This is a genomic window from Arthrobacter ipis (assembly GCF_014694315.1).
Lineage (GTDB): Bacteria > Actinomycetota > Actinomycetes > Actinomycetales > Micrococcaceae > Arthrobacter > Arthrobacter ipis.
Genome location: NZ_JAAOXD010000003.1, coordinates 583,656 through 639,627, shown reverse-complemented (window position 1 = coordinate 639,627; position 55,972 = coordinate 583,656). Strand labels below are relative to the sequence as shown.

Genomic DNA, 55,972 nt, shown 5'->3' with positions numbered 1-55,972 from the left:
CCGCTCGCACCGCCGGATAACCAATAGTGGCCGCCTGAATTCGTGCCACGCGGCCATACTTGGCAAAACAACGTCGGCCCGGGCTCGCGGTTTCGACAAGCTCAACCAGCGGAAACGCCCATCAGCCTAGCCTCCGACGACGGCGGCTGTTGCCTCGGCGATGGCCCGCTCTTCGTCCGTGGGCACCACCAGCACGGGAATGGCGGAGGCCTCGGTGGAAATCACGCGGGGTTCCTTGGACCGCTCACTGTTCTGCCCGGCGTCGAGCTCAATGCCCAGCGCTCCCAACTTCTCCGCCACCAGGGCACGGAACTGGTGCGAGTTCTCGCCGATCCCGGCCGTGAACACGAGCGCCTTCGCCCCGCCGACCGCCACGTGGTAGCCGCCGATGTACTTCGCGAGCCGGTAGGAGGCGACCGCCAGGGCAGTGGCCGCGCGCGCGTTGCCGGACTCGGCCGCCTCCACCACCGAACGCATGTCGTTATTGCCGGCCAGCCCCTTGAGCCCGGACTCGCGGTTGAGCATCGAATCGAGGTCCTCGGCGTTCCAGCCGGTGCGGGCCAGGAACACCAGGATCGACGGGTCCAGGTCGCCGGAGCGGGTGCCCATGACCAGGCCCTCCAGCGGCGTGAAGCCCATCGACGTATCCACGGACTTGCCGCCCCGGATCGCCGTGACGGAGGCGCCGTTGCCCAGGTGGGCGATCACGCCGTCGAACTCCTCCACCGGGATATCCAGCAGCGCGGCAGCACGGTTCGTGACGTATTCGTGCGAGGTCCCATGGAAGCCGTACCGGCGGATCCCGTGGTTGGTGTAGAGCTCGTCGGGAACGGCGTAGCGCCAGGCGTGCTCCGGCAGGCTGCGGTGGAATGCGGTGTCGAACACTGCCACTTGCGGCATGTCCGGCCATTTCCTGGTGATGGCGCGGATGCCCAGCACGTTGGCGGGGTTGTGCAGCGGCGCCAGCGGGTTGAGCCGTTCGATGGCGCGGGTGATCTCGTTGTCGATCAGCACGGGCTCGCCGAACCGCTCGCCGCCGTGCACCACCCGGTGCCCCACTGCGTCCAGCTGTCTCTCGCCCAGCACCTCATGAATGGCCGCGTCCACCTGCTCGAGGGCGTCGGCATGGTCCGCCGGGCCCACCACCTCGCCGTCGCCCTGGCCGCCGTTGGACACCCCGATCCGCTCAATCAGTCCCTCGGTGAGCACGCTGCCTTCCGCGACGTCGCGCACCTGGTACTTAAGCGAGGACGAGCCGGAGTTGATGACGAGCACGAGCATGGGGCCTCCTAAGCCTGGGCTGCTGAAACGGCGGACGGTTCTGTGGTGCTGGGGGTTTCCAAGGGGACGGCCGGGCTCTGCGCCTGGATGGCGGTGATGGCCACCGTGTTCACGATGTCCTCCACAGTGCAGCCGCGGGAGAGGTCGTTGACGGGCTTGCGCAGCCCCTGCAGGACGGGCCCGACGGCGACGGCTCCGGAGCTCTGCTGCACCGCCTTGTACGTGTTGTTGCCGGTGTTCAGGTCCGGGAAGATGAACACGGTCGCCTGCCCGGCGACGGACGAGCCCGGCATCTTGGACTCGGCGATGGAGGCATCCACGGCGGCGTCGTACTGGATGGGGCCTTCGACGGCGAGGTCCGGGCGGCGCTCACGGACCAGGTCGGTGGCCTGCCGGACTTCCTCCACGGCCTCGCCCGAGCCGGAGCCGCCGGTGGAGTAGGACAGCATGGCCACCCTCGGTTCCACCCCGAACTGGCCCGCGGTCTCCGCCGAGGCCAGGGCGATGTCCGCGAGTTGCTCCACGTTCGGATCCGGGTTCACCGCGCAGTCGCCGTAAACGAGCACCCGGTCCGGCATGAGCATGAGGAACACCGAGGAGACGATCTTCACGCCCTCCCGGGTCTTCACGAACTCTAGCGCCGGGCGGATCGTGTGGGCAGTGGTGTGCGCGGCGCCGGACACCATGCCGTCCACCACACCCAGCTGGACCATCATGGTGCCGAAGTAGCTTTCGTCCTGCATGACCTCCAGCGCCCGGGCCAGGTCCACGCCCTTGTGCGCCCGCAGCTCGGCGTACCTGGCGGCGAAATCCTGGCGCAGCTCGGACGTTGCGGGGTCCACGATGTTGATGCCGGCGAGATCGATGCCCCGGCTGGCGGCGAGCTCCCGGACGTCGGCTTCCCGGCCCAGCAGTGTCAGGTCGCAGACGTCCCGACGGTGCAGGATCTCGGCGGCCTTCAGGATCCGGATGTCCTTGCCTTCCGGCAGCACGATGTGGCGGCGCTGCGAGCGGGCGCGTTCGATGAGGTCGTGCAGGAACCGCAGCGGGGTCATCCGCTCGGCCCGGGGCAGGTGCAGGCGCTCGAGCATCTCGGCCTCGTCCACCTGCCGGGACCACAGGCCCAGTGCGGAGGCCACCTTGCGCCGGTGGCCGCTCCAGATTTCGCTGCGGACCTCGGAGACGCGGCGGGCGGTGGTGTAGGTGTCATCCTCCGTGGCGAACACCGGGAACGGGGCGGAGGCCAGCAGCGGATAGATGTTGGCGTCCGGGGCCAGGCCACCGGTGAGGATCAGCCCTGAGGGTACCGGGAACTCGGGCGAGAACGACGACGCCAGGCAGGCAACCATCACGTCCGCCCTGTCACCGGGCACGATCACCAGCGCGCCGTCGTCGAGCACGTTCAAAAAGTTGCCCACATTCATGGCGGCGACCTTGACGTCGCGGACGTCCCGCTCCATGTCTGCGCGGCCGGCGATCTGCCGCAGGCCCAGGGCCGCGCCCACCTCACCGGTGGTGGGCCGGGCGATGTCCTCCAGCTCCGGAAAGACGTACACCGGCCGGCCGGACGCGCCGGGCTTCACGGCGGCGATGATCGCGTCCACGTCCTCCGGGTCGGCCCGGTTCACCATCATCGCCAGGAGCGAGCACTTCTCGGCGGCGAGTTCCTTGCGGGCGACGTCGACGGCGGCCGCGGCCTCCGCCACGCTACGCCCCTTGGCGCCCACCACCGCCACGACGGGCGCGGCCAGGTTGTTGGCAAGGCGGGCATTGAGGTCAAATTCGACGGCGGCGTCGTGGCCGGTGAGGTCCGTGCCTTCCACGATGATCACGTCGCAGTGCCGGCCCATCTGGGCGAAGATCTCCACGCACCGGGAGTCGATGTCCTCGCGCTTGCCTTCGGCGAGCAGGGACCGAACCTCGGTAAATGTCAGCCCGCCGCGGCAGCGCTCATCGTCCAGGTCGAAGCGGGATTTCATGAGCGCCACCATCGGATCCGCGCCGGCGTCGTCGCCATGGACCACGGGCTTGAAGAATCCGATCCGGTCCGCGTGCCGGTGGAGCGTGTCCGCCAGGCCCAGCGCTATGAGCGACTTCCCCGAACCCGGAGTGGTCGCACTGACATATATCCCCTTGGCCATCATCTGTCCTCTGGTTGGAAGCTCCTGCGTGGAACGTACTGCATTGGACGTGCCGGTTTGCTGACTGCACGCCCCGGGGCGCGCACTCCCCCATACTTTCACTTGTTGCCGCGCTTCCGGGAGCAGACAATGGTGTTGATTGCCACGTCGGCGCACAATCGCCGTCCCGGACCCGGAGCGGGCCAGCGCCCCGGAGCCGGCCCATCCGCAGCAGTCTCCCGAGCTGCATCGTCCTGAACGATGGTGGTCCCGATGAACCCCGCTGGCCGCGCTTCCGATCCATCCGCCGCTTCGTCCCCCCGCCCCCTGCGCCGGCTCATTGCTGCCCGCCCCGTGGCAGCGTTCCTGGTCATTGCGATCGCGCTGACGTGGATGGCACTCATCCTGTCCATCGGGGTGCTCGGCAACCCGGTGCCCGGCATCCTGGCCGAACTGCTCATCCTGCTGGGAACGGCCGTCCTGGTGACCCGGGCAGCCGACGGCGCTCCCGGCGTCCGGCACCTGTTCCGACAAACTGTTCGCTGGCGCGTCGGAGCGGGCTGGTACGTGGCGGCAGTCCTTGCCCTGCCCGCGCTGACCGTGCTCGTCGCGGCCGCCACCGGCACGTTCCATCAGCCCGCGGAAGGGTGGGCCACGGTGGCAGGGTCGTACCTGCTGAACACGCTGATCGTTGGCGCCCTGCTGGGGAACATCTGGGAGGAGCTGGCCTGGACGGGGGTGGTCCAGCGCCGGCTGATGGAGCGGCATGGCCTGGTGACCGGCAGCCTGCTCACCGCCATTCCCTTCGCGCTCATCCACCTCCCGCTGGCCTTTGCGGACAGGGGCTTCGGCGCCACCGCGTGGCCCGACGTGGCCGTCGCGTGGGGCGTGCTGCTGGTGTTCGCCCCGCTGTTCCGTCTGCTGGTGGGCATCGCCTACCTTGGAACGGGCCAGAGCCTGCTGATCGTGGCCCTCCTCCACGCCTCATTCAACGCCTCGGAGCAGTCGAAACTGGCAGTGTTCGACGGCGCGTGGCAGCAGATTGCCGCGGCCACCGTTTTGCTGGTGGTCCTGGTGCTGCTCCGGAAATTCCGCACACTGACGGCGGAGTCGGGCCATGGCGCAGCCGTCGCCGGCTGAGCAGCCCATGCCCGCCAGGCGGGCATTGCCCGCTGGCGGCGGGGACAGCCGTCGCGCCCGGAAGGAAGCAGCGCGGCACCGCACCATAACGCGGCGTGGAACTAAGGCACGGCGCCGGACCACAGGGCCGCGTGGGGCCCTGACCTGGCCTGCCACCCACCGGTTAACGCTGTTCTTCGCCCTGGCCTTCGCCATTTCATGGATGCTTTGGCCGCTGACCCTCCTCAACCCGAACAGCTCGCCCCTGATCCCGTTCGGGCCCGCCCTGGCCGCAGCCATCACGGCCTACCTCGCAGGCGGCAAGGCCGAGGTGCTGCGACTGCTCCGGCAGCTGGTCCGCTGGCGCGTGGCCGGCCGCTGGTACGCCGCCGCCGCAGGCCTGCCGTGCCTGCTGGTGGCGGTCTCTGCCGGTCTCACCGTCTCCGGCGGTGCGCCAGCCCCGGAGCTCGGACCGAACCCAGGCTGGTTCATGCTGCTGGGCACCTTCGCGTTCACGCTGGTGGCCGTGGGCCTCTTCGAGGAGCTGGGCTGGCGCGGCTACGCCCTGCCGCTCCTGCAGCGTGACCGCCCTGCCCTGTCCGCGGCGCTGCTCCTCGGGCTGGTGTGGGGCGCATGGCACCTGCCCGAGCTGCTTTCGGATCCCACCGGGCAGCGGCCGCCGCTTCCGTTCCTGCTGATGGTCCTGGCGCAGTCCGTGCTGCTGGCCTGGCTCTACAACAGCAGCGGCAGCGTGCCCATCTGCATGGTCTTCCACGCGGCATTCAACACCTCCGGGGCCCTGGTTTTCCCCGCCATGCTGGGGCCGGACTTCCACACGCTCTGGTGGACCGTCGCACTCCTCCATGTCCTGGCAGCGCTGGTGGTTATTGCCGTCGCCGGGCCCCTCCGGCTGGCCCGCACCCTTGACACGAACCCCTCCTATGGGATTACCTAATGAACATTCGGTAAATAAAGCTGGAGGCAACGACGCATGGCTGAAACGGCAATCCCCGGTGTGGCCCACCACATCCTTGAGAACGACTACGCCTCGGAATGGATGGGCATAGAAGTCCTCGCTGTGAGCGATGGACACGCAACCATCCGGATGACCCTCCGGCAGGAAATGCTCAACGGCTTCGGCATGGCCCACGGCGGAATGATCTTCGCCTTCGCAGACACCGCGTTCGCCCTCGCCTGCAACCCCGCGGTGCCTGCCGACCCTGACAGCATTACCGTTGCTGCCGGCGTCGACATCAACTTCCTCAAGCCGGCCTACCAGGGCCAGGTGATCACCGCCGTCGCCGACCGCCGCTCCAGTGCTGGCCGCAGCGGCCTCTACGACATCCAGATCTTCGCTGCCGATCCCGGTGCTGAGGCCAGTTCCGGCAAGCCGGGGGAACTCATTGCCGAGTTCCGCGGACGCAGCCGTACCATCCCCAAGAAGTAGGAAGCAGACCATGACCCTCCACGCCCCTGAACCCACCGTCGCTGCGCGCGTTGCCGCCGCACCCGCTGACGCCGTGCTCGACCCCGAGGAGACCATGTCCCGGGACGAACTTGAGGCGCTGCAGCTCAGCCGGCTCCAGCACACCGTCGCGTACGCCTACGACAGGGTCCCGCTGTACAAGCGCAAGTTCGACGACGCCGGGATCCACCCCTCGGACCTGCGCGAACTCGCCGATCTCGGCAACTTCCCCTTCACCACCAAGGAGGACCTGCGCCAGGAGTACCCGTTCGGCATGTTCGCCGTGCCGCAGAGCGAGGTGGCACGCGTACACGCCAGCTCCGGCACCACGGGCCGGCCCACCGTCGTCGGGTACACCAAGCAGGACCTGGCCGACTGGGCCAAACTGGTGGCCCGCTGCCTCCGCGCCTCCGGCGTCCGCCCCGGCATGAAGGTTCACAACGCCTACGGCTACGGCCTGTTCACCGGCGGACTGGGTGCCCACGCAGGCGCCGAGGCCCTCGGCTGCACCGTGATTCCGATGTCCGGCGGGCAGACCGAACGCCAAATCCAGATGATCCAGGACTTCAAGCCGGACGCCATCCTGGCCACGCCCACGTACCTGCTCACCATCGCAGACGCCATGGCGCACATGGGCATCGACCCCACCTCCACGTCGCTGAAATACGCGGTGCTCGGCGCCGAACCGTGGACGCAGGAGATGCGGCACGAGCTCGAGGTCACCATGAACATCAAGGCGTGCGACATCTACGGGCTCTCCGAGGTCATGGGACCCGGCGTCGCGGGCGAATGCGTGGAGACGCAGGACGGCAGCCACATCTGGGAGGACCACTTCCGGCCGGAAATCATCGACCCCTTCAACCCGGCCCCGGGCAAGGAAAACGTGCTGGGCGACGGCGAACACGGCGAGCTGGTCTTCACCTCGCTCACCAAGGAAGCCCTGCCCATCATCCGCTACCGCACCAAGGATCTCACCCGCCTGCTTCCCGGCACCGCGCGCCCGGCACACCGCCGGATGGGGCGCATCACCGGCCGCAGCGACGACATGATCATCCTCCGCGGCGTGAACCTCTTTCCGTCCCAGATCGAGGAAATCGCCCTGCGCATCCCGGAGCTCAGCCCGCACTTCCAGCTTGAGCTGACCCGGCCCGAGGGCCAGCGCATGGACCAGCTGACCGTGAAGATCGAGCGCCGTGACAATGTCACCACCGGTCAGAGCACGACGGCGGCCCGCACCCTGCGCGAGCAGATCAAGATCCACGTGGGTTCTTCGTGCACCGTCAACGTGGTGGAGCCCGGCTCGCTTGAGCGCTCCAACGGCAAGCTGCGCCGGATCTACGACCTGCGCCCGAAGGGATAAGTCCGACGCACTCCGGGCGCTGCAGGCATCCGAGCGCTAGGACCCGCCTGCCAGCGGGTCCCAGCGCTGGGTTTTGGCGCTGGGTTCAAAGGGCGGTCAGGGCGTGATCTCCCAGCCGAACATCATGGAGTGGTCCTCGTGGGCCAGGTTGTGGCAGTGCGCCACGTACGGGCCCGTGAAGTCCCGGAAACCCCTGTAGAGGATCACCGACTCGCCGGGATCGAGCGCCGCCAGGTCTTCCTTCGAGACATCGTCGGGATGCCCGGGATCGCCGCCGCGCGTCACGTCCTTGCCATTGCGCATGACCGTGCGGTGTTCCTCCATGTGGAGGTGGAACGGGTGCACCCAGCCGCCACCACCGTTCCGGACCTCCCACAGGTTGAAGCTGCCCTTCCTCTGTTGGGCCAGAGGTGTGCGTCCGGCGGGATTTCTCAGGCTCGCGCCCACCGCCGCCGGGTCGAAGGGCTTGCCGTTGATGAGCCACTCGGTCTCCCCTCCCAGGGCGCCCCGCTTCACTTCGAAGATCAGGCGGTTGGCCAGCATGCTCTGCCAGTTGCTCGGCAGCGGCGGAAGGGGCCGGAGTGCCGTGGGGATCAGGCTGTCGTCCGGCGCGCTGTCTCCGATCACGAACTTGAGCACCGGAACCTTGTACTTCGGGTCGGGGAAGAAGCGGGAGGAGTTGCTCCACATCCGGCCGTTGGGCATCTTCATCACGTTGGTCAGGTACACGACGTCGCCCTTGGTGGTCGGTGTGCCGTCCTGGTACCGCGTGAAATCGATGATGACTTCGCGTCGCTTCGCGGGCCATAACTCAAACGAGTCGCGCTTGAGCGGCAGTGGCAGCAGCCCGCCGTCGGACGCGATCTGGATGAACTGCATGCACTGCTGCCCGTCCGGGATGCGGTACTGGCCCTCAAGCTCGTCATCCACGTAGCCCAGTGATGCCGCCGACTTTGGTCCCTGGGTGGAGCTCATCAGCTTGAACTCGTAAATCCTCGAGACTGACGCGTCCAGGAACCGGAAGCGGTACTTGCGGCGCTTCACCTGCAGGGCCGGGTAGGCGGTGCCGTTTACGGTGAAGATGTCGCCCACGAACCCATGGTTCGGGAAATGCTTGTAGAACGTCTTGCCCCACCATTCGGGGTGCTCGGCCGGGTTCTTCGCGGCCGGGAACTCGCCCTGCACGTCGTGGATGTCCTTGTGCACAGTTTTGCCGTCATCAAACCGGCAGTCATAGAAGGCGAGCGGAATATCGTATTTGACGTCGAAAGACCGGTCCGGGTTGTTGGTCCGGACTCCGGGCAGCCGGAGGCCCTGGCGCTCGTCCCCCATGTCCGTTCCGTTCTTCGGGTCATAGATCGGGTAGAGGCCCACCAAGCCCTTGTAAACGTTGGAACCGGTATGGTCCATCGTGTGGTCGTGGAACCAGAAGAAGCTTTGCTTCTCCCGGTCGTCGCCGCCCGCGGGCCAGTTCAGGTACAGGTTGTCAACGAACATCTTCGGCAGGAAGCCCGGGCGCTTCGGCCCGGCCACCATCGAGTAATGCGGGTTGCCGTCGCTCTCCGGCGCCGTGTGGCCGTTGTGGAGGTGGGTCAGGAAGGACCAATTCGGCGAGCCAAAGTCCTGGCGGTCCAGGTTCAGCGGGTTCTCGTCCAGGTGGTTCTCGAACCGCACCAGGACCGGCTTGCCGTACTCGGCGTTGATCATGGGCCCAGGGAACGTGCCGTTGAACCCATAGATGGTGCTGAGCGGAAGCGTGCGCCTGGTGCCAGCGGGATATTTTTTACGATTCGCATCGAAGGAAACCGTGGGCTCGCCGTCACCGTCAATGGGCAGAACCTGGGAGGTCGTGAATGCGTGGGCCCGGACCTGCACGTTGATCTTGTAGACAATGGGGTCCGGATAGCCGATCCGGTTTGGCCAGAGCTGGTGCTGCTCGTTGCGCAGCGAGTTCTGCTGGCCCGGGCCCGGTCCCGGCGGATTCTGCCAGGCGCTGTATACCGACTTCGGCACCGAAGCCAGCGCCTTGGGGATCGGCAGCGGGTCGCTGAACGGCCAGAGGATCAGCGGGCTCGTTGGGTATTTTTCGATGTAGAACAGCTCGTCACTCAGGGCTGTCGATGTGGCTCCGAATGCGCCGTCGGGCGACAGCAGCCCTCGCTGGGCCAGCATCGGGCCCGCCCAGGTTTGTGCGGCGGCGAGTGCCGCCCCGGCTCCTCCGGCCGCACCCAGCCGCAGCAGCGCACGGCGTCCCAGCCCGTTTGAGGTTGCAGATTCTTCAGACATGCTCAGTGCCTCCTTGGCCCGGGGCACCTGCCAAACCCACTGCCCCGGTCGTCATCCCAATATGTGGTTCTGAGACCGAACGCCGACCACCGGGACCTCCTTGTCCCGTGGGTCAGCTTTGCCGCACTGATTCCCCTGACGAAAGAAAACTGTGGGATCTGGACCTTGGAAAAACGCTGACCGCTGGTCGCGTGCACCCTCCGAATTGGCGGTCTGCCGAGATTACCGAACGTTCATGAGAAAATAGCCCGTATGCCCAGTACAGCAGGAAACACAGCAGCCCCCACCAAGCGCGGCCGTCCCGGCTACGACCAGCAGTCCGTGCTGCTGATCGCCGTCGACGTCTTCAACCGCCACGGCTACGATGCCACATCCATGGGCATCCTCGCCGAAAATCTGGGCATCTCCAAGTCGGCGATCTATCACCATGTGCCCTCCAAGGGCGACCTGCTGAAACTCGCCCTGGATCACGCTCTCGGCGGCCTGGAGGCCATCCTGGAGCAGCCGGGGGCCACCTCGGGGGCGGCCGACGCGCGGCTGGAGTTCGTGCTTCGCCAGACCATCGCCGTGCTGGTGGAGCGGTTGCCCTTCGTGACGCTGCTGCTGCGGCTGCGCGGGAACACGGACATTGAGCGCAACGCCATGGAACGCCGCCGTGCCTTCGACCACAAGGTGGCTGGGCTGATCTCCGCGGCCCGCGACGAGGGGTCACTGCGCCAGGACATCGACCCCCGCACCGTGACCCGTCTCCTGTTCGGAACCATCAACTCGATCGTCGAGTGGTACAAGCCGGGCGGTTCGCTCTCACCGGAAAAGCTGGCCGACGACGTCATCACCATGGCGTTCGACGGCCTGCACGCCAAGCCCTGACAGCCTAGCAATTAGGCGTTGACGAATTGGCCGTTGACGCCGGCCGCCCTGGTGCCCACCCTGAATGCATGGCCACGAAACTGTCGGATCTGCTGTTCGGCGCATTTCCTGATCTCCGATACCAGCCCACCTCCAAAAGGATCCGCGCGGGCATCGACGGAAGCCCCGTCGTCGACACGCTGGAAGCCCTCCTGGTCTGGGAACCGAAACGCGTCACCCCGGTTTACGCCGTGCCCGAAAAGGACCTGCTGGCGCGGCTCGAGCCGCCTGCAGCCGAGGGGGACGCCGGGCCGGACGAGTATCCGGTCCGCCTGATGGCAGAGGCCCCGCCGGCGCTGGACCCGCGGACCGGGTTCAGGCGGCACACGGCGGTGGGCGAGGAGCTCGACGTCGTGGCATCCGCGTTCAGCGTGCCCCGGGCAGCGTTCCGGCCCTCGGATCCGGACCTGGCCGGGTACGTCATCCTGGATTTCGGCGCCTTCCACTGGCTCGAGGACCATGAGGAGATCATCGGCCACCCGCGGGATCCGTTCCACCGTGTGGATATCCGGGCCACGCTTAAACACATTGAGGTGAAGCTCGACGGCGTGGTGCTGGCGGACACCGTCGGAGCCCATCTGCTCTACGAAACGCTGCTTCCGGTGCGCTACTACATCCCGCCCGGGGACGTGCGGCTGGACCTGCTGGAGGCCAGCCCGCACCGGACCGTCTGCCCCTACAAGGGCGAGGCCAAGTACTGGAGCCTCCCGGAGTCAGCCCAGGGCAAGAACATCGCCTGGGCCTACGACTCGCGGTTCATCGACGCCCGGCAGATCCATGGCCTGGTCTGCTTCTTCAACGAGCGGGCGGACGTGTTCGTGGACGGCGAACTGCAGGACCACCCGGTCACCCCGTGGTCCTGACCCTGCCAACACCCGGACGCTTCCTCACATCCCGTTGGCTTTCCCCCAGCCCTTCCTCACCTTTCGCCGCTTAAAACCAAACCCTTCCTCAGCTAGGCGAGGAAGGGTTTGGGAACCTGCGCGTCGCGGCGGATCAGAGCTGATATTCAGCCTGTGTTCCGAGCCTCTCGTGGACGCAGAGGATGTTGTTTTCAGTGTCCATGAACCAGGCGCATTTCTCGGCGTCGGTTGAACAGATGTGGTGATCGGTCTTCAAATCGGGGAGGTCATAGTCCTGGAACCGAACGCCCTTGGACTCCATATCCTGGACGGTCCGCTCAATGTCAGTGACCTCAAAACTCAGTGTTGTGTGCTCGGAGTGCTTTCCATCTTTCACAGGCATCAGCTGCAGCATCGGGCCGTCAGCGTTGCCAAATAAATCGCTTCCATCCTCAGCCTTGCCACGGTGTGGGAGGCCCAACGTTTCCGCGTAAAATCCGCGGGCGCGGTCCGGATCATCGACAGGCAGGACGGTTGTGGCTGTTCTTAGTGCTAGGGTCATTTCGCCACCTCCTACGGGGTCATTTTACGCCCGGAAAACCCCGAAAGATCAGGGGAAATTCGGCCCCGCCTGCAGGATCTGAGGACGCGTCCGGAAAAACCCGACAGGACCTGAGGACGCGTCCCAAGCACCTGAGAGGGTCCGGTTACTTCTCCACGAGGGTGAGGACGTCATAGGTGGCCACAATTTCGTCGTTCTGGTTGGTCAGGACGGCATCCCAGGCCACCTCGCCGTACTCATCGGTCTCGCGCGGGGTGATCTTCTTGGCCGTGAGGGTGACCCGGATGGAGTCCCCCGCAGCCACAGGGGTGATGAAGCGCAGGTTCTCCAAGCCGTAGTTGGCCAGGACCGGGCCCGGGGCGGGCTCCACGAACAGCCCGGCAGCCCAGGCCAGCAGCAGGTAGCCGTGCGCCACGATGCCCGGGAAGAACGGGTTGGCTTCCGCGGCCTCCTGGTTGGTGTGGGCGTAGAACGTGTCGCCGGTGGAGTTGGCGAAAGCCGAGATGTCATCGAGTGCGACCTCGCGCAGTTCCGAACGGACAGCGTCGCCGATGCGCAGGGTCTCGAGGGACTTGCGGAACGGGTGCGTGCCCTCGGTATCCACAGTGAAATTGCGGTCGGCGCCGGTGTGCCAGATCCCGGTCACGGCGGTGAGCATGTTGGGCGAGCCCTGGATGGCGGTGCGCTGCATGTGGTGCATCACGGAGCGGATGCCGCCCAGTTCCTCGCCGCCGCCGGCACGTCCTGGTCCGCCGTGGACCAGGTGCGGGACGGGCGAACCATGGCCGGTTGACGAGCGCGCGTCCTCACGGTTCAGCATCAGCACTCGGCCGTGGTGGGCGGCGATGCCGGTGACCAGATCCTGCGCAACGGAGGGATCGTTGGTGCAGACCGAGGCGACCAGCGAACCGCCGCCGCGGGCGGCGAGCCGGACGGCGTCGGGAATGTCCTTGTACCCGATCACGGACGAGACCGGGCCGAAGGCTTCCAGCGAGTGCACGGGCTCGGCCTCGGCGTCAGCCCAGCTGAGCACCACGGGAGACATGAAGGCGCCGCCCTCGACGACGCCCGTTGCACCGTCCGCGCTGGTGACCGACGGCGAATCGAGCGTTCCGTACGCAAGCTCGCCACCGGCGTCAAGCATGGACTGCACGGCGGCGCGGACATCGGCGAGCTGTTCCACGGAGGCGAGCGCGCCCATGGTGACGCCCTCGGCGCGCGGATCGCCGAGCACCACGCGCTGCTCCACGCGGGCTCCGATGGCGGAAACCACGGCGGGTACCAGCTCCTGCGGCACGATGGCGCGGCGGATCGCTGTGCACTTCTGCCCGGCTTTCACCGTCATTTCGGTGACCACGGACTTGATGAAGGCGTCGAATTCCGGGGTGCCTTCCACGGCGTCCGGGCCGAGGATGGCGGCGTTAAGGGAGTCGGTCTCGGAGGTGAACCTCACGCCGCCCAGCACCACGTTCGGGTGGGACCTGAGGGACTGCGAGGTGGACGCCGAGCCGGTGAAGGCCACGAGGTCACGGTAGTCCAGCACATCCAGCAGCCCGCGGACCGAGCCGGAAATCAGCTGCAGCGATCCCTTGGGCAGGATGTTGGATTCGATGATGGCCTTCACCACGGCCGCGGCGACGTAGCCGGTGGGGGTGGCGGGCTTGACGATGGTGGGGACACCGGCGATAAACGCGGGCGCGAGCTTCTCCAGCATGCCCCAGACCGGGAAGTTGAAGGCGTTGATCTGCACCGCGACGCCGGGGATGCGGGTGTAGATGTGCTCGCCGGCGAACGATCCGTCCTTGGACAGCACCTCCATGGGCCCGTCCACCACCACCTGGGCGTTGGGCAGTTCACGCCGGCCCTTGGACCCGAACGTGAACAGCACCCCGATGCCGCCGTCGATGTCGATCATCGAGTCGATCTTCGTGGCGCCGGTCTGTGCGGAGAACGCGTAGAAGTGCTCGCGCCGCGCGTTCAGGTACTGCGCCAGCTCCTTGAGCTTGAGGGCACGCTGGTGGAAGGTCAGCTTGCCCAGTTCCGTTTGGCCTGTGGTGCGGCCGTAATCCACGACGGCGGCCAGGTCCAGTCCGTCGGTGCTCACCTTGGCCAGAATCTCGCCCGTGCTGGCGTCCCGGACGGGGACAGCGGAAGCCGCCGAGCCGGCGTCGGGAGTCCACCAGGAATCCTGCACGAAACTGGGGACGGTTTCCACGGTGTCCAGGGTGGCCTCGGGGGCAGTGGCGGTGGTGGTCATCGTTGACGGGTCCTTCCAACGGGGGACAAATCTGATCCGGCCAGAACATTACTGACCGTCCGTTCGGTAATATGACTACAGTACATGAATGTGCCCCGCTGCACACTAGTGGCACCACACACGACCCAAGGAGAGCACATGACGCCGGAAGCCCGCGACGCAGAACTGGCGGCCACCCAAGCACCCGAAGGCCCCACGCCCGGAGAGCTGTGGAAGATCACCCTCGGCGAGCTGGACGAGAAGATGGGCGTGAAAATCGTGGAGGAGTCCGTCGAGCGCGTCGTGGCGACCATGCCGGTGGAGGGAAACCGGCAGTCGTTCGGCCTGCTGCACGGCGGTGCCTCGCTGGCCGTGGGCGAAGCCGTGGGATCGTGGGCGGCGGTGATCCACGCCAGCACGCTGGGCAAGACCGCCGTGGGCGTGGACGTCTCCGCCACGCACCACCGCTCGGCCCGGACCGGCGTCATCACCATCACGGCCACTCCCATCCACCTTGGCGGCACGCTGACCACGCACGAAGTGCTGATCACCAACGACGCCGGGCAGCGGCTCTGCAGCATGCGGATCACCAACCTCTTGCTTGGTCCGAGGGCCTGACGTCTTCCCTGGCGCCGCCTGAAGTCCTACGCGGCAGCGCCCAGAAGCCCTACGAGACGACGCCCCGCTAGGCTGATCTGGTGACCGAGCTTGGCAGCCTGACCCCCACCCTGATCGCGGTGGGCCTCCTTATGGCGCTGACGGCCGCCGTCCTCAGCGCTTTCCGGGTTCCGCATGCCTTTGCGCCGGCCCTCGCCATCCTCCGCGGCGCGGCGCAGCTCGCCGCCGTCAGCCTGATCCTCGGCGCCGTGATCGCCAGCGCCGGATGGGTGGCCGTGGCGCTGTGCGTCATGTTCACCGTCGCCGCCCTTACCGCCGCGCGCCGCCTCGCCTGGTCCTGGCGCCACCTTGCCGTCGTGGCCGGTTCGATGGCCGCCGGCATCCTCGCCTCGCTGGTCATCGTGTTCGGCACCGGAGCCATCGAGTTCACCTCCCGCTACGCCCTGGCGATCGGCGGGATCGTGGTAGGCAATTCCATGGCGATTGCCGGGCTCGCAGGCCGCAGGTTCAATGAGGCCGTGATCGACCGCTGGGACCAGGTGGAGGGCTGGCTGGCCCTGGGCGCCTCTCCCCGGCAGGCCACCCGCGAGATGGCGCGCGGCGCCGTGTACCGCGCTCATTCCGACCGTGGACCAGACTAAAACGACGGGCCTGGTGACGCTGCCGGGCGCCTTCGTCGGGGCGATCTTCGGCGGGCTTTCGCCTCTGGAGGCGGGCCGGTTCCAGATCGTGGTGCTGGCCTCGATCATGGCCGCCGGGTCGGTCACCGCCATCCTGCTCATCACCTTGCTGGCCCCGGTCCGCATGCGGCCGGCACCGCTTAGGTAGGAGCCCGGGTGAAGTAGGAGTCCGGCACAGTGCCGTTGACATTGCGCCGGGCGCTTTATACTCTGGCCGCTCCGGACCAGAGGGAGCGGCCATGCTGGGCCGGGCCCTCATTGTCTGCCCCCAGCAGGTGCAATCATGAGCACACGATTCACACGGGCCGCCGCCGCGCTGGCGGCCGTCCTCTTGGTAGTCCTGCTGGCGGGCTGCGTATCTAAGCCTGCCCCTTGGACGCCGCCCACCCACTTTTACGTAAGTGCTGCGGGAAGCGACACCAACTCCGGGACGTCCCCGGATTCGCCCTGGCAGTCGCTGCAGAAAGTCAACGAGACGGCATTCAACCCCGGAGACTCCCTCAGTTTCCGCAGGGGTGACGAGTGGACCGGCAAGGTGGTGCTCGACGAAAGCGGAACACCGTCGTCGGCCATCAGACTGAACAGCTACGGCGATGGGAACCTGCCAACAATCACCAGCGGCGAGAACGGAGACTGCTTCCGGCTGGACGGCAGCTACATCGAGGTTGACGGGCTGCGGGCCACAGACTGCGGGTACGCGGGCTTCAACGTGTACGGCGACCATGTGGTGGTGAAGAATTCCGAGGCTTCCAACAACACCGCCGGAATCAGGGTGGCCACCGGATCCGACTTCGGAAACTACTCCAACAATGTCCTGACGGACAACAACATCATGAACGTCAACACCGCGGGAAGACGGTGCGGCACCGCGGATGAAGCCAACTGCAGCGATGACTCGGGTGCGTTCGGCGTGCTGATCAACGGCAACGACAACGAGTTCTCGGGCAATACCGTCACCGGTTCCACGGCATACTCCTACGACTTCCGCCGGGACGGAAGCGCCTTCGAGATCTACGACGGCAGCCGCAACAACATCCACCACAACAAGGCCATAGACAACAACATGTTCTCCGAAGTCGGGCGCTCCGACGGGAAGGCAGACGGCAACACTTTCCGCTACAACCTGGTCCGGGCCTCGTGCGGCAAGAAATGCGCCGAAGCCGCAGGCCTGATCATCCGCGGCCCGGACACACGCTACGGCCCCACCAACAGCACCACTTTCGAGTTCAACACCGTCTGGCTCAACGGCAACCGCTCACGCGGCGTGGTCTGCCACGCCCGCTGCCCCTCTTCGACCGTCATCCGCGCCAACATCCTCGTGGCTGTGCGTGACGCCCTGTGGATGGACGGGTCCGGCTGGACCGAGCAGTCGAACGTTGTCAACGGCCCCAGCAATGTCCCGCTGGACAACAGTTCGACGACGGCTCCCGCAAAGTTCGTCAATCCCCGCAAGGACCTCCACCTCACCAGCGGCAGCCCTGCGATAGACCGCGCGCCAAGCAGCCCTTCCAGCGTGGACCTGGACCAGAAGCCCGTTCCGCAAAAAGGGCACTGTTCCGGAGCCGGACTGGCCGACGCCGGCGCTTACGAATACGAGCCGGCCAACTGCTAGCTGTGGCGTAAGCCAGCGATAGCGTCTTCCGTGCACTGCGGCGCGGGACGATAATCAGGTATCCGCTCTGCACACCAATGGAGGTGGTGGATGTGTCTGTTTACACCTTGGGTATCTGGCTCGTAAAGCCGGGCCATGAGGACGACTTCGTGAAGGCCTGGAAGGACATGGCCGACAGGACCCACAAGGATTATCCGGGCGGCCGGGGCCTGCTGATGCGCGACCGTGATGTGCCCAACCGCTTCATCAGCACCGGGCCTTGGGCCTCACTCGAGCAGGTCGAACAGTGGCGGGCGTCGGCGGCGTTCACCGAGGGCCTGGCCTCGATCCGCGACATCATTGAGCACTTCGAGCCGCACACGCTGGACGAAGCCGCCACAATCGGCTGAGCTGGCCCGGCTCCGTCTGCCCAGCTCTGTCCTACCCGGCCGCGTCCCACATAGCACCAATGCAATGTATGGCGCTGGCGCCATTCCTTGTGCGGCTAACGCCTGCCGCAACGCCGCGCGACCATCAGCGCCAAACCGCCGAGCAGCAGGGCCGCGCCCGCTACGGCAGCGGCGAGGGTCAGACCGGAGACCCCCGTGTCGGCGAGCATCACCGGGCGTGAATCCGGGTACGGAACTGCAGCAGGAAGCACAGCCACCACCGTCGGCTGCGGCGCGGGCACAAGCGCCGCAGGCGCGGGGCCCTGTGAGGCCGCTGGTTGGGATGGCACGGGCGTCTGTGTGGGGGTCGGCGAGGCCGGGGCAGGACCGGCAGCGGGACCAGAGGGCTCTGGAGCTGCCGGTTCGGGCACTGTGCTGAAGGTGCTTGGCTGCGAGCGGCTGAAGCCGTTCACCGTCTGGGCGGTGAATCCCCCAGCCGGAGCGGGCGCGCTGAAAGCCCAGGTTCCTTGGGCGTCCACGTCCACGTCGAACGGTTCGCTACCGGAGAAGGTGACCCGGACCTGCGTTCCCGTCGGAACGTCTGTGGCCGGAGCCGAAGCGAGCCGGCCGGCGACGCGCTGGCCGGTTTGGATGGGCCCCGGAGGCAGGACGCCGGCAAGGACTGGCCTGTTCAGAAACAGTCTCAGCTGCACGCCCGGGAGGACCTCCATGGATTCCTCAAGCGTTGCCGCCACGGCGAAGTTCTCGGTGGAGAAGCGGCTGTTGCCCGCAGAGTGTGTGCCCACAGCGTAGTTTCCGCTGATCCAGGGGCCACCGGAATCGCCGCCGCTGGATTCCACCGACCCGGAAAGGAATCCTCGGAAGGAACGCAGGTCTGCAGGGTCGCCCGAGCCCCCGCCCACGATGTAGATCCCCACTTCGTCGACAGTTCCGCACGACCAGCCAATGGTCCGCCCGGAACGGCAGACGGGCTGCCCCTGGAACGGCGAGGCCGTGCCCACAATTGGCACTGAGCCGGTTCCGAGATTGGCGGCATTCCCCCAGGTAGCCGCGGCCGGGCGCGCATCCAGGTCCGCGCGGATGGACTCGATGACGGCGATGTCGTTCCCGGGGGTGCCGGGATCATTCGGATCGGTGACACGCGAGTTTTCGGGGCCACCAAACTGGCTGAACCCGAACGTTCCAAGTTTTCCGGTGACCGCGGCGTCGGCCACGGACCCGCCCGCGGGATCCCCGGCGGGCAGGGTCACCTCGGCGAGCCGCGCGGCGCCGTCGTCAGCGCAGTGGCCGGCCGTGAGGACCAAGGGCCGGCCCTCGGCGTCGAAGGCGCTGAACCCGGCTGAGCAGGCCACCCAGCCGTCGATCCTGTACCCCTGTCCGCCGAAGAAGTCCTCCTCCCGGACCAGAGGCTCCCCGCTCTCCAGGACCACGTTGGCGTACCGCTCCACGAATTCCGACGGCGACAGGCGTGACCCGCCGGGCGAACCGGCAGCCGGGGCAGCCGGACCGTCGGTGCCAGCAACACGCCCGGCCTGCGGCTCCGACTCGGGCTGGTTCACACCACCCGTGCGGATGATGAACTTGCCGTCCGCCTCGGCCACGGCCTGGAGCCCGGCAGGTCCCACTTCACGGAGGTAGGCCCGGTAAAGCTGGTCAATGCTCGTGGCACGGATATCTGGCGCCGCAGTGTCCGGCTCGGCGGCAGGCTTTGCCGGTAAGGCGTCCGGGGACGCCGGGAGCGGTGAGGATTTCGGGGAAGGAGTCGCCGCGGCGGGCGCTTCGGAGGGTGCCAGCACGAACTCCTGCCGGGACGCGGCATCGGCCTCGTTGAGCGCGCGCACGGCGTTGGCGAGGTCCGGGCCCGCGCCTTCGACCAGGATTCTGCCCCCGTCCAGCCGGATCGATTCGAATCCTGCGGCCTGCCGGAGCCTGGGCAGGGCGGCGGCCGCACGCTTGCCTTGCTCTCCTGCGGCGTTGAATTCCGCCATGGTCATGCCGAGGTCCCGCAGGACGGCGCCGGCAAGGCCTTCTCCGGACAGTTCGGCTGTTGCGGAGCCGGCCTCCGGGACAGCCGGGGACGGCACGGCCGCCGACGCATCGGGACCGTCCTGCGCCGCTGTGCCTCCCGCCGCCGTGGTCCCGGCCGTCGTCGTGGTTTCCGCCGTCGTCGTGGTTTCCGGGGCAGCGTAAGCCGGCACGGATGCGACCGGGGCACCGAGCGCCACCGCAGCCGCAAGGGCGAGTGCGCGCCGGAGAAAAGGGCCGGATGTGGAAGAAGTCACAGGGCAACCCTAGCGCCGAGGACGGCCAGCACCGACTCCAGCTCAGGCTCCGTGACGCCGTTCTGCAGCAGGAATTCCCGGGTGTTGAGCTGCCGAACGAAGCCCAGAACCCGGGCACCGCGGGTTGCCAGCAGCGGGGTGAGGGTTTCCTCGTCCAGGTAGCGCTCGTGCGGATGAGGGGGCCACATGGTCCGGTGGCGTTCGTTGATGCCGCGCATGGCGGCCTGGTAGCTGGCGACGATCTCGGAGTCGCCGGCACCGGCGAGATCCTGAAGCATCGCCGCGATCATGCCGCTCCGGTCGCGGCCGGCGGAACAGTGAATCACCACGCCACCCGAGGAAGCGGCCACCGCCTTGAAGACGGCGGCCAGCCGGTCCGGAAACAGGCGGGCATTGGCCGCATAGTGCGCGGGATCGTTGAGGTACGGATCGCAGAGGGCTTTGAACTCGAGGTTGTCCGGGTCCTCCGTGGGCGCGTGGACGACGTCGAACGCGGCGAGCGCCCCGCCAACGTCGGGATCGCTGGGCCTGGGCTGGCGTTCCGTGGCGTTGCGGAGGTCGATGATGGTGCGGATGCCGTCCCCGTAGGCCTTCTTCCAGCCGGCCTCGGTGACCCATTCCCGCCGCCCCATCCGGTACACGGAGCCGGCCACGAGCCAGGCGTTCACTGCCCCGTCCCAGCCGACCTGTCCGCTCACATTCACGCAGCCAGCTAAGCACATCTTCCGGCCCGGGTGCAGGGGCTTGAAGCAAGTAGTGCCGGACGACGCGGCAGAAAAACGAGTACCAGGTGGCGGGGTTCATACCCTTCCACGGGCATACCCTAGGGCGATGAGCGCCACTTCGCGCCGTCAGTCTCCAGGCCTGCCGCCGCGGCAGGCCTGGCTCATCGCTTGCCGATTCTCCGCAGCCTTCCCTGCATCCGCTTCCATGGTTTCCCTGAATGAGGGGGTTTCATCGTGTTGACCAATGACCTGATCCGACGCCGTACAGCCCGGCTGGCCGGTGCCCTGGCCGCCTTGGCGCTCACCGCCGGCCTTACCGCCGCACCGGCCACGGCCGCTGATCCGCCACCCATCTACCTCGGGTTTGGCGACTCCTATGCAGCAGGAATCGGCGGCGGGCCATATTTGGCACCGTCCGCATGGGTTCCGGCGGACTGTATTCAGACAGAGGTGGCATATCCCGCCATTCTGGGCGGCAAAAACCTGGCCTGCTCGGGGGCGACCACGACAAACGTGTCCGCCATCGTGACGGCTGCTGCCTACAATCCCGGCACGGCGGCGTACCTGGCGAACGCCTCGGTCATCACAGTCACGGTTGGCGGAAACGACATCGACGCAGGAGCTGCGGCCGTGCAATGTGCAACTTCCATCGCCACAGCAACCTGCAAGGCCGCCTTGGTGAATTCGCTGGCCGTCAAGCTCCCCCAGTTGCCCGGCAAGATCAAGGCCATGGTGGCAGTGATCAAGCAGAAGGCTCCCCGGGCCAGGATCGTGCTGACCGGATACCCGCGGCTGTTCACCGCGAACGCCTTGATGACCGAGCAGCAGAAGACCACTGTCCGCACCTTGAATTCCGCGGCGGACCTCCTAAACGGCACAATCGCACTCTCCGCGCTGGCCAGCCGGGTGAAGTACGTCAGCGTCACGAACCAGTTCACCAACCATGGCATTGGATCGGCGGAGCCCTGGATCGTCGGACCCGGGCCAGTCTGCCTGCCCACCATCAACTGCGCACTGGAGGGGCAGCCCTTGGACGTGTTCCACCCGACCGCCACAGGCTACGCCAAGGGGTATGTGCCTGCCCTCGCCGGGCTGGTGCCCTAACGCCTGGCCAGTAGGGCCGGGCAAGATGCGGGCCGGGGGTGTGCCCCCCGGCCCGCATGGCTAGGCTGGGAGCATGATCACAGTCTCGGGCACTGTCAGTTCTTCCCTGCCGGCGCGGACTGCGTTCGCCTACCTGTCCGCCTTCGAACACACCGGTGAATGGGACCCGGCCACGGCGGTGATGGACAAGCTGACTGACGGGCCCGTCGCCGTCGGCCACCGCTACCATGCTGAGGCGCTGTTCCGGAGCAAGCGCCAGCCCATCGAGTATGAGGTCATCGAACTGTTCGACAACCACATCAAGCTCCGGGGCGAACACCGGAATCTCGTGGCCTTTGACTCCATCGACGTGCGGTCGCTCAGTTCCGGGTCCGAGATCCTGTACACGGCCCAGTTCAGCATCAACTGGCCCTACAAACTGCTGCAGCCTTTTCTGAAGCCGCAGTTCATGAAGCTGCGCGATCCGGCCCTGAAGGGGCTTCGGCAGAAACTCGAGTCCCTGTAACCGTCCCAGCCGCACTCCAGCACAGGAGGACCCCATGAGCAGCCAGAACCCCGACCCCCTTGAAGACCACCTCACCGGGCTGGAACCGGGCGGCGGAGTGCCGCCGGGGGAAACACCGCCCGCCGAGGCCTCCACCGGCGGACCGCAGGGGCACGACGAGGGCGGCCCGCCCCGGGGAACCCAGGTGGCGGTGCTGGTTTTGATCGGAATCGTGGTGCTGCTGTGCCTGCTGTTCTTCGTCGGCTATATCGTCGGCTTGCTCTAGAACGGCCGCGGCAGACGGCGGCGGGTCAGATTCCGCAGGTCAGGTGCCGCAGGTCAGTCAGTCCAGTCGAAGAACCCCTTGCCGGTCTTGCGGCCCAGTTCGCCGCGGGCCACCTTGTCCCTGAGGATCTGCGGCGGAGCGAATCGCTTCCCCAGCGTCGAGTGCAGGTATTCGGCGATGCCCAGGCGGACGTCAAGGCCCACAATGTCGGTGGTCTTTAGCGGTCCGGTGGGGTGCTTGTAGCCGAGCACCATGGCGGCGTCGATGTCCTCCGCGGAGGCCACGCCCTCCTCCACCATGCGCATCGCCTCCAGCGCAATCGCCACGCCCAGCCGCGAGGACGCGAATCCCGGGGCATCATTGACGACGACGGCGGTCTTGCCCAGCGCTTCCGTCCAGCCTTTCGCTTGGGCCGCCAGCTCGGGTGACGTTTCCTTGGCCACCACCACCTCGATCAGGGTGGAGGCAGGCACGGGATTGAAGAAGTGCAGGCCCACGAAGTTGGCCGGCCGCTGCAGCTGGGCGGCGAGGTCGGTGACCGACAGTGACGACGTGTTCGAGGCCAGGAACGCCTCGGGCGCCAGCTGCTCCTCCACGGCTTTCAAGGCGCTGACCTTCAGCTCGAAGTCCTCCGGGACCGCCTCCACCACGAGGCCGCAGCCGGCGAAGGCCGAATAATCGGTGGACGTACTGAACCGGGCCAGGACTTCCTCCGGCGTTCCTTCCAGGGCTCCGCGGGATGCGGACTTGGCCACCGCGTCGGCGACCCGCGTGCGGGCGCCGGCGGCAGCATCGCCGTCGCGCTCCACCACCACGACGGTGGCGCCCTTGATGAGGAAGGCGTGGGCGATTCCGGCGCCCATCCGGCCGCCGCCGAGGACTCCGACGTGCTGGGGAATGGCGGTCATGACTTGGTCCCGTCTGTGGTTTTCTTGTCGTTTTTCTTGTCGGAGTTCTTCCTGTCCAGGAACGCCTGCATCCTGTCGAACTTGGCCTGCGACTCGAAGAGGATTCCCTGCGCCAGCTGGTCGATCAGCGGGTGCGCCTCGGCCGGGGCGTGGAACACCGACTTGGTGATCCGGACCGCCAGCGGGTCCTGTCGGGCAATGCGGTCGGCCAGCCGGTGGGCGGCGTCCATGAGCTCGGCAGGCTCGTGGAGTTCGGTGACCAGGTTGACGGCGAGCGCCTCCTCGGCCTTCAGCACCCGTCCGGCCAGAAGGATTTCCTTGGCCACCGGCTCCCCCACCAGCTCCTTCAGCCGCCAGCTGGCACCGGCAGCCGCAAGGATGCCCAGGCCGGTTTCCGGGTTGCCGATCCGCACCGCCGGGGTGCCGATCCGGAAGTCGGCAGCAAAGGCCAGCTCTGCCCCGCCGCCCAGGCAGTATCCGTCCAGCGCGGCGATCACCGGCATGGGCAGCTTGGCGATCCGAACAAAGATGGTGGAGTTAATGCCCTGCAGCGCGTCGTCGCGGCGCCGTTCCCGCAGCTGCGCGATGTCCGCTCCCGAGGCAAAAACACCCTCGGTGCCGGCGATGATGAGGACTTTGGGGTCCTTCTCCAGCGCGGCGCACACCGCGTGGAGCTCGTCCACCATCTGCTGGTCGATCGCGTTCCGGACGTCCGGGCGGTTGAGGAGCACCACCACCCGGTCCGCGCGCTCTTCGACCAGGAGGGTGCGGAACTCCAGGGTGCTCAAGTGTCCGTTCGCGTTGTCTTGGCTCGCGCCGTTGTGGCCCGCACTGTCCTGGCCCGCACCGTCCCGGCCCGGCACTACACGCGCTCCAGCAGCATGGCCGTGCCCTGGCCCACGCCGATGCACATGGTGGCCAGGCCGATCCGCGCGTCCTCGCGCTCCATCCGGCCCAGCAGGGTGATGGCGATCCGGGAGCCGCTGGAACCCAGCGGGTGCCCCAAAGCGATCGCGCCGCCGTCGTTGTTCACAATGCCCGGGTCCAGCCCAAGGCGCCGCACGCTCGCCAGGGACTGGGTGGCAAACGCCTCGTTAAGTTCGACGGCGCCAAGGTCACCGACGCTGAGCCCGCTCCGCTTAAGCACCTTCTGGGTAGCCGGAACCGGGCCGATGCCCATGATCTCCGGCTCGCAGCCGGCGGACGCGCCGTCGATGATGCGGGCGCGGGCCGTCAGGCCCAGCCGCTGGATGGCGGCCTCGGAGGCGACGATGATCGCGGAGGCGCCGTCGTTGAGGGAGGACGAGTTGCCGGCGGTGACCACCGAGCCGCCCGGAACCACGGGACGGAGGCCGGACAGCACGTCCATGCTGGTGCCTGCGCGGGGCCCCTCATCGGTGTCCACCACCGTCTCCGCCTTGCGGGTCTTGACCGTCACCGGGACGATTTCGTCCTTGAAGCGGCCCGCGTCGATGGCGGCGATCGCTTTTTCGTGGGAGCGGACGGCGAACGCGTCGGCGTCCTCGCGGGAAATGCCATCCACGCGGCCCACCTCCTCCGCGGTTTCCGGCATGGAGAACGTCATCTTGCCGTCGCGCGACAGCTCGCCCTTCTTGAACAGGGGGTTCACGAAGCGCCAGCCGATGGAGGTGTCGAAGATGTCGCCTGGCTTCGCGAAGGCGGCCTGCGGCTTCTCCTGGACCCAGGGCGCGCGGCTCATGGACTCGACGCCGCCGGCCACCACGATGTCCGCGGCCCCGGACTTGATCATCTGGCTGGCCATGATGATGGCACTCAGGCCCGAGGCGCAGAGCCGGTTCACGGTGATGCCGGGGATGTGCAGCGGAAGGCCGGCGAGGATGGTGGCCATGCGTGCCACGTTGCGGTTCTCCTCGCCGGCGCCGTTGGCGTTGCCGAGGATGACCTCGTCGATAGCGTCCGGATCAACCCCCGCCCTGGCCACGGCCTCGCGGACCACCAGCGCGGCGAGATCATCGGGCCGGACCGCCGAAAGCGCTCCGCCGTATCGTCCCACCGGGGTGCGGGCACCGCCCACCAGAAAAGCCTCGACCATGAGAACATCCTTTTCGCAGAAGCTGGGCCGGAAGCGAATAAATTACCGACCGTTCGTTCTATAAAGATTACACGGTGCGGGCAACCGGTCAACGGGACCGGAGTTTTTGTGGCGCCAGTCGGGTCAGGCGACCACCACTCCCAGGTGGGCCGCCAGGAGCGGGGCCAGGAGTCCCAGCTGGTACTCGTCAATCACGACGCCGGCCAGGCTGCCCAGGCCGCTGATGCTCCTGAAGTCCGTGCCGCGCAGGTCGAAGTCCTTCAGCTTGGCGCCGGCCAGGTCCAGGCTTCCGATGGTGCAGTTATTCAGCGCCACCCGGGCGGCGGTTGCGGAACCCAGGTCCAGCTCACTGATGATGCAGTCACTGATCTGCACGTCCGCCAGGCGGGAGCCCCGCAGATTCAGGTAGTCCAGCTTGCCGCCGTCGATCCGCACCGACTGCCAGCCACTCTCATAGAGCTCTGCCGACCCCCACCTGGGGTTGCTGATGACGACGTCGTGCATGGTGGACCGGGCCAGGTTCAGGACGGGGGCAAAGGCCTCCTCGATGACGCAGTCCCGGAAGGTGGCACCGCGCAACTGGGCTTCGTTGAAGGAGACGCCGGCGAACTCGCATTCGGCGAAGGTGACGCCGCTGAGCTCCAGCCCGTCGGCGGCCGCACGACTGTACCGCATGCCGTCGTACCGCTCGGCACGGCGAAAGTCCGGCTCGTCGTCGTCCCGGAGGCCCTCCAGCCGGACCGGCGCCAGCCTCGGGGGCGTGATCTTCGACACCGCGCCCTGGCGGGGCTTGCCCGCCGACCTGCCCGCCACTACAGCTGCTCCGCTTTCGCTGCGATCTCGGCGAGGTCCTTCGCCAGGGCCTTTCGCGTCATGCTCATGCCCAGCCGCCCGAACAGGGCCAGCATCAGCCGGCTGAGCACGGTGGGCCGGAGAACCTCCGCACCGAAGGTCAGGGTGAGGTCGGTACCGCCGCCCCGCTCGATCAGCGTGAACCTGGACGTGTAGTCCGCCCCGCCCTGCAGCGCTTTGACCGTTGTGCTGCGTGGCGGATCCGCCTGGGACACCCACATCCCCACGGTTTCACGCCGGCCCATCATCGAGCGCGTCTCCTTCCAGCGGGTCCCTTCGCCGTACGGCCCCTCGCTGACCATCTGGATGGACTCGACGCCGGAAAGCGTGGCGGCGGACCCCGGAATGTCGGAGATCACCTGCCACACTTTCTCCGGAGTGGCGTTCACGTGCTGACTCAGGCTGATGCTGTGATCCATCCTTCGAGCCTAGCCGCGGGGCCGACATTTTTGGCCCACCGCTTGAAATAGTAAGCATGCTTCGTTTAGGCTGAAATGACTTTGTCAGATCAACCGGCAACGGAAGGTGGTTCCCACCATGGGTATCGGAGACAAGATCCAGAACGCTGCAGAGGACTTCGGCGGTAAGGCCAAGGAAGTGGCCGGCAACGCGACGGACAACGACCGCCTCAAGGCAGAGGGCCAGAAGGACCAGGTTGTCGCCGACGCCAAGAAGGTCGGCGAAGACGCCAAGGACGAATTCAAGCGGGATTAGTACGCCCCTGCTCAACAGCGACGCCGGACTCCCTTGGGGGGAGCCCGGCGTCGTCGTTTTTGCATGACGGCCGGCTGAAGCCCCGCAAAAACGGCCCGGCAAAGACGGACCCTGCAAGACTGCGGCCCGTGCAAGACTGGGCGCATGACGCAAGTAGACCTGGGCGGGGCAGGCACTGCCGCCGGCGGATCCAAGAACCTTCGCGGCTACCTCGCCACCCCTACCGGCCCGGGCCCCTTTCCCGGCGTCGTGATGATCCACGAGGCGTTCGGCCTCACCGACCAGATCCGCCGTCACGCCCACCGGCTGGCCGCGGCCGGCTACCTCACTCTCGCGGTGGACCTCTTCAGCGACGGCGGCCCGCGCCGCTGTCTGGTCGGCACCATGAAATCCATGATGACGGGCGAAGGGCGGGTCTTTGCCGACATCGCCGCCGCACGCTCATGGCTTCAGGCATCGCCCCTCTCCACCGGCCGGACGGGCGTCATCGGCTTCTGCATGGGCGGAGGGTTCGCGCTGCTGGCGGCCAACGACGGATTCGATGCCGCTTCAGTGAATTACGGCCGCCTCCCCCGCGACCTCGAGCCGGCACTTCGGGGTGCTTGCCCGCTCGTCGCGAACTACGGCGCGCAGGACCGCACCCTGCGGGGCGCCGCGGCCAGGCTGGAATCCGCACTGACCGCAGCGGGCGTTGAACACGACGTCAAAGAGTTCCCGGCGGCGGGGCACTCCTTCCTGAACGACCAGGAGGAAGGCCCGCGGGCACTGCGCCCGCTGGCGCGCGTAATGGGAATTGGCCCGGACCCGTCCGCCGCTCCGGAGGCATGGCGCCGGATCGAGGACCACTTCGCCCGGCACCTCAAGGAATCCCCACCGACTGCGGGCGCCTCCGAAGAGGAGGGCCCGCCGTCGTAATCAAAACAGAACCCTAGCTGAAGAGTTCGCTCTTCGGCTCGTTATTCTTGACCTTCTGCCAGCCGAGCCACAGAACCAGGGCGAAGAACGGAACGGTGGCAAGGGTCCACAGGCCGAGGTGGAAGACTTCGCCGGTCTTGCTGGTCATGGTGTCGAAGCCGATCAGCACCGTGATTGCGAGCAGGCCCACGAGCCCGGCCCAGCTGGTCCAGGGCGAACCCGGCATCGGCAGGCTCGAAACCTGGCCCTTGCGGTGCCGCAGCGCGATCTGGCTCGCGAAGATGGCGCCCCACGTGAAGATGACGCCGATGGACGCGGTGTTGAGCGCGAGGTCGAACGCGTGCGAGCCGCCCAGCCAGATGTTGAGCAGGATGCCCACCAGGTAGAACGCGGCGATGGCCAGGATCGCGGCGTACGGAACGTGGCGCCTGGACATCCGGGTGAGCCACTGCGGGGCATGCCCGTTGTTGGCCATGGTGCGGAACACGCGGCCGATCGAGTAGAGCCCCGAGTTGCAGGAGGACAGGGCCGCGGTGATGACCACCATGTTCATCACGTCGCCCACCCAGCCCAGGCCCATCTGGCCGAACACCGTGACGAACGGGGAGGTGCCTGCCTTGTACTGGTCGGACGGAAGAAGCATGGCCAGCAGGGTGACGGAACCGACGTAGAACACCACAATGCGGAGCACGACGGCGCGGATCGCCTTGGGCACTTCGCGTTCCGGATTCTGCATCTCACCGGCGGTGATGCCGACGAGCTCGATGCCGTTGTACGCGAAGATGACGGCGTTCAGGACCAGGACCATCACCAGGGCGCCCTTGGGGAACAGCCCGCCGTCGGCCGCGAAGAGGTTGGCGACCGAGGCGTGGCCGTCGCCCACCCTGGCGTTGGTGACCACCATGAACGTGCCCACGGCCAGGAAGATCAGGATGGCGCCCACCTTCAGGCAGGACGCCCAAAACTCGAATTCGCCGAACGCCTTGACGCTGAGCAGGTTGACCGCCACCAGCAGGGCCAGCGCGGCGATGGCGGAGGCTTCCACCGGTACGTTCGGGAAGAAGAACTGGAAGTAGAGGCCGATCGCGATGAGTTCCGCAATCCCGGTCATGCCCCAGTTGATGAAGTACATCCAGCCGGACAGGTAGGCGCCCTTCTTGCCGAACATTTCGCCGGAGTAGCTGACGAAGGAGCCGGAGGTCTGGCGGTACATGACGAGTTCACCGAGGGCGCGCATCAGCAGGTAGGCGATGACGCCGGCGATGGCGTAGGAGAAAATCAGCGCGGGACCGGTGGAGGCCAGGCGGCCGCCCGCGCCCATGAAGAGGCCGACGCCGATGGCGCCGCCCATGGCGATCATGGTGACGTGGCGCCGGCCCAGGGTCTTCTTGTAGCCCTCGGCGCTGAGGGTCGAGTCGACGGCGGCGGATGGAGCCGTCGGGCTCATAAGTTCTGTTGGGGTACTTTGAGGCACAACTGTTCCTTGTAGGTCGGGGGTTGCCTTGGATAGGGCACTGCCGGTTCCGGAACCTGGAGATTTTGTACAGATAATTCGACTTCATGCCCCTTGTGAGGACCGTATATGTACAAAAACTCGTGGAGCATCGAAGGTTCGCACGGCCTATCCATCGTACAAGATTCCCCGAGTGGTGCGTGACGGGGACAACATTTCCTGCTGGAGTGGGCGCCGGGCACGTTGCGGGCGGCGCCACCGGGGACATCGTCAGATGAGGGGCTCAAGCCGCCTGCGCAGGAGGCAGAACTCGTTGCCCTCGGGGTCGGACAGGACGTGCCACTGCTCGTCGCCGGTCTGCCCGACGTCGGCCCGACGGGCGCCGAGGGCGAGCAGCCGTTCGAGTTCGGCGCCCTGGTCGCGGTCGACCGGGTTGACGTCGATGTGCAGCGGGAGCTTTCCGGTCCGCGGGTTGCTGCTGGGGCTCAGGATGATGGTGGGCTGCAGGCCGCCGAACCCGGCGCCGGGCGGGCCGATCTCGATCGCACCGTTCTCCCGGTCGAGTTCGACGTAGCCGAGCACCTCGCTCCAGAACCGCGCGAGCAGTTCGGGGTCGGCGCAGTTGAGGACCAGTTCGCTGATACGGCAAGCCATGAAGTTCAGTGTACGGAGGCGCCTGGCGGGAAGGCAGCACATAATCGGACCCGCGGGATGCCGTCTCTAACCCGTGGGGACGCCGCCTCTAATTCGAATGGAGAAAAGGCTCCCGGCGGGGGCCTGTTGGGGCTACTCTGAGCACCATGGCCGGGGATCCGTTCCGGGCCATGGCACCGCACCGTCTCATGCGGCGCCGGCACTTGCGCCATTTGTTCAGGGGGAACTATGAGAAAGAGAGCTCTACTGCTGCCGGCTGCCTTGCTGCTGGCAGCCTCGGGGTGTTCCGGCGGGGGCACTGGCCCCTCGGAACCAAGCCCCAGCGCATCACCAGCCAGTACGACGCCGGCGTCCCAGCCGCCGTCGGAATCCTCACCACCCACTACGGCCCCTGTCCTCCCTACCGATGTGTCCACATCGCTGAACGCCCTCGACGCCTTGCAGGAGCACACCTGCGCGGCCGGTGCGGACGGTCAGTGGACGTTCAAGGGAACCCTGGTCAACTCCTCGGACAAAGCCAAGACCTACACCGTGGCCATCGCGGTCACCGTTGGCGCTGCAGTCCAGGGCCACACCCTGATTACGGAAACCATCCAGGCAGGGAAAACGGCTCAGGTTTCCGCGGAGAACTTCGCCAAAACCACGGGCCAGGCCGGCACGTGCGAACCCGTTGTCTCGGTGGAGGACGCTTCGTGAAAAAACCAATATTTGCGGCCGCCCTGCTCCTGAGCCTGGTGGCCGGGTCCCTAGCGTCCTCGCCCGCCCTCGCGGTTGATCCCACCCCTCCATCGCCGGTGCAGACAACCGACACTTCCGCTCCCGCAGCCGAAACAACAGGCACCACGGCGGAGGTGACTGACCCGGGGACGGAGCCCCCTACCGAACCTGCACCTGCTCCGGTGCCGGAGCCGGTTACTGACCCGGCAACGGAAGCGGTACCTGACCCGGCCACAGATCCGGTGACGGACCCCACGGCCCCGGAGCCGCCGTCGGACCCGTCCGTAACTGACCCCGCTGTGACCGATCCCGCGCCCGACCCCGAGCCCGAATTCACCACGAGCGGGGCTATCGGAAGTAAGTACGCCTCGATGGGCGGCACCAGCGGGCTCCTTGGTGCCCCGACCGCTGCCATGGTGTGCGCAGCAGGACTCTGCCGGCAGCACTTCGAGCACGGATGGATTTTCTGGACAGCACCGACCGGAGCCCACCCGGTACTGGCGGACTCCGGCCGAACCGGCCCCGCCTGGCATGCAGGCGGAGGGTTGGCCACCTTTGGCTTCCCGACGCAGGACGAAACCACCGTTGGAGCAGGAACAATCCAACGGTTCTCGACTGGTCGGATCCTCACGTGGACTGCACGCGGGGGGACAATCCAGATCTGGTCCAAGGGGGCCATCGGGGTCCGCTGGGTTGCACGCGGCGGCGAATATGGTCTGGGCCTTCCGACTGCCAAGGAAACCTGCGGTCTCCGCAACGGCGGCTGCTACCAACTTTTCACCGGCGGGGCCATCTACTGGAGCCCGTCCACCGGGGCCCATATTGTCCGTGGCGGCATCGCCTCACGTTGGGCGAGCAGCGGCAGCCAGAACGGGTTTTTGGGATATCCCCGGGCCACCCAGGTCTGCGGACAGCGCGCCGGTGGCTGTCTGCAGAGCTTTCAGGGCGGAACCATTTACTGGTCACCGGCGACCGGAGCCTGGACTGTGAAGGGCGCAATAGGCGGAAGGTACAGCGCTTCCGGTGCCCACCGCGGCTCGCTGGGCTACCCGGTGGCCCTGGAAGCCTGCGGACAGCCGGCCAGCGGATGCCTCCAGCGGTTCCAGTTCGGAACCATCTACTGGTCGCCCGCCACGGGGGCGTGGTCATCCAGGGGAGCGATCGGCAGCAGATATGCCGCTGCCGGCGCCCACCGAGGCTCCCTGGGATATCCAACTGCAGACCTCCGCTGCCTGGGCGCTGGGTGTGCCCAGTCGTTCCAGCGCGGATTCATCAGTTGGACGGCCGCGGCCGGCAGCCGCGTTTACCCGGTCACCGAATGCCAAAAACTGAACAACGGAAGATCCAAGTTCTCCGCATACGGGGCCAACCGGGTGCTGCTGACATTCACCCAGGGCTACGGACAGTCACGGGCCACGAACCTGTACTGCGTCCGGATCGCCGGCATGTACCTCCCGGACTGGAAGACGGACGGATATGTGGGCGCCTCCGGTTTCAAGGCACCGGGTGTCCCCTCCGGTCCCACCCGCTACCTGTACTCCCCCACGGGCTCGTTCTCGGTGACGGAAGCCTTCGGGCTGGGCAACCCGGGAACCAGACTCCCCTACCGCACACTGAACCCCCGGTCCCGCTGGGGCGGGAACCCGTGGACCGCGACGTACAACAAGTACTTCGAGTCCTCGTCGTGGGTGGGCTGGGACGAGAACATGTGGTACTTCGCCACCCGCGCCACGCATGACTACCGTCAGGGCGTGGTGATCAATTACAACCGGCCCAACATCGTCCAGGACGCAGGCTTCGCCATCTTCCTGCACATGAACAAGGTCCCGACCGCTGGCTGCATCTCGCTGGATGACTGGGCAGTGGTGGACTACATCCGGAAATCCAGCCCAGGTGACCGGATCATCATGGGGACGTACAGCGCCCTGTTCCGGTAAGCACTCTTGTAGAGGCAGGAACCAACTCGGTTTATGAATCCAGGCCCCGCGGCACACCCGCGGGGCCTGGATTTTTTTACGGGCAGGCGGAGGTTCAGGCGGGCAGCGCCACCTTTTCCAGCGTGCCCTCCGCCATCGTGTACCTGAGCCACGTGCCCGGCGTACCTTCGCCGGTCCGCCCGCGGGACCTGTCCGCGCAGCCGTCGAACCATTCGCCCAGGGCCCGGTCATGGCTGACCATCACAACGGTTCCGCTGAAGTCCGCGAGCGCCGATTCCAGCTCCTCCACGAGCACGGGAGCCAGGTGGTTCGTGGGCTCGTCGAGGAGCATGACCTCGTTATGGCCGAGCAGTAGCCGGGCGAGCGACAGCCGGCGCTGCTGGCCGGCGGAAAGGGCACCCACCGGAACATGGAACTCGCTGGTGCGGAAGAGGCCCAGCCGCAGCAGCGCCTCGGCGTGGTCGTCGATGTTCCCGCCCAGCCCGGCAGCAAACGCCGGCAGCAGCCGCAGGGATGGATGCTCGGGCAGCTCCAGCTCCTGCGGCAGGTAACCGATCCGTCCGTGCCGCAGCACCTGTCCCGCGGCCGGCTCGAGGGTGCCGGCCAGAACGGAAAGCAGCGTGGACTTCCCGGCGCCGTTGGGACCGGTGATGAGGATCTTCTGTCCGCGCTCCACACGGAACTCGGGCACATCCAGCCGGCCAGGCACCCGGGTGTTGCGGGCGTGCAGGACCCGGTCGGCCGCGTCCCGCGGTCCACCGGCGCCGTTCAGCCCGGCGTCGAGCTTCAGCCGTTCCGGCGGGCGCTCCACCGGGTTGTCCTCAAGGCGGCGCAGTCGTTCCTGCGCATTGCGGATCTTGCTGGCAGCGGCGCGCTGCCAGGTGCCCGTCTTGAAGTCGAAGCCCGCTTTGTCGTTGTCCCGCCGGCGGGCATAGCCCATCCGTCCGGATACCGTGTCCGCCTGCCGCCGTTCCGAGGCCATGGCGTCGAGCCAGCCGTGGTACTGCTGTACCCAGCGCTGGCGTTCGGCGCGCTTCTCCTTCAGGTAGCCGTCGTAGCCGTTGCCGTAGCGGTTCACCGTGCGGCGCTCGGCGTCCACCTCGATGACGGCTGCGGCGACCTTCCGCAGGAGCACGCGGTCGTGGGAGACCACCACCACGGCTCCCCGGTGTGCCGCGAGGCGGCCCTCGAGCCAGGCAGTGCCGCCGGCGTCCAGGTGGTTTGTGGGCTCATCCAGGAGCAGGATGTCCGCGGGGTCGGCCAGCAAGCACGCCAGCGCGACGCGCTCCTGCTCCCCGCCTGACAGCGACCCCAGTGCCCGGCCGCGGTCCACCCCGCCCAGGCCCAGCCGGTCCAATGCCGCCTCCACACGGGACTCCGCGGCGTAGCCCTCGCGCAGCTGGTACTGGGTCTGCAGGTTCCCGTACGCCTCGAGTTCGTTTGGCCCGGCCGCAGCCAGACCGGCTTCCAGCCGTTCCAGCTCGGATTCCATTTCCCGGAGCGCGAGGAGTGCATTGTCGATCGCGTCCGCCACGGTCAGCCGGACGGGCAGCCCCGACGTCTGTGCCAGGTATCCCACCCGGCCGTGCCGCCGGACCGTGCCGTCTGCCGGCGCCTCGATTCCCGCCAGGATCCGCAGCAGGGTGGACTTGCCCGCACCGTTCTCACCCACGACGGCGGCATGCTCCCCAGCCGCGATCGCCAGTTCGACGCCGGTGAAGAGTTCGCGGTCCCCGTAGCCGTGGGCGACGCCGGACAGGTGGAGCTGTTCGGTGCGGAAATTTGGTTCAGTCATGGGAAGTCCTCGCAGTCCAAAGTGCGGCCCCGGAGCTGGGAGCTCTACGGGGCCTGGTCTAGGGCCATGTCGACGCCGGGGGATGCCGGCGTCGGGGTCTAGGACTTCATGGGTCAAGCCTGCCCGCCGGCGGGCGGCCCCGTCAAGGTTCGCCGGCGCTGGCGCACTACGCTGCAAGTGCGAACGGACAGTTGAGGCCCCAATGGGCCATCCGCGCGGGGCCGCAACTGTCCGCTCGCGCGGGGGTTGGCGCACTACGCTGGAACCATGGTGAATACCAGACGCATGCTCCCGACTCCGCGGCCGGATCTCTACCGGTTTTCGCCGCTGGACCTCACCGCCGTGGGGCTTTATGTCGCCGTCGCGGCCTTCTTCGCGCTGGCCGGGGAACTGATCCTGCCGCTGCTGCGCGAGCTGGCCCCGACGCCGGCCGTCGCGTCCTATGGCGTGAACCTCCTCTTCTACGGCGGCGTCGGCGCCCTGGCGCTGTTTGCCGCCCACGGGGTGGTGTCCCGGGACCTCAAAGTGCTTGGTACGCGGCCATGGTTCACGCTCGCGATGGTTCCGTTGGCCGTCGTCGCCATGATGATTGTCACCGCGATCCTGGTGGCCGTGGGCGGGACCACCGAGACGTCCGCCAACCAGGCCGGGCTGCAGGCGCTCATGCGGCAGGTGCCGGCTTGGCTCATGGTGCCGCTGATCGTTGTGGTGGGCCCGTTCGTCGAGGAGTACGTGTTCCGGCACCTGCTGATCGGGAAACTGAGCCGGCGGGTCAACATCTGGATCTGCTGCGGTCTGTCCGTGGTCCTTTTCGCCGCCCTGCACATCGTGGGCCAGGAGGCGGTCACCCTCCCCGCGCTCATGCCGTACCTGGCCATGGGGGCCACACTGGTTTTCGTCTATGTGTGGACGGGGAGGAACCTGATGTTTTCCTACTTCGTCCATGCCACCAAGAACCTGCTCGCTGTGGTCTTTTTGTACACCATCCCGCCGGAACTCCTGGACCAGCTGCAGCGGGCCCAGAGCTAGAATCGCCCGCCCCCTGGAAGGCCAGGCCCCTATCCGGAGGCGGCGCCGTCGTCGTAGTTTGGTGCCATGGGACTCAACATTCAGATCGCCATCGACTGCAAGCACCCGCATGACCTCGCCGACTGGTGGGCCGAAACGCTGGACTGGTCAGTGGAGCCGCAGGATGAGGGCTTCATCCGGTCCATGATCAGCCAGGGCTTCGCGACGGACGACCAGACCATGACGCACAACGGCAAGCTCGTGTGGAAGGACGGCGCGGCGATCCGGCCCACCGAGGAACTCGACGCCAAGGCGCCCGCCCGGCGGCTGCTTTTCCAGACCGTACCCGAGCAGAAGACCATCAAGAACCGGGTGCACTGGGACGTCAGGCTCGACGGCCGTGACAAGGACGATGTCCGCGCCGAGCTTGAGGCCCGCGGCGCCACCTTCCTCTGGACTGCCAGCCAGGGGCCCCACGAATGGCACACCATGGCGGACCCCGAGGGCAACGAGTTCTGCATCAGCTGAGCCGATTACTAGACTTGGACGGTGAGCAACGAATTCCCCGCCAAGGTATCCGACGTCTTTGACCCGTCCCGCTGGCGCACCGTGTCCGGCTTTGACGACTTCCAGGACCTGACCTACCACCGTCAGGTGGAGCGGTCCGATGACGGCACCGTGGTACGGGACCTGCCCACCGTCCGCATCGCGTTCAACAGGCCGGAGGTCCGCAACGCCTTCCGCCCGGGGACCGTCGACGAGCTCTACCGAGCCATGGACCATGCACGGATGACGCCGGACGTGGCCACCGTGCTGCTTACCGGCAACGGCCCCTCCCCCAAGGACGGCGGGCACTCGTTCTGCTCCGGCGGGGACCAGCGGATCCGGGGACGGGACGGCTACCGCTATGCCGACGGCGAGACCCAGGAAACCATCGACCCGGCCCGCGCCGGGCGGCTCCACATTCTGGAAGTCCAGCGGCTCATGCGGACCATGCCCAAGGTGGTCATCGCCGTCGTCAACGGCTGGGCAGCCGGCGGCGGGCACTCGCTGCACGTGGTCTCCGACCTGACCATCGCTTCGCGCCAGTTCGGAAAGTTCAAGCAGACCGACGCCACGGTGGGCAGTTTCGACGCCGGCTACGGCTCGGCGCTGCTGGCCCGGCAGATCGGCCAGAAGGCCGCCCGGGAGATCTTCTTCCTTGCCCGTGAATATTCCGCGGAGGACATGGTTCGGATGGGGGCCGTGAACGAGGCCGTTGACCACGAACGGCTGGAGGAGGTGGCACTGGAGTACGCCGCGGACATCGCCCGGCAGTCCCCGCAGGCCATCCGGATGCTCAAGTTCGCCTTCAACCTCGCCGACGACGGCCTGGCCGGCCAGCAGGTGTTCGCCGGTGAAGCCACGCGGCTGGCGTACATGACGGATGAGGCCGTGGAGGGCAAGGAAGCCTTCCTGCAAAAGCGCGACCCCGACTGGTCCCGGTTCCCGCACTACTTCTAAGCCCGCACTCGTCGGAAGGCACCCCATGCTCCCCAGGCCCGCGCACCTCATGCCCGCACAACGCAGGCGCACGCAGTGAATATCGAGCCGGCCCTCAAGGCGCTGGCGGCCGCCCTCCACGGTGAGGGTCCCGCCGTCGAACTCTCCGCCGGGTCTGACGGCGATCCGGTGGTGACGCCCGTCCCGACCCCCGGGTTCGAGGACGCCGTCGCCGTGGTGCGCACGTCCGGGTCCACCGGGACGCCCAAGGCGACGGTCCTGACGGTGGATGCGCTGGCGGCGTCGTCGATGGCCACCGCCTTCGCGCTTAAGGGCGAGGGCCAGTGGCTGCTGGCCCTGCCGCTGCAGTACGTCGCCGGCGTGCAGGTGCTGGTCCGGTCGCTGTTCGCCGGCACCCGGCCCTGGGCCATGGACCTGTCCGGGGGCTTCACGGCCGAGGGCTTCACCGCGGCCGCGCTGGAGCTGACGGACAACATCCGCTTCACGTCGCTGGTGCCCACCCAACTGCAGCGCCTGCTCGCCAGCCCGTCGGCGGACACGCTCGCCGTGCTGCGCCGCTTCAACGGCATCCTGCTCGGCGGCGCCCCGGCCTCCGCGGAGCTCCTCGAGTCCGCTCGCGAAGCCGGCCTCCGGGTGGTCACCACCTATGGGGCGGCGGAAACCTGCGGCGGCTGCGTGTACGACGGCTATCCGCTCGAGGGCGTGGCCCTGCGGCTCGCCGAAGACGGCCGGATCCACCTCGGCGGGGCCACCCTCGCGGCCGGCTACCTGGGCGCGCCGCGGCAGACCGCCGAGGCCTTCGTTGAGGAGGACGGCGGCCGCTGGTACCGGACCAACGACCTCGGCACCCTCGATGCCGATGGCAGGCTCACCGTGCTGGGCCGCGCCGACGACGTCATCATCACCGGCGGCGTCAAGGTCTCCGCCGCACACGTGCAGGCGGAGCTGGAAAAGTCCGACGGCGTGACCGCGGCTTTTGTTGCCGGCGTCGAGTCCGCAAAATGGGGCCAGGCCGTGGCGGCCTATGTCGCCGTCGCCGGAACCGCGTCCGGGGCCGATGGCGCCGGACCGGATGGCGCTGGACGGGACGGTACGGCGTGGGCCGAGGAATGGCACCGCACGCTCGGACTGCTGGCGCCCAAGACCGTCCTTCCGGCCGGTGAACTGATCATGCTGCCCAACGGCAAGCCGGACCGGCTGGCCATGATTGAACGGCTGAACGCACTCCATCAGGGAAAATAGAGTAGTCCTGCCGCGCCGCTGCGGCTTGCGTGTGCCCAGCGCACGCCCATGCTTTTTTGAACGCATCACCGACCCAACGCGAGGTACTTACCGTGGCAACAGCCGCACAATGGATCCAAGGCGCCCGGCTCCGCACGCTGCCGGCCGCGATCGCCCCTATCCTGATCGGCTCGGCGGCGGCCTACGAGATGGCTTCCTTCCGACCGCTCAATGCGGTTCTGGCGGTCCTCGTGGCGCTGCTGCTGCAGATCGGCGTCAACTACGCCAACGATTACTCGGACGGGATCCGCGGGACTGACGAGAACCGGGTGGGGCCGCTGCGTCTGGTCGGTTCCGGTGCCGCCCGCCCCGAGCACGTGAAGTATGCGGCGTTCGGCGCCTTCGGCCTGGCGATGCTCGTGGGGCTGGTGCTGGTCATCATCACCCAGACATGGTGGCTGCTGCTGGTGGGTGTGGGCTGCGTGATGGCGGCATGGGGCTACACCGGCGGTAAGAACCCTTACGGCTACATGGGTCTGGGCGACGTTTTCGTGTTTGTCTTCTTCGGCCTCGTGGCCACCCTCGGCACCACCTACACACAGGCCGGGCAGATCGGCCTGCCTGCCGTGATTGGCGCCATCGGCACGGGGCTGATCGCGTGCGCCCTGCTCATGGCCAACAATGTGCGGGACATCCCATCGGACATCGAGGCCGGGAAGAAAACCCTGGCGGTGCGGCTGGGAGACAAGCACGCCCGCGAGAGCTACGTGCTGATGCTGGCCGTGGCCATCCTGCTCGTGGTGATCCTTGCGCCCACGCGGCCGTGGATGCTGATCGTGCTGCTCCTGATCCCGGCCTGCCTGATGCCGGCCTGGCTGATGATCAACGGGCGGAAGCGCAAGAGCCTCATCCCGGTCCTGAAGCAGACGGGCCTCATCAACCTCGGCTACGCCGTGCTGTTCTCACTGGGACTCGTGCTGAGCAGCGGACTGTAAGCCTGGGCGTCTCGCTGCAGGCTAGGCGCCCTCGCCGCGGGGTTCGCGGTTCTTTGCGTCGTTGCGGATGGTGACGTCCGGGTGCGTGTCGACGAGGCGGTCCTCGGCCTGGGCATCGTCCACCTCACCGGCGGTGCGGATGGGCTGGGCGCGGCCGGAGAAGCGGGCATGCAGGGACGCCGTTGCCGCATCGCGCTGCTTCTGGAAGAAGAGGTAGCTGATGGCGAAGGAAATCAGCCCAGCGCAGATGACGGCCAGGAACCACCCAAGCTGCAGGAAGACGAACAGCACAAACAGGGGCAGGAAGATTGCGAACCGGATCAGGGAGTATTTCAGAAAAGCCACTATCCAAGTTTAGCCGTCCTGCCTGAACGGGGCGTGCCGGTAGCGTTGGTGCTATGTTTCCCCTTGCTCAGGCCGTCTCCGGGTACGTGGCCTGGTGCAGGTCGGGTGTCACCTGGGACTGCCGTTCGGCGTTTTGCTGGCGCATTACTGTGGGCATACTGTAATCTCCGCCGGGGCACACGGCGGCTAGACTGATTGCATGCCTCGTGTCGCCATTGCAGTCGCCATACTCGCCCTCTACGTCTACGGACTGGTGGACGTTATCCGGACTGATGGACGTCTCACGCGCGGGTTCTCCAAAACAACCTGGATCATCATGGTTGCGCTCCTGCCGCTCATCGGCGCGGCGCTGTGGTTCCTGATCGGCCGCCCCCGCGCATCGGCTGTGGCCCAGCCCGTCTACCAGCAGCACCCCACCGCCCCCGACGACGACCCCGACTTCCTGCGGAACCTCGAGCAGCGCCGCCGCCAGGCCGAGGCGGAACGGCTCCGCAAGCTGAGGGATGACGCCCGGAAGAACCAGGCCGACGGCGGCCCCCACCGCTCGGGCAGCGCGGGCACGGGAACGACGGGTGCTGCCGCTCCGGGCACCACCAGCGGCGGTTCGGATGCCGGCGGCCCGGCTGCGGGTGAACCGGGTCCGCGCAAGCCTGGGGCAGCAGGCGAGGCCAACGCCGAAGGCAACCCCGAGGCGAAGTAGCCGCGCCCTGCGCGTCACGGCACCAGCGCCCCCTTCACTGTGCCGTTTTGCCCGCTCGATTTACCAAAAGTGGCCGCCCCGCCGCGTCGACTTACCAAGAGTGGCCGCTTCCGCCGCACGCTGAGCGGCCTCCCCGCAGCGTCGACTAACCAAAAGCGGCCGCTTCCCCGCGATTTACCAAAAGTGGCCACCCAGCAGCGATTTACCAAAAGTGGCCGCCCCGCCGCGTCGACTTGCCAAAAGCGGCCGCCCAGCAGCGCGCTGAGCGGCCCTTTTGGTAAATCAGCGAAGCAGGTCATCGCCCACTGTTCCTCCACATCGGGCCTAAATTGTGGACAACGGAACGCAGGCACACTTCGGGCAGCAGAATGCTCCTATGCCGCGTCCACGCCCCCTTCCTCCCGCCCTGCAGGCACAGCCGTTCACCATCCGCCAGGCCACAGATGCCGGGCTTACCCGCAGGCGTACCCGCGCCCTCGACCTGGCGAGCCCCTGCCACGGCGTACGTGCCCCGGCTGCCGTGGAGATTACCCTCCTCATCCGCGCGCGCGGGCTTGCACTCGCCACCGGGGCCGTCGTTAGCCACCTTTCCGCGGCGGCGCTCTGGGGTTTCCCGTTGCCCCTGCGTTTCGAGGATCACAACATAATCCACCTGACCAGCCGGGACGGCGCCAGGGCTGTGCGGCGGAAGAAGGTCCGCGGCCACCGGCTTCCGCTCGCGGAGGATGAAATCTCTGACGGCCGTTACGTTGCGTGCACGTCGCCGCTTCGGACCTGGTTGGACCTGGCCGGCATCCTCACACTGCAAGAGCTGGTCATCGCCGGCGACTTCCTTCTGCGCCGCAAGGCACCCCTCTCCACGGCGCAAGCATTGGACGCTTTCCTCGCAGAGAAGAAGGGCCGGACTGGCTACACCAAGGCATTGAAGGCCAGGGCCCTCATCCGCGCGAACACCGATTCACCGAAGGAGACAGAGCTGCGGCTTCTGCTGACAGCCGCGGGACTCCCCGAACCAGGCATCAACGTTCCCATGTTCGACGAGACCGGAGGCTGGATCCAGGACCCCGACATGTCCTACGACGAGTTCAAGATTGCCATCCAGTACGACGGCGCCCACCACGCCACCCCGGCCCAGCGGAGAAGTGACATCTACCGTGACGAAAATGCACGTGGACTCGGCTGGCTCGTCTTGGTTCTAACGCAGTTGGACCTGGACCCTTTGATTCCCGGCATGGAGCCAAGCGCCGTCACCAAGGTGCGGAGGGCCCTAACGAGCCGTGGGTGGAAGTCAGCGCGCTAGTCGGCCGCGCTCCCCGGGCGTCAGGCACACGCGCACCCAGAACGCTTCCAGCAGTCCGCGCCTGCACCGTTTTGCCAAAAAAGGCCGCCCAGCAGCAAGCTGAGCGGCCCTTTCGGGTAATCAACGAGCCCAAGCGGCCCGTTTTGGTAAGTCGAAGACGCCTGCAGAGCGAGGCCCCGCCGAAGGAGGCCGCAGAACGCCCTAAAGCCCCGAGTACGAGTGCAGGCCGTTGAAGAACTGGTTCACGATGGTGAAGTTGAAGACCACGCAGAGGTAGCCCACGATGGACAGCCAGGCCGCGCGAGTCCCCGTCCAGCCTCGGGTGGCACGGGCGTGCAGGTAGCCGGCGTAGACCACCCAGATCACGAAGGTCCACACTTCCTTGGTGTCCCAGCCCCAGAAGCGTCCCCAGGCTTTCTCGGCCCAGATCGCACCGAACATGAGAGTGAACGTCCAGCCGATGAAGGCGATCGCGTTGATGCGGTAGGACAGGTTCTCGAGGCTCAGCGCGGACGGCACCAGGCGCATGAACCCCAGCTTGTCGTCGCCGCCGGCCGCAATGGTCCGCTGCCGGTGCGACTGGACCAGCTGCAGCGCGGACATGGCAAAGGTCAGGGTGAACAGCGCCGAGGACATCACTGCGATCGAGACGTGGATGATCAGCCAGTAGCTCTGCAGCGCGGGCACCAGGTGGCCGACGGGCGTCCAGAACGCAACGGACGCGGCCACCAGCATGATGACCACCAGGCCCACCACGAACGTGCCGAGGAAGCGCAGGTCGCGGCGGATCAGCACCACGAGGAACACAGCCGCGGCCACGAAAGCGCCGGTGGTGAGGAACTCGTACATATTGCCCCACGGCACACGGCCGGCGCCGACAGCGCGGGTCAGCACGGCGGCGGCGTGGATCGCGGCGCCCAGGACGGTCAGAGCCACGGCCACGCGTGCGGGGGCCCGGCGTTCGCCGTAGCGCATGCTGTCGTCGGCAGTTTGTCCGGCGCCGTTCGCGGTGGAGACGTACGACGACGGCCGCTCGGCACGGTCTGCCGGTCCGGACAGGCGGCCCCCACCGCTGCCCGCGGGCCGCGACGTGGCTGCTGCTGCGGACGCGCCCGCAGCCACCGGAACCTTGGCGGAAGAATCCGCCGACGCACCTGCAGCCGCAGCCTTGAGGTCAATTGCCTTCAGGGACTTGCTGCTCCTCGCCAGGTCCCACGCGAACGCGATGAAGGCGACGGTGTAGGTGCCGGCCGCCAGCAGCATGAAGAGCTCGCTGTACTGGCCCATGGTCTCGTTGATGGGAAACATTACTGGTCCTTCTTTGGCTCAGGCGAGCCGGCTGATGAGGAGTTGGAAGGTGCTGTTTCGGGGTTGTCGGCGTCCAGGTTCCATTGGCCCGCCAGGAGGCTGCGCACCGCTGCGGCCTCGCCGGCCAGCCGGTGGTCCTCGCCGCGGGCCAGGAGGCCGTACTCCACCATGGTCCGGCCGTCCTCGTGGGTGCCGGTGCGCACCCAGACGCGGCGGCGGTTGACGTAAAGCGAAACGATGAGGCCGGCCACGGCAAGCAGCGCGAAGGTCAGCGCGGAAAGCTGCCCGGGGTTGTGGTGGATGTCCACGCCCACGTACTTCTTCACGCCGTCGAACGTGATGGACCCCTTGCCTTCGGGCAATGTGTAGGTGTTGCCCGGCGCGAGCGTGATGCCACCCGCCGCAGCCTTGCGGCTGTTGAGCTCCTTGAGGCCCTTGACGTCAAGCTCAAACACGTTCTGCGGCGCGCCCTTGTCCAGGCCGAGGTCGCCGTAGTACGAGTTCAGGCTCAGCTGCGGGTTGATGAGGTCCGGGTCGCCGCTGAAGGAGATGCCCTGCTCAGTCACGAACGCTGTCGGCAGGAAGAAGCCGGCGAAGCCCAGCTGGTCGGGCTTCGCGTCGGGCACCTTGATCACCACGGAGGAGTAGTAGTTCTCGCCCTGCAGCTTGGCCACCACGGGACCCTGCATGGCCACGTTGCCCTTGCCGTCACGGACCGTGACCACCGGGGCGTAGCCGTTGCCCGTCAGGTAGATGCTGGTGCCGCCCAGGGTGACGGGGTCGTTGACCTTAAGGACTTCCTTCTTGGCCGGCGCCCCGGGGTTTTCCTTAGTGGTGACGTCCGCCGTGAAGTCGATGGGCTGGCCGAACTTGCCTTGCGATTCGCGGTCGAACGTGGCCTGGAACTTGTCCAGCTGGATCGAGTAGGGCTGGAGCTGGCCGCTCTGGAAGTTGGTGCCGGGCGTGAACTGGTCGTAGCCCACCAGGGTGTTCACGAAGGTGTCGCCCTCCACGAGGATCCGCTGGCCGCTGTAGCCGAAGAGCCCCCCGACGGCCACGGACACCAGCACGCCGATCAGCGAGGTGTGGAAGACCAGGTTTCCCACTTCCTTCAGGAAGCCCCGCTCGGCCCCCAAAGACGGCCGCGCGCCGTCGTCGTGCCTGACCTCAACGCGGTACCCGCGTTTCTTCAGCAGCGCCGCCGCATCCTCAATGGCGTCCGACGCCGGGATCCCGGCGTCCGCCGGCACCACCAGGGTGCCGTACTCGGGCAGGCGGGAGAGCCGCTTCGGCGTGCGCGGCGGCTGCGAACGCATGGCCTTGTAGTGGGCGATGGCGCGGGGCACCACGCAGCCGATCAGCGAGATGAACAGCAGGATGTAGATGGCCGAGAACCAGGCCGAGGAGTAGACGTCGTACAGCTGCACCGAGTCCAGCAGCTTGCCGTAGTCGGGGTGGTCCTTAATGTACTGCGTTACCACGGAGGGGTTGGCCGGCCGCTGCGGGAACAGCGATCCGGGCACAGCGGCCACCGCCAGCAGCAGGAGGAGGAACAGCGCGGTGCGCATGCTGGTCAGCTGGGTCCAGGCCCAGCGGAGCATGCCCACGATGCCCAGGGACGGGAGGGCGGCCCCGGTCTTGGCGGCCTTCACGGCGTCCTTGGGCGGGCCATTATGGGCGGGCCCGGGCTGCGGGGCCTCCTCGGCCGGGGATTTCTCGGTTGACTTCACACGCTCGCTCATCAGATCGGCAACTTCACATCGGTTTGGAACCAGTACTGCAACTCGGTGACCCAGGTTCCCCACAGACCCGTGGCCATCAGGATGCCCAGGACAATCAGGACTCCACCGCCGGTGCGCTGGATGGCCAGCCGGTGCTTGCGGAAGAAGGACATCACTCCCGCGCCGCGGCGCACCGCCAGGGCAATCAGCAGGAACGGGATGCCCAGCCCAAGGCTATAGACGAAGGCCAGGAATGCACCCTTCGCGGCGGAGGAGCCGCCAGAGAGGCTCAGGAGCTGGACGGCTGAATAGGTGGGGCCGATGCAGGGCGCCCAGCCGAGGCCGAACGTGATTCCCAGCAGCGGCGCACCCCAGAGGCCTGCCGGCGGTTTCGCGTGAATCTTGGCGTCGCGCTGGAACCAGGAGAAGCCGCCCATGAACACCACGCCCATGAGGATCACCAGGACGCCGAGGACTTGCGTAACCCAGGCGTTCTGCCTGCCCGAGATCAGCGAGCCCAGTTGTCCGAACGCGCCGCCGAGCAGCACGAAGATCACCGAGAAGCCGAGCACGAACAGGCCAATGCCGGCGAGCATGCGGCCACGCTTCTGCTTCTGCAGGTCCACACCGGTGAGGCCCGTGACGTAGCCCAGGTATCCGGGCACCAGCGGGAGCACGCACGGCGAGAGGAAGGACACGAGTCCGGCCAGCAGCGCCACGGGGATGGCGAGCAGCAGCGAACCGTTCAGGATGGCTTCGGCGAAGGGGCTGTTCACGGGAGGTTACTCTGCCACGGCGGACTGGATGAGAGCTTTGAGTGTGCCCTTCTCGATCTCCCCCAGAACACGCGACGCCACCCGGCCCTGCTTGTCCACCACGAGCGTCGTGGGGACGGCGCCCGGGGGCACCAAACCGGACACAGCCAGCAGCACGCTGCCGTCCTTGTCGTCGAAGCTCGGGTAGGTAAGGCCGAAGGTCTTATCGAAGGCGTCGGCTGTGGCCTTCTCATCACGCAGGTTCACGCCGAAGAACTGGACGCCCTTGGTCCTGAACTCCTGGTGGAGGGCCTCCAAGGACGGCGCTTCCACCCGGCAGGGCGCGCAACCGGCGAACCAGAAGTTCAGCACGGTGACCTTGCCCAGGAAGTCCTTGGGCGCAACGGCGGTGCCGTTGAAGAGGGTGCCCTGGATTTGGATGCCGGACTTGCGCTCCGCTGCGGCGAATTCCGTCACGGAGCCGTCGCCCGCCACGTAGTTCTTGTTGTCCCCTGCCTTGGCCTGTTTGGCCAAGGCGTCCTCCTGGGCGCAGGCGGACAGGCCCAGCGTGATCGCCGTGAGGGCCAGGCCGCCGGCGGCGAGGACGCTGCGGCGGGAACTTTTGGGTGTTTCAGTCATAGCTTAGGCTCCGGGGGTGCTCGAGGCACCGGGAAGAAGGGCGGCGGCAGGTTCGCTGTACTCCACGCGCAGCAGCGCGCCATCGTCGCCGAAAACCAGGGAGGTGAGGGAGGTCAGGGTGCATTCGCGTTTCCGCGGATCGTGCCACAGCGGCTTGCCCTCGGCGCTGAGCCGCGTGGCCCAGATCGGGAGCTGGTGGCAGACCAGGATTGCCTCGGCACCGTCGCCGCCAAGCTCGACGGCCTTGGCGCGCGCTTCCTGGACGGCCTCGGTCACGCGGGCTGCCTGCTGCTTGTAGGGCTCGCCCCACGAGGGCCGGAAAGGGTTGATCAGGTGCGGCCAGTGCTTGGGTTTGCGCAGCTCGGCTTTGGTGACCTTCAGCCCTTCGAAGTAGTTTTCCGCCTCGATGATGCGGCCGTCTGTGTGGATGTCCAACCCGAGAGCTTCCGAGGTGGGCTGGGCGGTCTCTTGGGCGCGGGTGAGCGGCGACGCCACCAGGTACACGATGTTGGCGCCCTGGGAAACGCGCTCGCGGAAGTGCTCGGCGAGCGTCTGCGCCATCTGCCGGCCAAGTTCGGAGAGGTGGAATTCAGGCAGCCTGCCGTACAGGACACCTTCGGGGTTATGGACCTCGCCGTGGCGGAGCAAATGGACAGTGGCTTGGGGCATGTCTACCAGTTTCTCAAAGGGCAGGGGTAATGACGAAATCTTCTACACCTAGTAGAACTCAGAAATTTTTCAAAAAGTTCCCTGGCGGTGGAATAAAAGATGCAAATGCATGTTTATACTGGATGCAGCAGTTAGTTGAGAGTTCAACAAAAGCTCAACGATCACCGATTGACCTACTGATACAAGGAGAAGCACCATGGCACTTTCCACCGAACTCACCCGCGGCACCTGGACCCTCGACAACTCCCACAGCGAGATCGCCTTCACCGTCCGCCACGCCGGCATCAGCAAGGTCCGCGGCCAGTTCAAGGACGCCGCCGCAACCCTGGACCTCGCCGACGACGTGACGGCCACCAAGGTCGAGGCCACCATCCAGACCGCCAGCTTCGACTCCGGCGACGCCAACCGCGACGGCCACGTCCGCGGCGAGGACTTCTTCGACGTCGAGAAGTTCCCGGTGATCACCTTCGTCTCCAACGGCCTCGTTGCCAACGGCGACAGCTACGAACTCCAGGGCGACCTGACCATCAAGGGTGTCACCCGCCCCGTTTCCCTCGAGACCGAATTCAACGGCGTTGCAGTTGATCCCTTCGGCAACACCCGCGCCGGTGTTTCCGCCGAGACCACCATCAGCCGCAAGGACTTCGGCCTGACCTGGAACGCCGTGCTGGAAGCCGGCGGCGTCCTGGTCAGCGACAAGGTTGCCATCAACCTGGAACTGGCCTTCATCGCACCTGCAGCGTAGGTTTCAGGCAGGTCCGGCAGCCACGATTAGTGGCTACGAAACGCCCCGTCCGCGGACTCTCCGCAGGCGGGGCGTTCGGCGTTCAGGAACTTCGGCGAGGCTCTGCCGGCTGGCGGCTTCTCCGGCCTCTTCGACGTGACGGAATTGCCCGCAGAGCTCAAGGTGTCCTACTGGATCTGGGTGATCGGCGGGCTGCTGGGGCTGCTCGGCGGTGCGATCGGCGGCACGGGGCCGCCCCTGATCGACGCCCGACGACGCTTCCCGGCAACGCCGCCGATCTTCAAGGCGGAGAATCCCCTGCCGGCAGCGTTTCCGCAGGTTGGCCCGCCTTTGGAATACCTCTCCGGAATGATCCACCGCGTACCCGCCGAGGGGTACGGTGGGAAGTGAACCATGCTGGGGAGGGCAGGCGTCTGAACCGGTAGCCGATTCAGAACGTCACTACGCAAAGGACCGCTCATGAGCAATCCTCCAGTCCCGCACTCCAATGACCCCGGCTCCAACGAGCCCAACGACGGTTCCCAGCCAGGCAACGGACAGCCCCGCTACGGTCAGGACGCGCCCCAATACGGGCAGGGCACCCCGCAGTACGGAGAGAATGCTCCGCAGTATGGACAGGGCGGACAAGGCGCTCCCCAGTACGGAGAGAATGCTCCGCAGTATGGCAAGAACTCGCCACAGTACGGACAGGGCGGACAAGGCGCACCGCAGTACGGACAGCCCCAGTATGGCCAGAATTCGCCGCAGTATGGGCAGTCGCCGTCCGGCCAGAGTCCTTACGGCCAGTCCCCCTACGGGCAGTACCCCTCGGAACAGTCGCAGGCAGCCACCGGCGCCGGCGTCCCGAAGCTCGTGAATTATTCCTTCTGGATGATCATCGCCGCCGGGGTCCTGTCGATCCTGTCCATCCTGATCACGATTCCCACCCTGGATGACCCGGCAAAGCGGAGCCAGTTCGAGGAGCAGCTGCGCGGCAGCGGTCAGAACATCGCGTTCGAGGACGTCAAGGGCTTCATCATCGGAACCATGGTGGTCTTTGCCCTGATCGGCGCCGGCCTCTACGCGCTGGTGGCATTCAACATCCGGAAGGGCAAGAACTGGGCCCGCATTCTGGGCACTGTCTTTGCCGCTCTTTCCCTGTTCAGCCTCTTCCCGGCCGGCCTGAACACCCTGGTGGGCCTCCTCGGCATCGCCGCGATCATCATGTTGTACCTGCCGGGGGCGGCACCGTACTTCCAGAAGCCGCAGCCGTTCGCCAATCCCTACTCGCAGCCGGGCGGCCCGTACGGCCGCTAGGCAAAGCGAACACTGCTAGCTACTGGCAAGCCGCTAGGCACCCGCAAAGCAACAAGTCTTACCGCCAACGGGCGCAGATTCCTGAAAGGCCGGAGTTACTCCGGCTGGCCGGGCGTCTGCGCCCGTTGCGCGTGGTAGGCCAGGATCTGCAGCTCGGTGGCCATGTCCACCTTCCTCAGCGTCACGCCGTCGGGCACCTGGAGCATCACGGGAGCAAAACTGAGGATGCTGCGCACGCCGGCGCCCACCACCCGGTCACAAATACTCTGGGCCACTGCGGCAGGCAGCGCCAGCACCACCATGTTGGTGCCGGTCCGCTCCAGGACCGCTTCCAGGTCGGCAACGTCACTGACCCGCAGCCAGCCCACCTCGTTGCCCACCACCATCTGGTCGGCGTCGAAGATGGCAACCACGTCAAAGCCCCTGGATTCAAAGCCGCCGTAGCGGGCCAGCGCCTTGCCCAGGTTGCCGGCGCCGACAATCGCGACTTTCCAGTCATGCGTCAGGCCCAGTGCGGCGGCGATGTGGCGGCTCAGGTACTGCACCTCGTAGCCCACGCCCCGGGTGCCGTAGGAGCCCACGTGCGACAAGTCCTTGCGGAGGGTTGAGGAGCTGACCCCGGAAAGCTCAGCCAGTGATTCGGAGGAGACCCGCTCGGTGCCTTCAGCCAGCAGGGAGTTCAGGGCGCGCAGGTAGATCGTCAGCCGGGCCACGGCTGCCGGCGGAATCTGCTTTCCGGCAGCGCCGGTGGGACCGGCTGGCCCGGGCACGGCTTGAGGTGGTGAATCGAGCGAAGTCACTATCTGCTCCGTTGCGTCGCGTTGTGAGTCCACTCTAGATCCCCATCAGTTAAGTCAACAAAGCCGGCGCCATTGTTCGAAATCGGCTAATCCCCTGCGATGGCACGGCGCAGGACACGCTCCAGGCGGGCCTCGTCGATCTTCCAGAAATCGCGCTGGATTCCGTCCACCAGCACCACCGGAATCTCCTCGGCATAGCGGTCGCGCAGTTCGTCGTCGGAGTCCAGCTGCCGCTCCGACCACGAAAGTCCCAGCCCGGCAGTTACCCGCCCGACGGCGTCGCGTGCCGCGGCGCACAGGTGACAGTCAGCTTTGGTGAGGAGAACGACGTCGGGGTTTGCCATGCTTCAACCGTATCGCCGTTCCCGGCGGTGAGCGACGCGGGGGCAGTCAGTCGCGCGGTACTGCATTGACTAGACTCAGTGGCATGCCCGAGGAGAAGTACGTCGCTGTGGCCCACCGTCCGGTTGCGAAGCAGCAACACGGCGAGGCAGCCTTCTTCGACGTCGACAACACCCTCATGCGCGGCGCCAGCCTGTTCCACGTGGCCAGAAAAATGCACCAGCGCGGAGCCTTCACGCTGGCGCAGGCGGCGGGAATGGCATGGAAGCAGCTCAAGTTCGTGCTCCGGGGTGAGAACCTCAATGACGTCCACGCGGTGCGGGATTCAGCGCTGAGGCTTGCCGCCGGCATCACGGAGGAGGATATCCGGGCGCTGGGCGAGGAAGTCTACGACGAGATGATCGCCTCCCGGATCTGGCCGGGCGCGAAGGCCCTGGCCGAGCAGCACCTGCGGGTAGGCCGGAAGGTTTGGCTTGTCACGGCGACGCCGATCGAGGTGGCCACCGTGATTTCCACGCGGCTGGGGCTGACCGGCGCCCTCGGGACCGTGGGCGAGACCAAGGATGGCTTCTACACCGGCAGGCTCGTCGGGGACATCCTGCACGGCGCAGCCAAGGCCGTCGCAGTCCAGGGCATCGCGGACAACCACGGACTGGACCTGAAGCGCTGCTGGGCGTACAGCGACTCCTACAACGACATCCCGCTGCTGACGATGGTGGGCCACCCCGTGGCGATCAACCCGGACTCCCGCCTGCGCAAGCACGCCCGCGAACACAACTGGCCGGTCTACGACTTCCGCTCCGGCCGCCGGGCCGCCACGCTGGGCCTCAAAGCAGCCACAGCAGGCGGAGCAGTCTACGGCCTGTGGCGGGGTTACACGCGCTTCCGCGGCCCCCGCGTCTGACGCTGTTCTTTCCCCTCGACGCGCAGAATCCCCCACGACGCGGGAATTCCCGGTGCGCCAGGCGTTTGGCGCGTCGCAGGGCTTTTTGCGCGTCGCCGGACGCAAAAATGCCCGCACCCTCGAAAGGGGACGGGCATTGAAGCGTAGAGCGAGCTCTACTTCTTATTGCGGCGCTGGTGGCGGGTCTTACGAAGCAACTTGCGGTGCTTCTTCTTGGCCATACGCTTGCGACGCTTCTTAATAACTGAACCCACGAAAGTTCCTTACAAACTAGATGCAGTACCTGTCTGGTGAAGAAGGTCCGTGGACTGAGCAACAGACTGAACAACTGACAGATTCTTACAATGACGTAAAACGTTCCTTAACAGAGTACCGCTTATCCGGAGCATCCCCTGACCAGCACAGCCCGTGGCGTGCAGCGGCCCCCAAGGCGGCTGCAGCAACCACGGGATCGGTGCGGTCAGCAGGGTCCGGTTAGGCGGTGCCGGTATGACCGTCCACGACAGCACCCTTAAGGTACTGTTCGACGGCGGTCTCCGGGACGCGGTAGGAGCGGCCGAACCTGACGGCGGGCATCTCCCCCGAATGGACAAGGCGGTACACGGTCATTTTGGAGACACGCATTACCTCAGCCACCTCGGCCACGGTCAAGAACTTGGCGTTCGAGAAGTTCGACTCTGCGGACATTACCCATATTCCTTTGCTCTCAGCAACGACGCCGGTCTATCTGCGGTGTGCGCCGATGCTGAGCCATCGAACAACCGTGTTCTAGTTACTCTAGATGCTCACGTGGCCATAGTGAAAGCCCGCCGTTTCCGCGACGATGCCGCCAGCTGTTCAAGCACGGACGCCGTCACATCCCACTCCATGCAGGCATCCGTGACGCTCTGGCCGTAGACCAGGTCCGAGCGTCGGGCGGCATGCTCGGCCACGTCGAGGTTCTGTGCGCCGCCCACGAGGAAGCTCTCCAGCATGACGCCGGCGATCGCCCCGCCGGCCGTTCCCCCGTCCTCGATCTGCGCGCCGATTTCGAGCGCCACCTCGGCCTGGCGGTGGTGGCTCTTGCCGCTGTTGGCGTGGCTGGCGTCCACGATCAGCCGCGGGTTGAGGTTCTTGGCGGCGAGCCTGGCGGAGGCCGCCTCGACGTCGGCGGCCGAGTAGTTGGGGCCCTTCCGGCCGCCGCGGAGGATCACGTGGGTGTCGGGGTTGCCCGCGGTGGACACCAGGGCGGCCCGGCCGTCGCCGTCGATCCCGAGGAAAGCCTGGGCTGCGGCGGCAGCGCCGCACGCGTCCACCGCCACCTGGAGGTCGCCGTCGGTCCCGTTCTTGAAGCCGATGGGCATGGACAGGCCGGAGGCGAGCTGCCGGTGGATCTGGCTTTCCGTGGTCCGCGCGCCGATAGCACCCCAGGAGATGAGGTCGGCCATGTACTGCGGGCTGATGGGCTCGAGGAACTCAGTGGCGGTGGGCAACCCCAGGGCGGTGACCTGCTGCAGGAAGCTGCGGGCCGCGCGCAGGCCGCCGGCGATGTCGTGGCTGCCGTCCAGGTGCGGATCGTTGATGAGGCCCTTCCAACCCACCGTGGTGCGGGGCTTCTCGAAGTAGGCCCGCAGGACGATGAGCAGGTCTTCCTTGTGCTTCTCGGCCTGGCTGACCAGCCGGCGGGCGTATTCCAGGCCGGCCTTGGGGTCGTGGATGGAGCACGGACCGACGATCACCAGCAGGCGGTCGTCCACGCCATCCATGATGGCGCGGACTTCGTCACGGCCGCGTTCGACGACGTCGGCCGCCTTCGCGTCCAGCGGCAGTTCCGCCATCATCTCCTGCGGCGTGGGCAGGGCGGTGAGCTCGCTGACCCTCAGGTTCGACGTGGACTGGCGTTTCGACGTCGACGATGCGTGCGACTGCTGGGGTTCGGTGGCTGTTGCGCTCATTTTCGGGGTCCTGTTCCGGGTGGGAGCGGGCCCTGATCAGAACCCGCCGTAGATATGGCGAAGGGCAGAGAATGATCTCTGCCCTGTTGGCTCTGAAGGAAAGTTGGATGCGTGTCAGTTAGACGCGGGCCCCTCCAGAGCCAACGAAAAATACGCATACCAACGGTTAGTCATGGAAACGACCATAAGCCCGCACTGAAGGATCGCCAAATCAGCTGCGTCACATTCGGACCATGGAGCAGCGCCGGCCGGGGCAGCGCGAACGTACACTTGGGCCCCCAGGAAGCGTTTCCCAAGGGCCACAAGTGTACGTTCGCGCTGTTCCTGTTGACGGGGGCGGCTCAGCCCAGGAGTTTGCGCAGGTACTGCAGCTGCCGGATCCAGTGGTGCTCCTGGCCGCCCTCGTGGTTGTTGAAGCGGTAGACGTCGATGTCCTTTGCCGGTCCCCCAGCCGCCACTCCCCCGCCGGCGCCGGTCCCGTAGGCGTTGTAGCTGGCGAAGACGGTCGAGGGCGGGCAGACGTCGTCCATCTGCGCCACGGAGAACAGCGCCGGGGCCGTCGCTGACGAGCCGTCCGGCAGCGAGTCCGGCCACAGCGACGGTGATCCCGCCGCCCTGGCTCACGCCCGCCACCACAATCCGGGACGCGTCCACGTCCGGATGCGACTGCCCGGCCTCGACGGCACGGAACGCATCCCCGTACACGCGGCGGTAGTAATAGTCCTCACGGCTGGCTGCGCCCCGCGTCATGAGGCCCGCGTACGCCACCGCACCTGCCGACGGTGCGGGTCCGCGGTGTCGCCGACTGCCCCCGAGTAACCCTGGCCGCGTGCCACGATGGCCAGGTAGTTCTCCACCGGCTCGAAGACGGTGTCGAGCGGGAAGGTCCTTGCGTCCCGGATCGTGCGGTCCCAGAAGGCCTCGAAGTCCGGCGGCAGGACGGCCGAGGAGGTGTACCGACGGAGCTCCTCGAGGGGAAGATCGAACAGCGGCATCGATTTTCCGTTCTGAGGGTTGACGGGCTTCCTAATAGTGGCAGGCAGCCGGGCGGCGGGCAGTTCCTATCAGACCAGCACGGCCTCGAACCTGTCGAGCCTGTGTGACGCGCGCACCAGCGCCCGCAGCGCGTCGAGTCCGCCGGTGAGTGAGCCGGCACAGCAGCGTTCGGCGAAGTCCCCGGCACCCGGTCCGGGCAGCCCGCGACCCTCGTGTTCAGCGCTCCAGCCGAGTCCGCGGATCCATGGTTTGTCCGCTGCTTCGGCTACCCCGCCGTCGGATCGGCCCTGGCCTGGTACGAGCCGGTGGCCCTGGCTGCCGGGGAATCGCTGCAACGGAGCCTGAGCGTGTGGGTGTGCGACGGCGAACTGTCGCCGTCCGCCGTCGCATCCCTGGTCGCTTTGGGTAACACTGGAAGAGGCTGACCACCGCCCCGACAAAGGAGTCCCATGCCCGCTCCAGAGCCCTCTCCCCCTACCCCGTCCTGGAACAGCGGTCCCGGCCTGGCCTTTGGCGGTGACTACAACCCCGAGCAGTGGCCGGCGGATGTACGGCTGGAGGACATCGGCCTCATGCAGGAGGCCGGGGTGACCCTCCTCAGCGTGGCCATCTTTTCCTGGGCGCTCCTGGAGCCGCGCGAAGGTGAGTACGACTTTGCCTGGCTGGACGAGGTCCTGGACAGCCTCGGCGCCGCGGGCATAAAAGTTGCGCTCGCCACGGCCACGGCCGCTCCCCCGGCATGGCTGGTGCGGAAGCATCCGGAAGTCCTGCCGGTAACGGCGGAGGGCACCGTCCTGGAGCGCGGCTCCCGGCGGCACTACTCGCCGTCGTCCGCTGTTTACCGACGGTATGCCGCGGGCATTACCCGGAAACTGGCCGAACGGTACAAGGACCATCCGGCGCTGGCGCTGTGGCACGTGGACAACGAGCTGGGCTGCCACGTTTCAGAGTTCTACGGCGACGAGGACGCCGCGGCATTCCGGCGCTGGCTGGAGCGCCGGTACGGCAGCATCGAGGCCCTGAACGGGGCCTGGGGGACGGCCTTCTGGTCCCAGCACTATGCCTCGTTCGAGGAGATCATCCCGCCGCGGGCTGCCCCCACCACCCTCAATCCGACGCAGCGGCTGGACTTCCAGCGGTTCAGCTCGTGGGCGCTGATGGACTACTACCGGAGCCTGCTGGCGGTGATCCGCGAGGTGACCCCCAACGTCCCTGCCACCACCAACCTCATGGTTTCCAGCGCCACCAAGTCCCTGGACTACTTCGACTGGGCGCAGGACCTGGACGTGGTGGCCAACGACCACTACCTCGTGGCCGCAGATCCGGAGCGCGAAATCGAACTGGCGTTCAGCGCTGACCTCACGCGCGGCGTCGCGGGCAACAAGCCATGGATCCTGATGGAACACTCGACGTCGGCCGTGAACTGGCAGGCCCGCAACCAGCCGAAGATGCCCGGCGAAATGCTCCGCAACTCCCTGGCCCATGTGGCCCGCGGTGCCGATGCCGTCATGTTTTTCCAGTGGCGACAGAGCGTTGCCGGTGCCGAGAAGTTCCATTCGGCGATGGTGCCGCACGGCGGGCGCGACACCCGGGTGTGGCGGGAGGTGGTGGCCTTGGGCGAAGCCCTTGGCAGGCTGGGCGCGGTCAAGGGCTCCACGGTGGAATCCCGGGTGGCCATCGTGTTCGACTACGAGGCATGGTGGGCCAGTGAACTGGACTCGCACCCCAGCGAGGACGTGAAGTACCTGGACCTGATCCGCGAATTCCACCGCTCGCTGTTCCTGCGCGGCGTGGGCGTGGACTTCGTCCACCCGGCCGCGGACCTCTCCGGCTACAGCCTGGTCCTGGTGTGCACGCTGTACTGCGTCACCGATGCCGCCGCGGTCAACATCGCCGGCGCGGCCGCGGCCGGTGCGACGGTGCTGGTCAGCTACTTCAGCGGCATCGTCGACGACCGGGACCACATCCGGCTGGGCGGCTATCCGGGCGCCTTCCGGGAGCTGCTGGGCATCAGGACCGAGGAGTTCCACCCGCTGCTCGAGGGCGGCCAGGTGACTCTGAGCGACGGCACCATCGGCCGGGTCTGGAGCGAACACGTCCACCTTGCCGGGGCCGAGGCGCTGGCCACCTTCACCGGCTACCCGCTCTCCGGCGTGCCCGCACTGACCCGGAGGAGCACCGGCCGCGGCGCCGCCTGGTACCTGGGCACCCTCCCCGGCCGCGACGGCATTGAGAGCCTGCTGGACCGGCTCCTGGCCGAAGCGGGAGTGGCCGCCTCCGCGGAGGCCGCCGCCGGCGTCGAACTGATCTGCCGCGTCACGGCCGACGGGCGCCGTTTCCTCTTCGCCATCAACCACGGACGGGAGGACGCGGAAGTGAAGGCCGACGGCGAGGAACTCTTGGGCGGCGGCC

Annotated in this window: 55 protein-coding genes and 2 pseudogenes (1 of these 57 running past the window's edge); 30 read left to right on the top strand and 27 right to left on the bottom strand. The window is 67.0% G+C overall.

The annotated features are described in order from the left end of the window. Positions 1-126 precede the first annotated feature (126 nt). The gene (locus tag G9E11_RS10010) at positions 127-1,281 is read right to left on the bottom strand and encodes an acetate kinase (protein ID WP_190605216.1); all 1,155 of its coding nucleotides are present in this window, start codon (positions 1,279-1,281) and stop codon (positions 127-129) included. A gap of 8 nt (positions 1,282-1,289) precedes the next feature. Continuing rightward, positions 1,290-3,422, bottom strand: coding sequence for a phosphate acetyltransferase (gene pta, locus G9E11_RS10005; RefSeq protein WP_190605214.1), 2,133 nt, complete (start codon positions 3,420-3,422; stop codon positions 1,290-1,292). A 252-nt stretch (positions 3,423-3,674) separates the two neighbouring features. On the opposite strand from pta, the gene G9E11_RS10000 reads away from it, so the two are divergent. From G9E11_RS10000 to paaK, 4 genes are read left to right on the top strand one after another with little or no spacing between them, the layout of a single operon-like run. Continuing rightward, a complete protein-coding gene (locus tag G9E11_RS10000) occupies positions 3,675-4,541 on the top strand; it encodes a CPBP family intramembrane glutamic endopeptidase (protein ID WP_190605212.1) in 867 nt (288 codons plus the stop codon). Beyond that, positions 4,519-5,475: a CPBP family intramembrane glutamic endopeptidase gene (locus tag G9E11_RS09995; protein ID WP_190605210.1), complete on the top strand. Its 957-nt coding sequence runs from the start codon at positions 4,519-4,521 to the stop codon at positions 5,473-5,475. The genes G9E11_RS10000 and G9E11_RS09995 overlap by 23 nt, the downstream gene beginning before the upstream one ends. A 36-nt stretch (positions 5,476-5,511) precedes the next feature. Further along, the gene (locus tag G9E11_RS09990; protein ID WP_190605208.1) at positions 5,512-5,967 is read left to right on the top strand and encodes a hotdog fold thioesterase; all 456 of its coding nucleotides are present in this window, start codon (positions 5,512-5,514) and stop codon (positions 5,965-5,967) included. 10 nt (positions 5,968-5,977) lie between these two features. Next, the gene (paaK, locus tag G9E11_RS09985) at positions 5,978-7,345 is read left to right on the top strand and encodes a phenylacetate--CoA ligase PaaK (RefSeq protein WP_190605206.1); all 1,368 of its coding nucleotides are present in this window, start codon (positions 5,978-5,980) and stop codon (positions 7,343-7,345) included. 96 nt (positions 7,346-7,441) lie between these two features. Here paaK and G9E11_RS09980 read toward each other — a convergent pair whose 3' ends face one another. After that, positions 7,442-9,631, bottom strand: a complete 2,190-nt coding sequence (locus tag G9E11_RS09980; RefSeq protein WP_190605204.1) for a multicopper oxidase family protein — start codon at positions 9,629-9,631, stop codon at positions 7,442-7,444. 252 nt (positions 9,632-9,883) lie between these two features. Between G9E11_RS09980 and G9E11_RS09975 the strand changes: the two genes are divergently transcribed. Continuing rightward, positions 9,884-10,501 (top strand): TetR/AcrR family transcriptional regulator, encoded by a 618-nt coding sequence (locus tag G9E11_RS09975; protein ID WP_190605203.1) that lies wholly within the window; start codon positions 9,884-9,886, stop codon positions 10,499-10,501. Positions 10,502-10,569: 68 nt separating this feature from the next. Beyond that, entirely contained in the window at positions 10,570-11,403 is an 834-nt protein-coding gene (locus G9E11_RS09970; RefSeq protein WP_190605201.1) for a DUF427 domain-containing protein, read from the top strand. 133 nt (positions 11,404-11,536) lie between these two features. Here G9E11_RS09970 and G9E11_RS09965 read toward each other — a convergent pair whose 3' ends face one another. Together G9E11_RS09965 and paaZ are read right to left on the bottom strand one after the other, a co-directional pair. Beyond that, entirely contained in the window at positions 11,537-11,944 is a 408-nt protein-coding gene (locus tag G9E11_RS09965; RefSeq protein ID WP_190605200.1) for a VOC family protein, read from the bottom strand. A 145-nt stretch (positions 11,945-12,089) separates the two neighbouring features. Continuing rightward, entirely contained in the window at positions 12,090-14,201 is a 2,112-nt protein-coding gene (gene paaZ, locus G9E11_RS09960) for a phenylacetic acid degradation bifunctional protein PaaZ (protein WP_190605199.1), read from the bottom strand. 138 nt (positions 14,202-14,339) lie between these two features. Here paaZ and G9E11_RS09955 point away from each other — a divergent pair, with 138 nt between their 5' ends. The 4 genes and pseudogenes from G9E11_RS09955 to G9E11_RS09940 all read left to right on the top strand — a co-directional run bounded on the left by G9E11_RS09955 (position 14,340) and on the right by G9E11_RS09940 (position 17,479). Next, complete coding sequence (locus tag G9E11_RS09955; RefSeq protein ID WP_414635185.1) at positions 14,340-14,798, top strand: PaaI family thioesterase; 459 nt, start codon at positions 14,340-14,342, stop codon at positions 14,796-14,798. 80 nt (positions 14,799-14,878) lie between these two features. Beyond that, positions 14,879-15,626: pseudogene (locus G9E11_RS09950) on the top strand (ABC transporter permease). Positions 15,627-15,761: 135 nt separating this feature from the next. Next, positions 15,762-17,090 carry a choice-of-anchor Q domain-containing protein gene (locus G9E11_RS09945; RefSeq protein ID WP_190605198.1) on the top strand — a complete coding sequence of 443 codons (1,329 nt, stop codon included), beginning with the start codon at positions 15,762-15,764 and terminating at the stop codon, positions 17,088-17,090. Positions 17,091-17,182: 92 nt separating this feature from the next. Next, positions 17,183-17,479: an antibiotic biosynthesis monooxygenase family protein gene (locus tag G9E11_RS09940; RefSeq protein WP_311764335.1), complete on the top strand. Its 297-nt coding sequence runs from the start codon at positions 17,183-17,185 to the stop codon at positions 17,477-17,479. 95 nt (positions 17,480-17,574) lie between these two features. On the opposite strand, the gene G9E11_RS09935 is transcribed toward G9E11_RS09940, so the two are convergent. Beyond that, positions 17,575-19,761 (bottom strand): S1 family peptidase, encoded by a 2,187-nt coding sequence (locus G9E11_RS09935; RefSeq protein WP_190605196.1) that lies wholly within the window; start codon positions 19,759-19,761, stop codon positions 17,575-17,577. Continuing rightward, entirely contained in the window at positions 19,758-20,465 is a 708-nt protein-coding gene (locus G9E11_RS09930; RefSeq protein ID WP_311764334.1) for a tyrosine-protein phosphatase, read from the bottom strand. Before G9E11_RS09930 ends, G9E11_RS09935 begins: the two co-directional genes overlap by 4 nt. 255 nt (positions 20,466-20,720) lie before the next feature. Here G9E11_RS09930 and G9E11_RS09925 point away from each other — a divergent pair, with 255 nt between their 5' ends. From G9E11_RS09925 to G9E11_RS09915, 3 genes are all read left to right on the top strand, one after another. Then, positions 20,721-21,590 (top strand): SGNH/GDSL hydrolase family protein, encoded by an 870-nt coding sequence (locus G9E11_RS09925; protein ID WP_190605194.1) that lies wholly within the window; start codon positions 20,721-20,723, stop codon positions 21,588-21,590. A 73-nt stretch (positions 21,591-21,663) separates the two neighbouring features. After that, a complete protein-coding gene (locus tag G9E11_RS09920) occupies positions 21,664-22,095 on the top strand; it encodes an SRPBCC family protein (RefSeq protein ID WP_190605192.1) in 432 nt (143 codons plus the stop codon). Positions 22,096-22,129: 34 nt separating this feature from the next. Then, positions 22,130-22,360, top strand: coding sequence for a DUF6480 family protein (locus G9E11_RS09915; protein WP_190605190.1), 231 nt, complete (start codon positions 22,130-22,132; stop codon positions 22,358-22,360). Between the two features lie 53 nt (positions 22,361-22,413). Here the strand turns inward: G9E11_RS09915 and G9E11_RS09910 are convergent, their stop codons facing one another. The 5 genes from G9E11_RS09910 to G9E11_RS09890 form a co-directional block, all read right to left on the bottom strand. Next, positions 22,414-23,268 carry a 3-hydroxyacyl-CoA dehydrogenase family protein gene (locus G9E11_RS09910; RefSeq protein WP_190605188.1) on the bottom strand — a complete coding sequence of 285 codons (855 nt, stop codon included), beginning with the start codon at positions 23,266-23,268 and terminating at the stop codon, positions 22,414-22,416. Continuing rightward, a complete protein-coding gene (locus G9E11_RS09905) occupies positions 23,265-24,056 on the bottom strand; it encodes an enoyl-CoA hydratase/isomerase family protein (protein WP_190605186.1) in 792 nt (263 codons plus the stop codon). The genes G9E11_RS09910 and G9E11_RS09905 overlap by 4 nt, the downstream gene beginning before the upstream one ends. Positions 24,057-24,130: 74 nt before the next feature. Continuing rightward, on the bottom strand, positions 24,131-25,342 hold the full coding sequence (locus G9E11_RS09900) for a thiolase family protein (protein ID WP_190605184.1): 1,212 nt from the start codon (positions 25,340-25,342) through the stop codon (positions 24,131-24,133). Positions 25,343-25,465: 123 nt separating this feature from the next. After that, complete coding sequence (locus G9E11_RS09895; protein WP_190605182.1) at positions 25,466-26,155, bottom strand: pentapeptide repeat-containing protein; 690 nt, start codon at positions 26,153-26,155, stop codon at positions 25,466-25,468. Continuing rightward, positions 26,155-26,613 (bottom strand): SRPBCC family protein, encoded by a 459-nt coding sequence (locus tag G9E11_RS09890; protein WP_190605179.1) that lies wholly within the window; start codon positions 26,611-26,613, stop codon positions 26,155-26,157. The genes G9E11_RS09895 and G9E11_RS09890 overlap by 1 nt, the downstream gene beginning before the upstream one ends. Before the next feature lie 118 nt (positions 26,614-26,731). On the opposite strand from G9E11_RS09890, the gene G9E11_RS09885 reads away from it, so the two are divergent. Beyond that, positions 26,732-26,908, top strand: coding sequence for a CsbD family protein (locus G9E11_RS09885; RefSeq protein ID WP_190605177.1), 177 nt, complete (start codon positions 26,732-26,734; stop codon positions 26,906-26,908). Between the two features lie 144 nt (positions 26,909-27,052). Beyond that, positions 27,053-27,823 (top strand): dienelactone hydrolase family protein, encoded by a 771-nt coding sequence (locus tag G9E11_RS09880; protein ID WP_190605175.1) that lies wholly within the window; start codon positions 27,053-27,055, stop codon positions 27,821-27,823. 13 nt (positions 27,824-27,836) lie between these two features. Here the strand turns inward: G9E11_RS09880 and G9E11_RS09875 are convergent, their stop codons facing one another. Then, a complete protein-coding gene (locus tag G9E11_RS09875; protein ID WP_190605173.1) occupies positions 27,837-29,297 on the bottom strand; it encodes an amino acid permease in 1,461 nt (486 codons plus the stop codon). Between the two features lie 249 nt (positions 29,298-29,546). Continuing rightward, positions 29,547-29,930, bottom strand: coding sequence for a VOC family protein (locus G9E11_RS09870; protein WP_190605171.1), 384 nt, complete (start codon positions 29,928-29,930; stop codon positions 29,547-29,549). Between the two features lie 408 nt (positions 29,931-30,338). On the opposite strand from G9E11_RS09870, the gene G9E11_RS09865 reads away from it, so the two are divergent. Continuing rightward, positions 30,339-30,626, top strand: coding sequence for a hypothetical protein (locus G9E11_RS09865; protein ID WP_190605169.1), 288 nt, complete (start codon positions 30,339-30,341; stop codon positions 30,624-30,626). Then, complete coding sequence (locus G9E11_RS09860; protein WP_190605167.1) at positions 30,623-32,584, top strand: hypothetical protein; 1,962 nt, start codon at positions 30,623-30,625, stop codon at positions 32,582-32,584. Before G9E11_RS09865 ends, G9E11_RS09860 begins: the two co-directional genes overlap by 4 nt. A gap of 94 nt (positions 32,585-32,678) precedes the next feature. Here the strand turns inward: G9E11_RS09860 and G9E11_RS09855 are convergent, their stop codons facing one another. Next, positions 32,679-34,379 carry an ABC-F family ATP-binding cassette domain-containing protein gene (locus G9E11_RS09855; RefSeq protein WP_190605165.1) on the bottom strand — a complete coding sequence of 567 codons (1,701 nt, stop codon included), beginning with the start codon at positions 34,377-34,379 and terminating at the stop codon, positions 32,679-32,681. Positions 34,380-34,646: 267 nt separating this feature from the next. On the opposite strand from G9E11_RS09855, the gene G9E11_RS09850 reads away from it, so the two are divergent. From G9E11_RS09850 to G9E11_RS09830, 5 genes are all read left to right on the top strand, one after another. Beyond that, on the top strand, positions 34,647-35,408 hold the full coding sequence (locus G9E11_RS09850; protein ID WP_246468841.1) for a CPBP family intramembrane glutamic endopeptidase: 762 nt from the start codon (positions 34,647-34,649) through the stop codon (positions 35,406-35,408). A 66-nt stretch (positions 35,409-35,474) separates the two neighbouring features. Beyond that, positions 35,475-35,915, top strand: a complete 441-nt coding sequence (locus G9E11_RS09845) for a VOC family protein (protein WP_190605163.1) — start codon at positions 35,475-35,477, stop codon at positions 35,913-35,915. A gap of 21 nt (positions 35,916-35,936) precedes the next feature. Then, the gene (locus G9E11_RS09840; RefSeq protein ID WP_190605161.1) at positions 35,937-36,890 is read left to right on the top strand and encodes a 1,4-dihydroxy-2-naphthoyl-CoA synthase; all 954 of its coding nucleotides are present in this window, start codon (positions 35,937-35,939) and stop codon (positions 36,888-36,890) included. A gap of 75 nt (positions 36,891-36,965) precedes the next feature. Next, positions 36,966-38,132: an AMP-binding protein gene (locus G9E11_RS09835; RefSeq protein ID WP_190605159.1), complete on the top strand. Its 1,167-nt coding sequence runs from the start codon at positions 36,966-36,968 to the stop codon at positions 38,130-38,132. Between the two features lie 92 nt (positions 38,133-38,224). Continuing rightward, the gene (locus tag G9E11_RS09830; protein WP_190605157.1) at positions 38,225-39,106 is read left to right on the top strand and encodes a 1,4-dihydroxy-2-naphthoate polyprenyltransferase; all 882 of its coding nucleotides are present in this window, start codon (positions 38,225-38,227) and stop codon (positions 39,104-39,106) included. Positions 39,107-39,127: 21 nt separating this feature from the next. Here G9E11_RS09830 and G9E11_RS09825 read toward each other — a convergent pair whose 3' ends face one another. After that, on the bottom strand, positions 39,128-39,451 hold the full coding sequence (locus G9E11_RS09825; protein WP_190605155.1) for a DUF4229 domain-containing protein: 324 nt from the start codon (positions 39,449-39,451) through the stop codon (positions 39,128-39,130). Positions 39,452-39,650: 199 nt separating this feature from the next. On the opposite strand from G9E11_RS09825, the gene G9E11_RS09820 reads away from it, so the two are divergent. Both G9E11_RS09820 and G9E11_RS09815 read left to right on the top strand, forming a co-directional pair. After that, positions 39,651-40,151, top strand: a complete 501-nt coding sequence (locus tag G9E11_RS09820) for a PLD nuclease N-terminal domain-containing protein (protein ID WP_190605154.1) — start codon at positions 39,651-39,653, stop codon at positions 40,149-40,151. Positions 40,152-40,527: 376 nt separating this feature from the next. Beyond that, positions 40,528-41,451: a hypothetical protein gene (locus tag G9E11_RS09815; RefSeq protein WP_190605152.1), complete on the top strand. Its 924-nt coding sequence runs from the start codon at positions 40,528-40,530 to the stop codon at positions 41,449-41,451. A gap of 201 nt (positions 41,452-41,652) precedes the next feature. On the opposite strand, the gene ccsB is transcribed toward G9E11_RS09815, so the two are convergent. Genes ccsB through G9E11_RS09790 form a run of 5 tightly spaced genes read right to left on the bottom strand, consistent with a single transcriptional unit; the run spans position 41,653 to position 46,543 of the window. Further along, positions 41,653-42,759, bottom strand: coding sequence for a c-type cytochrome biogenesis protein CcsB (ccsB, locus tag G9E11_RS09810; protein WP_190605150.1), 1,107 nt, complete (start codon positions 42,757-42,759; stop codon positions 41,653-41,655). Next, positions 42,759-44,501 (bottom strand): cytochrome c biogenesis protein ResB, encoded by a 1,743-nt coding sequence (resB, locus tag G9E11_RS09805; protein ID WP_190605148.1) that lies wholly within the window; start codon positions 44,499-44,501, stop codon positions 42,759-42,761. The genes ccsB and resB overlap by 1 nt, the downstream gene beginning before the upstream one ends. Continuing rightward, positions 44,501-45,256: a cytochrome c biogenesis CcdA family protein gene (locus tag G9E11_RS09800; RefSeq protein ID WP_190605146.1), complete on the bottom strand. Its 756-nt coding sequence runs from the start codon at positions 45,254-45,256 to the stop codon at positions 44,501-44,503. Before G9E11_RS09800 ends, resB begins: the two co-directional genes overlap by 1 nt. A gap of 6 nt (positions 45,257-45,262) precedes the next feature. Further along, positions 45,263-45,874: a TlpA family protein disulfide reductase gene (locus G9E11_RS09795; RefSeq protein WP_190605144.1), complete on the bottom strand. Its 612-nt coding sequence runs from the start codon at positions 45,872-45,874 to the stop codon at positions 45,263-45,265. Positions 45,875-45,877: 3 nt separating this feature from the next. Then, positions 45,878-46,543, bottom strand: a complete 666-nt coding sequence (locus G9E11_RS09790) for a histidine phosphatase family protein (RefSeq protein WP_190605142.1) — start codon at positions 46,541-46,543, stop codon at positions 45,878-45,880. Between the two features lie 196 nt (positions 46,544-46,739). Here G9E11_RS09790 and G9E11_RS09785 point away from each other — a divergent pair, with 196 nt between their 5' ends. The 3 genes from G9E11_RS09785 to G9E11_RS09775 all read left to right on the top strand — a co-directional run bounded on the left by G9E11_RS09785 (position 46,740) and on the right by G9E11_RS09775 (position 48,584). Further along, positions 46,740-47,288 (top strand): YceI family protein, encoded by a 549-nt coding sequence (locus tag G9E11_RS09785; protein ID WP_190605140.1) that lies wholly within the window; start codon positions 46,740-46,742, stop codon positions 47,286-47,288. Between the two features lie 135 nt (positions 47,289-47,423). Continuing rightward, positions 47,424-47,678, top strand: coding sequence for a hypothetical protein (locus G9E11_RS09780; RefSeq protein ID WP_190605138.1), 255 nt, complete (start codon positions 47,424-47,426; stop codon positions 47,676-47,678). A gap of 69 nt (positions 47,679-47,747) precedes the next feature. Then, a complete protein-coding gene (locus G9E11_RS09775; protein ID WP_190605136.1) occupies positions 47,748-48,584 on the top strand; it encodes an MFS transporter in 837 nt (278 codons plus the stop codon). A 95-nt stretch (positions 48,585-48,679) separates the two neighbouring features. On the opposite strand, the gene G9E11_RS09770 is transcribed toward G9E11_RS09775, so the two are convergent. Continuing rightward, complete coding sequence (locus G9E11_RS09770; RefSeq protein WP_190605134.1) at positions 48,680-49,384, bottom strand: redox-sensing transcriptional repressor Rex; 705 nt, start codon at positions 49,382-49,384, stop codon at positions 48,680-48,682. An 86-nt stretch (positions 49,385-49,470) separates the two neighbouring features. Further along, on the bottom strand, positions 49,471-49,728 hold the full coding sequence (locus G9E11_RS09765; RefSeq protein WP_102971679.1) for a glutaredoxin family protein: 258 nt from the start codon (positions 49,726-49,728) through the stop codon (positions 49,471-49,473). Positions 49,729-49,811: 83 nt separating this feature from the next. Between G9E11_RS09765 and G9E11_RS09760 the strand changes: the two genes are divergently transcribed. Next, the gene (locus G9E11_RS09760) at positions 49,812-50,630 is read left to right on the top strand and encodes an HAD family hydrolase (protein ID WP_190605132.1); all 819 of its coding nucleotides are present in this window, start codon (positions 49,812-49,814) and stop codon (positions 50,628-50,630) included. A gap of 155 nt (positions 50,631-50,785) precedes the next feature. Here the strand turns inward: G9E11_RS09760 and G9E11_RS09755 are convergent, their stop codons facing one another. The 4 genes and pseudogenes from G9E11_RS09755 to G9E11_RS20820 form a co-directional block, all read right to left on the bottom strand. Then, entirely contained in the window at positions 50,786-50,884 is a 99-nt protein-coding gene (locus G9E11_RS09755) for a 30S ribosomal protein bS22 (RefSeq protein ID WP_003792170.1), read from the bottom strand. A 220-nt stretch (positions 50,885-51,104) separates the two neighbouring features. Continuing rightward, a complete protein-coding gene (locus G9E11_RS09750; RefSeq protein ID WP_003797758.1) occupies positions 51,105-51,317 on the bottom strand; it encodes a helix-turn-helix domain-containing protein in 213 nt (70 codons plus the stop codon). Between the two features lie 98 nt (positions 51,318-51,415). After that, complete coding sequence (locus G9E11_RS09745) at positions 51,416-52,564, bottom strand: 3-deoxy-7-phosphoheptulonate synthase (RefSeq protein WP_190605130.1); 1,149 nt, start codon at positions 52,562-52,564, stop codon at positions 51,416-51,418. A 341-nt stretch (positions 52,565-52,905) separates the two neighbouring features. Continuing rightward, positions 52,906-53,559 (bottom strand): annotated as a pseudogene (locus G9E11_RS20820) (acetylxylan esterase). A gap of 213 nt (positions 53,560-53,772) precedes the next feature. On the opposite strand from G9E11_RS20820, the gene G9E11_RS09730 reads away from it, so the two are divergent. Together G9E11_RS09730 and G9E11_RS09725 are read left to right on the top strand one after the other, a co-directional pair. Beyond that, positions 53,773-53,985 (top strand): DUF6807 family protein, encoded by a 213-nt coding sequence (locus G9E11_RS09730; RefSeq protein WP_311764333.1) that lies wholly within the window; start codon positions 53,773-53,775, stop codon positions 53,983-53,985. 24 nt (positions 53,986-54,009) lie between these two features. Continuing rightward, positions 54,010-55,972, top strand: partial view of a beta-galactosidase gene (locus G9E11_RS09725; RefSeq protein WP_190605126.1) — the 5' portion only. 53 nt of this gene lie beyond the right edge of the window; 1,963 of the gene's 2,016 nt are visible here — the first part of the coding sequence; it begins with the start codon at positions 54,010-54,012; the stop codon falls past the right edge of the window.

Coding starts and splice junctions, on each gene's coding strand:
- G9E11_RS10000 (WP_190605212.1), top strand. CDS start 3,675: ATGAACCCCGCTGGCCGCGCTTCCGATCCATCCGCCGCTTCGTCCCCC.
- G9E11_RS09995 (WP_190605210.1), top strand. CDS start 4,519: ATGGCGCAGCCGTCGCCGGCTGAGCAGCCCATGCCCGCCAGGCGGGCA.
- pta (WP_190605214.1), bottom strand. CDS start 3,422: ATGGCCAAGGGGATATATGTCAGTGCGACCACTCCGGGTTCGGGGAAG.
- G9E11_RS09910 (WP_190605188.1), bottom strand. CDS start 23,268: ATGACCGCCATTCCCCAGCACGTCGGAGTCCTCGGCGGCGGCCGGATG.
- G9E11_RS09955 (WP_414635185.1), top strand. CDS start 14,340: ATGACGCCGGAAGCCCGCGACGCAGAACTGGCGGCCACCCAAGCACCC.
- G9E11_RS10010 (WP_190605216.1), bottom strand. CDS start 1,281: ATGCTCGTGCTCGTCATCAACTCCGGCTCGTCCTCGCTTAAGTACCAG.
- G9E11_RS09965 (WP_190605200.1), bottom strand. CDS start 11,944: ATGACCCTAGCACTAAGAACAGCCACAACCGTCCTGCCTGTCGATGAT.
- G9E11_RS09815 (WP_190605152.1), top strand. CDS start 40,528: ATGCCGCGTCCACGCCCCCTTCCTCCCGCCCTGCAGGCACAGCCGTTC.
- G9E11_RS09970 (WP_190605201.1), top strand. CDS start 10,570: ATGGCCACGAAACTGTCGGATCTGCTGTTCGGCGCATTTCCTGATCTC.
- G9E11_RS09900 (WP_190605184.1), bottom strand. CDS start 25,342: ATGGTCGAGGCTTTTCTGGTGGGCGGTGCCCGCACCCCGGTGGGACGA.
- G9E11_RS09765 (WP_102971679.1), bottom strand. CDS start 49,728: ATGGCAAACCCCGACGTCGTTCTCCTCACCAAAGCTGACTGTCACCTG.
- G9E11_RS09890 (WP_190605179.1), bottom strand. CDS start 26,613: ATGGATCACAGCATCAGCCTGAGTCAGCACGTGAACGCCACTCCGGAG.
- G9E11_RS09745 (WP_190605130.1), bottom strand. CDS start 52,564: ATGAGCGCAACAGCCACCGAACCCCAGCAGTCGCACGCATCGTCGACG.
- G9E11_RS09855 (WP_190605165.1), bottom strand. CDS start 34,379: ATGACTGAACCAAATTTCCGCACCGAACAGCTCCACCTGTCCGGCGTC.
- G9E11_RS09990 (WP_190605208.1), top strand. CDS start 5,512: ATGGCTGAAACGGCAATCCCCGGTGTGGCCCACCACATCCTTGAGAAC.
- G9E11_RS09795 (WP_190605144.1), bottom strand. CDS start 45,874: ATGACTGAAACACCCAAAAGTTCCCGCCGCAGCGTCCTCGCCGCCGGC.
- G9E11_RS09760 (WP_190605132.1), top strand. CDS start 49,812: ATGCCCGAGGAGAAGTACGTCGCTGTGGCCCACCGTCCGGTTGCGAAG.
- G9E11_RS09870 (WP_190605171.1), bottom strand. CDS start 29,930: ATGGCTTGCCGTATCAGCGAACTGGTCCTCAACTGCGCCGACCCCGAA.
- paaZ (WP_190605199.1), bottom strand. CDS start 14,201: ATGACCACCACCGCCACTGCCCCCGAGGCCACCCTGGACACCGTGGAA.
- G9E11_RS09785 (WP_190605140.1), top strand. CDS start 46,740: ATGGCACTTTCCACCGAACTCACCCGCGGCACCTGGACCCTCGACAAC.
- G9E11_RS09775 (WP_190605136.1), top strand. CDS start 47,748: ATGAGCAATCCTCCAGTCCCGCACTCCAATGACCCCGGCTCCAACGAG.
- ccsB (WP_190605150.1), bottom strand. CDS start 42,759: ATGTTTCCCATCAACGAGACCATGGGCCAGTACAGCGAGCTCTTCATG.
- G9E11_RS09845 (WP_190605163.1), top strand. CDS start 35,475: ATGGGACTCAACATTCAGATCGCCATCGACTGCAAGCACCCGCATGAC.
- G9E11_RS09920 (WP_190605192.1), top strand. CDS start 21,664: ATGATCACAGTCTCGGGCACTGTCAGTTCTTCCCTGCCGGCGCGGACT.
- G9E11_RS09885 (WP_190605177.1), top strand. CDS start 26,732: ATGGGTATCGGAGACAAGATCCAGAACGCTGCAGAGGACTTCGGCGGT.
- G9E11_RS09880 (WP_190605175.1), top strand. CDS start 27,053: ATGACGCAAGTAGACCTGGGCGGGGCAGGCACTGCCGCCGGCGGATCC.
- G9E11_RS09850 (WP_246468841.1), top strand. CDS start 34,647: ATGGTGAATACCAGACGCATGCTCCCGACTCCGCGGCCGGATCTCTAC.
- G9E11_RS09980 (WP_190605204.1), bottom strand. CDS start 9,631: ATGTCTGAAGAATCTGCAACCTCAAACGGGCTGGGACGCCGTGCGCTG.
- G9E11_RS09975 (WP_190605203.1), top strand. CDS start 9,884: ATGCCCAGTACAGCAGGAAACACAGCAGCCCCCACCAAGCGCGGCCGT.
- G9E11_RS09820 (WP_190605154.1), top strand. CDS start 39,651: ATGCCTCGTGTCGCCATTGCAGTCGCCATACTCGCCCTCTACGTCTAC.
- G9E11_RS09750 (WP_003797758.1), bottom strand. CDS start 51,317: ATGTCCGCAGAGTCGAACTTCTCGAACGCCAAGTTCTTGACCGTGGCC.
- paaK (WP_190605206.1), top strand. CDS start 5,978: ATGACCCTCCACGCCCCTGAACCCACCGTCGCTGCGCGCGTTGCCGCC.
- resB (WP_190605148.1), bottom strand. CDS start 44,501: ATGAGCGAGCGTGTGAAGTCAACCGAGAAATCCCCGGCCGAGGAGGCC.
- G9E11_RS09790 (WP_190605142.1), bottom strand. CDS start 46,543: ATGCCCCAAGCCACTGTCCATTTGCTCCGCCACGGCGAGGTCCATAAC.
- G9E11_RS09945 (WP_190605198.1), top strand. CDS start 15,762: ATGAGCACACGATTCACACGGGCCGCCGCCGCGCTGGCGGCCGTCCTC.
- G9E11_RS09915 (WP_190605190.1), top strand. CDS start 22,130: ATGAGCAGCCAGAACCCCGACCCCCTTGAAGACCACCTCACCGGGCTG.